This window comes from Streptomyces triticirhizae (genome assembly GCF_003696235.1).
Lineage (GTDB): Bacteria > Actinomycetota > Actinomycetes > Streptomycetales > Streptomycetaceae > Streptomyces > Streptomyces triticirhizae.
Window position 1 is genome coordinate 1 of sequence record NZ_RFFJ01000012.1, and the last position, 55,850, is coordinate 55,850.

The window sequence follows — 55,850 nt, forward strand, 5'->3', positions numbered from 1 at the left end:
GCCGCCGTTGGGCCAGCCGGCCGCCGACCACCGCCGGCAGCGCGCCGCGCACCGGCACGGCGGAGCGCAGCCAGCGCTGGGCGTAGACATGGGTGGCGCGCCGCTCGATGCCGGCGGCGAGCCGGGCGACGGCGGGCGCCAGCGGGGAGGTGCGGTTGGCCGGCCAGGGCAGCCGCCGTCGCATCGCGGCGAGTTGCTGGTCCTCGTCGGCGCCGCGCACCATGTCGGTGTCGGTCCAGCTGAGGTAGCCGACGCCGACCCGCACCCCGTCCCCGGCGACCTCGGCGCGCAGGCTGTGCGCGAAGGCTTCGACTCCGGACTTGGAGGCACAGTAGGCCGTCATCAGCGGCGCCGGGGTGAGGGCGGCGAACGAGGCGATCTGGAGGTAGTAGCCGGCGCTGGAGCGCAGCGCGGGCAGGAAGGCGCGGCAGGTGACGGCCGAGCCGACGAGGTTGACCTCGATCACCCGGCGCCAGACGGCCTCGTCACTCTCGGCGAAGAGTCCGCCGGTCGCCACGCCGGCGTTGGCGACCACGGTGTCGACGCGGCCGAAGCGGGCGCGCACCGCCTCGGCGACCCGGCGCATCGCGTCGGAGTCGGTGACGTCGGCGGCCCAGTGCGCGGCCTCGCCCGGCAGGTCCCGGGCGACGCGCGCCAGTTGGTCGGGCTCCAGGCCGACGAGGGCGAGGCGGGCGCCGCGTCCGGAGAGCTGGTCGGCCAGTTGGGCGCCGATGCCCCGGGCGGCGCCGGTGATCACCACCACCTGCCCGGCGACGGGCCGCCTGGCGCGCGGGAAGCCGTTCACAGGTGCTCCTTCGCCAGCGCGGTGAGCGTCTCGGCCACGGTGTCGGCGGCCTCCACGGGGGTCATGTGGCCTATGCCCGGCAGTTCGGTGAAGCCGACGGGGCGGGGCAGCCTGGCGTGGATGCGGTGCGCGTGGACGGGCGGGGTGAGGCGGTCGGCGGTGCCCTGCACCAGGGCGACGGGCAGGTCGAGTTGGGGCACGCGTTCGGCGAGGTCGAGGTCGGCCAGCACGGCGCCCCACTCGGCGCGGGCCCGGCGCGGGCAGGCGTTCACCATCCGGGCGACGGCCTCCACCTGGCCCGGGCTCGCGCCGGGCCCCAGGGTGATGTGGTGGATGATCCGCCGGGAGAGCGGGGTGAGCGGGCCGTAGGGCAACCGGGTGCGCAGGAACGCGCGTTGGCCGCGCCGCCGCCAGGTGCCGGGGCGCAGCGGCAGCACGGTGGACTCGCCGGTGAGCCGGTCGGTGCCGGTGCTGCACAGCAGGGCGGCGGCGGCGCGTTGGCGCAGCTCGGGGCGGGTGGCGGCGGCGACCACGGTCATGGCGCCCATGGAGTGGCCGCCGACCACGGCGCGTTGGCCGTCGCCGAGGGTGGCGGTCAGCACCGCGCACAGGTCGTCTGCGAGCGCCTCGACCGAGCAACTGCCGGGCGTGGGCGGCGTGTTGCCGTGCCCGCGCTGGTCGTAGACGACCACACGGTGGCCGGCGTCGATGAGGCGGCGGGCGACCGGCCGCCAGAAGGTGGTGGCGCAGGTCCAGCCGTGCACCAGGACCACGGTGGGGCCGTCCTCGGGGCCGTCGATCTCGGTGGCCAGCCGGGCGCCCCCGGTGGAGGTGACGGTGAGACGTCGGGCGGTGTCAGCCATGGCGCAGCACCTCGTATTCGGCGAGTTCGACATGGTCGGTGACCCGGCGGAACTCGCTGGTGGTACCGGGCCAGATGGTGGTGTTCCGGCCGGCGGCGTCCAGGTACCAGCTGTCGCAGCCGCCGGTGTTCCAGACGGAGCGGGCGAGCCGGCGTTGGAGCCGGTCGTTCCACGCGGTGACGGCGGAGCGGCGGGGGACGAGCGCGGCGCGCCGGTGGCCGCGTTCGGCGAGGGTGTCGAGCCGGGTCAGGAAGTCTTCCAGGTAGGCGAGTTGGGCCTCGATGATGAGGATCATCGAGGAGTTCCCGAGGCCGGTGTTGGGGCCGATCACGGTGAGGAAGTTGGGGAAGCCGGCGGCGGTGGTGCCGCGCAGCGCGGCCATCCCGCCGCGCCACTCCTCGGCGAGGGTGGTGCCGTCGACGCCCTTGATCCGGTGGGCGATCGGCAGGTCGGTGACCTGGAACCCGGTGCCCAGGATGATGACGTCGGCCTCGACGCGGCGCCCGTCGCGCGCGACGAGGGTGGTGCCGCGCACCTCGCGCAGCCCGGAGTCGACCAGGCGGACGTGCGGCTTGGTGAGCGTGGGATACCAGTCGTTGGAGAGCAGGATGCGCTTGCAGCCGATCCGGTAGTCGGGCGTGAGCCGGCGGCGCAGCGCCGGGTCACGCACGGAGCGCCGCAGGTGGAGCCGGGCCAGCCGCTCCACCACCCGCATCCCGGCCGGGTGCCTGGCGAACGCGTCCACCTGCAACTCCCTGATGCCCCAGAGGAGTTGTCGGCGGAGCGCGCCGGTGACCGGCAGCCGCTCGTGGAGCCAGCGCTCGGCGGCGCTGGTGTGGCGGTCCATCCGGGGCAGCAGCCAGGGCGGGGTCCGCTGGAAGACGGTCAGCTCGTTGACCTGCCGTTCGATCGCGGGAACGAACTGGATCGCGGAGGCGCCGGTGCCGACGACGGCGACCCGTTTGCCGCGCAGCGGAGAGTCGTGGTCCCAGCGGGCCGAGTGGAAGACCCGGCCGGGGAACGCGTCCAGGCCGGGCAGGTCGGGCAGTCTGGGGTCGGAGAGCGGCCCGGTGGCCGAGACCACCACCTCGGCGCGGTAGGTGCCGGCGTTGGTCTCGATCCACCAGCACAGCTCCTCGTTGTCCCAACGGGCGCCGGTCACCTCGTTGTTGAGCCGCAGGTGCGGGCGGAGGGCGTAGGTGTCGGTGACCCACTCCAGATAGGCGCGGATCTCCGGCTGGCCGGAGAAGCTGCGCGGCCAGCGGGGGTTGGGCGCGAAGGAGAACGAGTAGAGGTGGGAGGGGACGTCGCAGGCGCAGCCGGGGTAGGTGTTGTCCCGCCAGGTGCCGCCCACCGCGCCGGCCCGCTCCAGCACCACGAAGTCGGTGACGCCCATGCGGCGCAGCCGTACCGCCGCGCCCAGACCACCGAATCCCGCCCCGATCACCGCGACCCGTACGGACTCCATCCGTGAGCCTCCCGTTCGGCAGACGCTCGAAAGCTGCCAGCGATTACTGGCACATTCGGAGAGTAGGCCAGAAAGGTACCGGCCGGTAGGGGGCGTGCACTGCCTAAACTGCGTGACGTGACGGAAGGGCGGGTACCGGCGGACGGGCCGGTCAGGGAGTACCGCGCGGGCGAGTTGGCCGAGGCGGCCGGCATCACCCCGCGCACCCTGCGGTTCTACCGGGAACGCCGCCTGCTGCCGCCGCCGCGCCGCGAGGGGCGGGTGGCCTGGTTCAACGACCAGCATCTGGAGCGGCTGCGGACCATCTCCGAACTACTGGCGCGCGGCCACACCCTGGGCGGGATCGCCGAGATCCTGGCGGCCTTCGCCTCCGGCCAGGACGCCGGCAGGACCGCCCAACTCCTCGGCCTGAACGAGCCGTTGCCCTGGGCTGAGGAGGAACAGGTCCGGTTGAGCGCGCGCGAGCTGGCGGACCACTACGCGGGCGAGACCGATCCGGAGAACGTCTCCGAGGCGATGGCGATCGGCTATCTCCGCCCGGACGGCGAGGCCGTGGTCCATGTCAGCCGCGACCTGCTGGAGGCCTCGTCCGCCCTGGTCAGGGAGGGCATCCCGCTGGCCACGCTGCTCGCCGCCGGCCGCGAACTACGCGCCCACGCCGACGCGTTGGCGGAGGTGTTCACCGAGGTGCTGCGCCGGCAGGTGCTGCCCGAGGTGCTGGGCGCCGGCCGCGCCGAGCGGGGCGCGCCGCTGACCGAGGACGACATCAAGCGGCTGACGGCTGCCCTGGAACGGCTCCGCCCGCTGGCCAAGAAAGCCGTCTACGCCGAGGTCTCCCTCGCCCTCGACCGCCGCCTGCGCGCCGAACTCACCCCGCCGGCCGGACCGCCGGGCGAACCGGACTGACGGAGGCCGGGCCGCCGGGGGCCGCGGGCTGCGGTTCGCGCAGCACGCCGGCGCCTCTCCCGGGGCGACGCGCCGGGAGAGGCGCCGGCCGGCCAGTGCGCCGAGGCGCGGATCCCCGGGCGGCACCGCGATACCGAAGTACCCCTCCCTGGGCACCGCGTCGTCGCCTCCCCAGGCGACCACGCCGTCGCACTCGCGGATGATGTCCCGGATCAACGCCCGTTCACGCGGGAAGAAGCCGCCGGCCACGCCTACGGGATAGGTCCGGGGACGCACCGCCACGGCGGTGCCAGAGGCGAGGTTGCTCTCCGGGGCGGCATGATCGACCTGATCGGGATGGCGAAACGAAACGACATCGCGCGGACCCAACTGTGCGATCTCGTAGTGGAAACGACGGAGAACATGCACCAGCACGCTCTCGACCTCACCGATCCGCACCGCGACCGTCAGATCGCTCCCGGGAACGGGGCGCGTCCAGATCGCTCCGCCGCCGTCAACCACCTTCTCCATCTGCCAGCCGTTGGCGGAGGGTTGGCCGTCGGTGACGCGCTCCAGTCCTGTGGTGTCGGGGGCGTCGCCCCCGCCGCTGGTTCCTCGCCCGTGAGCGTGCGCGGCCGGCGCCAGGAGCGCGGGCGCCGAGCCGGCCAGGGCCGTGGCGGCCCAGGCGCCGCCGGCCCAACGAAGGAGATGGCGGCGTGAATACGCGAAGCTCATGGGATCACCTTTCTGTCGCGGAATGGTCGGCCGGCCGGCGGGCGCCACCGGAACAGTTCCCGTGGCGGATGACCGCCCAGGGCCCGGCGGCACCCAACGCGCCGACGGCGAGGGTGAGGACCGTGGGGTTGATCCAGGACGGCACCCCGTCCCTGGCGCCGTCCGACCAGTGGCAGACGGCACTGGGTGGCAACAGGCCGACCTCACGCTCCCGCAGCCGGGGGGCGCCCGGGCCGTCCGAGGGGGGTTCGGGGAGCCCGAACCGCTGGGTGGCGCAGGTGCGCGACGGAGACTGCTCCCAGTCCGCGGTGAGGAGGACGCCCAGCGCGTATCCCGACAGGGCCAGCGCGAGGAGAGCCGCGGCCAGGTCACGCCACAGCGTGGCGGGCCCGGGCCCGGGCCCGCCTCCCCCCGTTCTCCACGCCCACCGTGGGGCAAGCACGCGCCGGGCGCACCTGCCCAGGAGCCCGAGCGCGAGCACCAGGCAGACTCCGCCGATCAGGGGCGCGAGCAGGTACACCACCACGTCAACTCCTCAGAGGTTGCGCATGAACGCGTTGTACTGCTCCAGAATTCGGCAGAGGCCAAGGCGCCTTCTGCCTCCCTCCTGCGCGTCGGGATGGTCGAGTTCCCCCTGATAGCGGGTGGGCAGGTCAAGCACGCCCTGTTCGCTGATGTCGAGGCTCGGGCGAGGGGCACCGATCAACTCCGCGTGATGGAAGTGCACATGAGGGACGGTGCTGACGCAGTACACGTTGTCCTGGTTGAGCTGCTGCCAGGTCGCCCACAGGTCGGCATCGCTGGCCGGGTCCATCGGAGTCCCAGTGATGATGCCCGCCCGAACCGAATGGTTGTAGGCGTCGATGGCGGCCAGTGCGTCGGCGACGCCCTGTTCCTCGCTGAAGTAGCTGGCCGCTCCACCATAGGTCTGATAGATGGGATAGACGCTGAGACCCGCGTCGGCGATGGTCTCCAATTCACCTGGCTTGATGTTCCTGTCAAGCGTGGTTCCAGGCACGTTGGTCAGATAACGGCCCACATAGAGGTATCCCTCGTCCCTGAGGGCTCGCGCCCGATCAGGAGTGATCTCCGTTACGCAGTCGCACGCCGTCCCCTTTCGCGTGGGATCGCCGGTGGACACCAGGAGCGAGGCCCAGGTCGGGAAGTCCGCCCGGCCGTTGACAGACAGCCTGGTAAACCTCTGGAACGCCTCGACCGCCGCTTCCAGACCGCTACCGAACACCGAGGAGAAAAAGACTCCTGATCGCTGCTTGAAGATCATCGCCGCGCTGAACAGGAGGACCCAGTTGCCCTCGGAGCCGACGGAGAGCGGATGTTCCCGCAATCCCTGCTGAGTCCCGGGTCCGAAGACACCGTTGGCCTGGTCGTCCGACATGCCGATCTCGTACTGGATCGCCAGCATCAACGCTCTGGCGACCTCCCTCGAGTACTGTCCGCCGCACGGGATGATGAAGAACTCGCGTCGCCGCACATACCGTTCGTTCATCCACTGCTGGATGCCCCGCACATCGCCGGTTCCGTCACCGACCAGGACATAGGGGTCCATGGTCAGAAGTGCCTTGAAGACCTTGGGCTCGACCCCACCGCCCGGAAAGGCGTTCGACACGCCCATGTGCACCTTGATCTCCCGAACGCTCGCGTCGGTGCGGTCGTCGTAGCTCCCGTTGATCCCGCTGCCGTCATAGCCCTTGCAGTAGAGCCGCGGACTGGACGATGCGGTTCAGGTTCTCCCTGGTGTCCATGGGATTGATTACGGGGTACTGCTCCTGGAGGGCGGCGAGGGTGCCGGGGCCGAAGTTGTCCGACAGCGCGGTGATTCCCAACTCGTACTGAAGCGCTCGCGTGAGAGCGAACATCACGTCCCACCCCGTCTGCCCGTCCTCCTCCAGGCGCGGGATTCCGGAAACATCGGAGTAGACCGTGTTGATGAAACGCTGTGCCGCCCGCACCATCTCGTCAGCCATGGAGATCCTCTCGTCGGAATGTGCTAGCAGCGGGGCGCGGCAGAGCCGGGCTCCGGGCCAGCCGTTGTGGAGCCACGATCGCGATGCGGGTGACCACGGCCCAACATGACTGGTGGCATGAAGGAACATGGGCGGCCGTGAGCCACCGTGAGGGAATGTGCTGACAGCCGGGCTCGCGCCCTCGCCCCCGCTGGGACGAAGGCGCGGCGCGTCAGCCGTCGATCATCTCCCGCGCATGGGCGAGTGTTCGCTCGTTCCGCTCGTCGGTCTGACGGAGTTGTTCTCCGGTGGTGGAGATGTCCCCAGTGGCTCGGTCTCCCAGTTCGTGAAGCCGGAGGAGACCATGCAGGCGATCTCGGCCGTGTCACGCGCCTGAAGCAGCGTGATCATCTCGGCGTAGGAACTCAGATAGTCCTCGACCGGCAGCCTCATCCCAGCTGTCAACCCGCGCGAGGGGACCTCCTCCGGCCACCCGTCCCGGCTAATCTGCGGAACGTGGTAGCTCTCCGACGCGGTGACGGGGAGGTCGGTGGCCGACGACTCGTCGGCCGGGTCGTCGCCACAGGCCACCAGGCCACCGAGCAGGACGCCAAGCAGAGCGATGGTGGAGCGCGTTCGGCGTGGGCCCATCACAGTCTCCTACTGCTCGCGTTGTCGTTCTTCAACGCCGGCTTGAGGTTGTCGCTCGGCGGGAAGTCCTGCGAAGTGCCCCGGTAACCCGTGTTGTAGTACACGCGGTGTGCCCGGGAGTCGAAGTTCACGGCTGTGGCGGCGTCGTTCTTCACCGAGAGCCCGGAACCCGGAGTCGCCCCGACGCAGATCGCGGGCCAGCGTTCCAGCTGTCGGTCGTAGCCGAACTGGTAGCGATAGGTGAGCACTTCGGTGCCCTGAACGATCGAGCGGCCGGCGTGCGAGTACTCACTCTTGTTGGTGACGAAGCAGGGGCTTCGGTACTCGCCGTGGCTGTTCCTGCTGTTGTAGAAGATGACGAAGCACGAGGTCGCGGCTGAGCACTGGTCCGCGGTGTAGATCGTCGCCCTCGGCTGTGCCGCCTGAGACGAAGGGCTCCACCAACAGACCGTCATGACGCTGCCAGCACGGCTCCGGATAGGGATCTTCGGCTGATCACTCTCTCCCCACCTCCGCGAAGGGGCCATCGCCCATCGCGCTCCCCAGCGCGACATCGGGCATCACCCTCGACATAGCGTAGGGTGACGTCACCCGCACAGATTGAATCTGTCTATGGCCAACTCGTGACCGCGAGTTGCGACAGGCGTGGGCATCAGGTGACCGAAACGGTCAGCCGCCGTCCGACCCCGGCCCCGTGGCACCGTCCGCGCCGCCGCCCCCCGGCCCGGTGGCGCCGTCCGCGCCGGCGTGCGGCTCGTCGTCGTCCGCGCGCCGGCCCGCGCCGCCCGTCTCGTCAAAGGACAGCAGCGCGCGCATCCCCTCGCCCAGGACGGACACGTCGACCGCGCCGAAGAGCGCGCGCTGGAGGAGGAAGCCCTGGGCGTTGGCGGCCAGCACACGCGCCGCCGCCTCGGGCGCGATGTCGGCCCGCATCCGGCCGTCGCGCTGGTAGGCGACCACGATCCTGGTCCACAGGGCGAGCAGCGCGGCGAACCCGTCGTTGAATATCGCGCGCAGCTCCGGGTTGCGTCGGGTCTCCGACCAGACCTGGAGCACCAACGACGCCGGGAAGTTCAGCCGCTCGCCGACCCGCCGCACCCCCCGCATCAGCAACTCGTCGGGCGGCGGCGGATGTTCGGACTCGGCCGGACCCTCGAAGCCCTGGCGCACCGCGTCCAGCACATCGGCGGCGAGCGCGCCGATCATGGCCTCCTTGCTGGGGAAGTAACGGTAGACCGCCCCGGCCGACAGGCCCGTCTCGCGCAGCACGTCCTGCATCGAGGTGCCGTGGAAGCCGTCGCGCGCGAAACAGCGCGCCGCGCCGTCGAGGATCTGCTGCCGCCGTGCCGCGAGGTACTCCTGGGAAACGCGCGCCATGCCGGAAACCTAGAACGAACATTCATTCTTGACAAGAGGGGCGGGCAGGCGCACGGTGGGGACGTAAAACGAACGATCCTTCTCTTTGGCGCGTCCGACCTCCGCCGGCTTCTCCCGGGGCGCGGCCGGCGCGTCGACCGAACTCCCGGAGGTTCGACGTGCGCACGCCACAACGTTCCCCTGCCCCCTCGCCCTCGGCGGCCCCCTCGACCGGACGCTGATCGGCCTGATCGTCGCCGTTCCCCTGCTGGTCGGCTTTGTGCTCTGGGCCTTCACCTGGCCGAACGCCCGGAGCGCACCCCACGACCTGCCGGTCGGGGTGGCCGGCCCCGCGCAGGCGACGGCCCCGGCCGTCGAGGGGCTGGCCGCCCAGGGCGACGCGTTCGACGTGCGGGAGTACCCGGACGAGGAGGCGGCGCGGCGGGCGATCGAGGAGCGGGAGATCTACGGCGCCTTCGTCTTCTCCGGCGAGGGACCGCCCGAGGTGCTGACGGCGGGCGCCGGCGGCGCCAGCGTCTCCCAGCTGCTGGTCGGCGTGGCCGAGGCGCAGGCGCCCGAGGGCGCCTCGGTGACGGTGACGGACGTGGTGCCGGCGCCGGACGGCGACCCCAGGGGCGCGGTCTTCGGCACGAGCCTGCTGCCGCTGGTGATCGCCGGGATCGCGACCGGTGCGCTGATCGCCGTGAGCGGGCTGCGCGGCGGCCGGGCGCTGGTCGGGCTGGTGGGGGCCGCCGCGCTGGCCGGAGTCGTGGCCACCGTCATCGCCCACGACTGGCTCGATGTGCTGGCCGGCGACTGGTGGCAGGTGGCCGGCGTGCTGGGGCTGTTGATGCTGGCCGGCGGCGCCACCGTCGCCGGGTTCGCCGCCCTGCTGGGTCAGGCCGGGATCGGGGTCGGCGCCGTCCTGCTGATGCTGCTGGGCAACCCCTGGTCGGGGGCGGCCTCGGCGCCCGAGATGCTGCCGGAGCCGGTGGGCGCGCTGGGCCAGTGGCTGCCGACCGGCGCGGGGGCGAGCCTGCTGCGCTCGGTGGCGTTCTTCGACGGCAACGGGGCCGGCTTCCCGCTGGCGGTGCTCGTCGGCTGGGCGCTGCTGGGGACCGCCGCGATCCTGTGGGGCGGGCGGCGGCGCCCGCGGTCGGCGCGGGACGAGGGCGGCGCCGGGGAACGGGCCCGGGTCACGGCTGGTCAGGGCTGACCGGCCGCCCGCAGGTCCTTGGCGTAGCAGCGGCTGTTGGGCGCGTGCCGGTAGAAGCCGAAGTGTTCGGCGCGCGGCAGCATCGTGTAGCCGCTGGTGGCGTAGAGGTTCATCGCCTCCGGCTGGGCGATGCCCGTCTCCAGGACCATTCTGGTCCGGCCGGCGCGGCGGGCGTCGTCCTCCAGCCGGGCCAGGATGCGCCGGGCGAGGCCGAGGCCCCTGGCCTCCGGCACCACATACATGCGCTTGATCTCGGCGTCCCCGTCGCGGTAGCCCTCGTCGCCCGCCGCCTCCTGGGCGCGCCAGCCGCCGGTGGCGACGGGACGGCCGAGCGGGTCGTAGGCGAGCAGGTAGAGGCCGTGCGGCGGGTCGAACATCTCCGGCGCCAGCGGGGTCTGATCGCCCTCGTCGTCATAGCGCGCCGCGTACTCCGCCTGCACCTCGTCGTTGAGCTTGCGGGCGTCGGGGTGATCAAAGCGGGTCACGACCAGGTCCATGCCGGTCATCGTACGAAACGCCGCGCCCCGGCGGCTCCGGTGCGGGTCCCGTTCCGGAGCCGCCGGGGCGCGGTCCGGCGGTCCGGCCGGCCCGAGGCCGGTGGTCAGTCGGTCCGGTGGCGCAGGGCGGCGCCGGTCAGCCGGCCTGGGGTGAACGCGGCGGCGGCGACGCGCAGTTCGGGGGTGAGCGCCCGCCAGATCTCGTCCAGGAAGCCGGCCGCGTCGGCCGCCTCCGTCGTGGCCTCGGCGTAGGGCTCGGCGGGCAGCACCGTGCCGCCGTCCGAACGGTAGGTGGTCATCAACACCACATCGCCCGGCGCGAGGTCCCGCACCGTGACGGTGACCAGGTTGCCGGCCTCGCGGGCGCCGGCGCTGCGCCGGGCCGCGCCCAGGCAGGCGGTGCCGGGGTCCGCGAGGTCGGCGATCACCGTGATCCGCGAGGTGAGGATCGGCGGGTCCGGTTCGTACTCCAGCCGGTCCAGGGCGACGGCGGGCGCTTCGCCGGCGGCGAGGCGGTCGGCCACCGTCGAGACCTGCTCGCCGTTGCCGAAGACCAGCCAGCGCTCGTCCTCGATGGCCGCCGCATAGTGCCGCAGGGGGTCGTGGGCGGTCTCGTCGGTGGGCGAGACGATCAGTCGCTCGTCCTCGAAGTGCAGTCGCCTGGCCTGCGAGGCGGGGCTGCGCCCGGTGAGGAAGTAGCCGCCGACCAGCTCGCCGGCCCGCGTTCTGGCCCAGAGCACCCCGCGCCCCGGGTAACGGTTGTCGGCCAGGAACTGCCCCAACGGGTCGACACTCACCGGTTCTCCTCTGCCTCTGTGCTGTTCGGATGCCGTCTGCTCGCCGCGCGCGCTCACTCTCTGGGCACGGTGGCGCGTCGCCCCGCCATCCAAGCAGACGTCCGACGCCCGCCCGGCGGCGGTCCGTTCACCGGAACGGGACGGGTGCCGGTCACCGGAACGGGACGGGTGCCGGCCCCGCGCGGGGTCCATCACCGCTGGGGATGGACGCCATTCAGGGGGCGAATGACGGCGGCGGGCCGCCGGCGCGCCATGGTGCCATGGCTCACAGCCCGGCGCGCTGACCGGGAGCGCGAGGAAGCGGAAGGCGGTTGGTGACGTGGCAGCCATCCGGCGGGTCGTCGTGGTCGGCGGCACCAGCGGCATCGGGGCCGCCGTGGCCGAACGGTTCGCGGCGGCGGGAGCCGAGGTCACGGTCGCCGGGCTGGACGCCCCGGCCCCCGGAGTCGAGTTGGACGTCACGCGTCCCGACCAGGTCACGGCGTTCTTCGACCGGTTCGACAGCCTGGACGTCCTGGTCAACGCGGCCGGGGTGCTCCAGCGGGACGACGAGCACCGGCCCGAGGTCTTCGAGCGGGTGCTGGCGGTCAACCTCACCGGCACCATGCGCGCCTGCGTCGCCGCCCGGCCCGCGCTGGTCGCGGCCGGCGGCTGCGTGGTCAACGTGGCCTCGATGCTGAGCTTCTTCGGCGGGCCCAGGGTGCCCGGCTACTCGGCCAGCAAGGGCGGCGTGGTCCAGCTGACCAAGGCCCTCGCCGTGGCCTGGGCCGCCGACGGGGTGCGCGTCAACGCCGTGGCGCCCGGCTGGATCAGGACCCGGCTGACCGAGGAACTCCAGGAACGGCCCGGGGCGGCGGAGCGGATCATCGACCGCACGCCCATGGGGCGTTGGGGCGAGGCCGCCGAGGTCGCCGGGGCCGTCGCCTTCCTCGCCGGACCCGACGCCGGCTTCGTCACCGGGGCCGTGCTGCCGGTGGACGGCGGCTATCTGGCTTCCTGAGCCCACGCCGCCCGGCGGGCCCGACGGGCCGCAGCCCCGAGCCGGCTCCCGACCGACCAGAGAGGCATCTCACGTGTCTGAGAAGTCAAGCCGCGACGGCCAGATCCGGTGAGGAGGAGGTGAATGCGTGTTGTTCGTCGAAGAGCTGCCGGGTGTGCGGGCAGTGGTAGAGCTGTCCGAGGAAGCGGTTGAACAGGTGTCGTTGGGCCTGGGCGTGCCAGTCCCCGGCCTGGCGTCGGCGGCGGCGGTGGTGTGCGTCGGCTTTCGGGGATGCCTTGAGGGCCGAGAAGGCCCAGAGGAATCCGGCGTTGATCAGGCGGTTGTTCTTGATGTAGCGGCGGCCGACGAACTTCTTCTTGCCCGAGGCGCGGGTGACGGGGGCGGAGCCGGCGTAGGCCTTCAGGGCGCGGGCGTCGGTGAAGCGGTCGGGGTCGTCTCCGATCTCGGCGAGCGCCCGGGCGTGGATGTCCGTGCGCAGGATGTTCGCCAGCACCAGCGCGTCGCCGGGGTCGGACTTGCCGCGCGAGACGCTGTGCCGGTCGCGGTAGCGGGCTGCCGCGAGCGGGTTGATCGCGTGGACGGGCCGCGCGGCGACCTGATCCCAGGACTCTTCGGTCCGCCATCTCACCAGCCGTTCGCGGCACCAGCGCACCGCGCGGGCCCCGGTCTGTCCCAGAGCTCGAAGGGCTCGCGGAGTTGGCTGGGGTCACCGCGCGGCGGGCTCACGCCACGACGATCAACGTCTCGCACAGGCCGGCTGGTTTCGCGGGGGCGCGAAGACATCGGGCGCCACCGGTCTCTCGGAAGGCCTCACGGGCCGGGAACCAACAGGGATCATCCCGATGCCCACGAACCACCACGAAACCAGCCAAGACAGTCCGGACAGCCCTCCAACGGGCCAACCGGAACCGCTTACTCAAGGATTAGGAACGCACATGATCCCCGTCTCCGCCGACTACCCCGAGGAGATCGCCGTCCCGGCCGTGCCCGAGGACGACCGGGTCTGGGTGCCACAGGCGCCCAACGTCTGGTTCCGACCGTTGATGTTTAACACCGTGACCGGACAGTGGTGCAACCTGCTCAAGGTCACCGCCTCCGGGATCGTCTCCCGCCATCGCCACCCGGGCGCGGTCTTCGGGTATGTGATCGAGGGACGCTGGCACTACCACGAGCACGAGTGGGTCGCCGAACGTGGAAGCTTCGTCTATGAACCTCCCGGCGAGATCCACACCCTTGCGGTGCCCCCTGATTGCGACTATATGATCACGCTGTTCAATATTTCGGGCGCAATGGTCTATGTCGACGAACAGGGACACCAGACCGGCTACGAGGACACGTTCACCAAGATCGACATGTGCCGCGCCCACTACGAAAGCGTGGGCCTCGGCCGGGACTTCGTGGAGCGGTTCATCCGCTGAGGCCGACACGGCTCCGGCGGCGGACCTCGCGGCCGGCCCGCGAGGTCCGGGCCGGCACGGCGGACAGGAGGCGGCGTGGATCTCTCCGGTGCCCACAACTACCGACTCGACTGGATCGCGAGCTTTGTCGCGGTCGCCCGCGAGGGCGGGTTCTCCGCCGCCGCCAAGGCGCTCTTCCGCTCCCAGCCAAGGGTCAGCTCCCACATCGGCGAGCTGGAACAGGTGCTGGGCGCCCGCCTCTTCGACCGCTCGGTGCAGCCGGTGGCGCTCACCCCCGAGGGGCGGGCGCTGCTGCCGCACGCCGAGGAGATCCTCTCCAGGATCGGCGTCTTCTCCGAGGTGGCGGACGGGGCGAACGGGGTGGTGCGCGGCGAGGTGCGGATCGGGATGTACCCCAGCGCCGCCGCGTTCCTCTACCCGACCCTGGTCCGCCGCCTGCGCCGCACCGCGCCCGGCGTCGCCACCGCGCTGGTCGAGGGGCCCACCCTCTCGCTGGAGGACCTGTTGATCGCCGGCGAGATCGACCTGGCCATCCGCCCGGTCCTCCCGCTGGTGCGCGACGACCGGCTGGTCAACCGCTGGCTGTGGAGCGAACCGCTGGTCGTGGTCGCGCCGTCGGGCCATCCGCTGGCCGGCACCGGCCCGGTCTCGCTGCGGCAGGTGGCCCACCACCCGCTGGTGACCATCGGGGAGCCGACGGAACGGGCGCCGCGCCAGTTCGAGACCAACCTCGCCTTCGCCGAGGCCGGCATCCGCCCCACCATCGCGTTCCAGAGCAACCAGCCGCAGACGCTGGCCGCGCTGGTGCGCGGCGGGCTCGGCATAGGCGTCACCAACGCGTTGGCCATGCTGACCGCCAACTGCGCCGGGCTGGAACTCGTTCCGGTGGCCGCCAGCCAGGTGCAGCGCCATGTCGCGGTGTGGTGGCGCGCCGACCGCGCGGACTCCCCCGTGGTCTGCCTGGTCCGCGACCTGGTGACGTCCCTGCCGGCGCCGCGCCTTCCCGACGGCGCCGGCGGGGACGGACTCCCCTGACGGACGGGACCTCGGCCGAGTCGAGGAACCCGCGTGCGACTACAGCCCGTTGGCGCGGGTGATCTCCGCGAACCAGCGACCCGAGTCCTTCAGGGTGCGGGCCTGGGTCTCGTAGTCCACGTGGACCAGGCCGAACCGCCTGCTGTAGCCGAAGGCCCACTCGAAGTTGTCCAGCAGGCTCCACACGAAGTAGCCGCGCAGGTCCACGCCCTCGGCCAACGCCCGCTGGGCGGCGGCGAAGTGCCGCTCCAGATAGGAGCGGCGGTCCTCGTCCCGCACCCGCCCGTCGGCGTCCAGCCTGTCGTCGAACGCCGCGCCGTTCTCGGTGACATAGAGCGGCAGCGGCCCGTACTCCCGCCAGACCCGGGTGAGCGTCTCGTACAGCCCGTCGGGGTCGATCTCCCAACCCATGGCGGTCTGCGGGATGCCGCGCCTGACGAACTCGACGTCCTCGGAGCCGACCCAGTTGGTCGGGCGCGGCTCGGCCGGCCGGGTCCCGGCGCGCACCACGTGGCGCGTGTAGTAGTTGACGCCGAGGAAGTCCAACGGCGCGTTGATGGTGGCCAGATCGCCGTCCCGCACATGGTCGAAGTCCACGACCGGGGCGAGGTCGGCGAGCAGGTCGTCGGGGTAGGAGCCGCGCAGCAGCGGCTCCAGGAAGACGCGGTTCATCAGGCCGTCGATCCGGCGGGCGGCGTCACGGTCGGCGGGGCTGTCGGTGACCGGGTCCACCGGGTAGAGGTTGACGGTGATCCCGACGTCGCGCGCGCCCTGTTCGCGCAGCGCGCGCACGGCCAGGCCGTGCCCCAGCAGCAGGTGGTGCGCGGCGCGCAGCGCGGCCGGCCCCTCGGTGCGCCCCGGGGCGTGCACGCCGCTGGCATAGCCGAGGAACGCCGAGCACCAGGGCTCGTTGAGCGTCGTCCAGTCCGGCACCCGGTCGCCAAGCCGGTCGTGGATCGCCGCCGCGTACTCGGCGAACCGCTCGGCGGTGTCCCGGGCCGGCCAGCCGCCGGCGTCCTCCAACGGCTGCGGCAGGTCCCAGTGGTAGAGGGTGACCCAGGGCTGGATGCCGCGCTCCAGCAGGCCGTCGACCAGCCGGCTGTAGAAGTCGACGCCGGCGGCGTTGAGTTGGCCCCGGCCCTCGGGCTGGATGCGGGGCCAGGCGAGGGAGAAGCGGTAGTGGGTGATCCCGAGGTCGGCCATCAGCGAGATGTCCTCGGGGTAGCGGTGGTAGTGGTCGTCGGCGATGTCACCGGTGTCGCCACCGAGAATCCTGCCCGGGGTGTGGGCGAAGGTGTCCCAGATGGACGGGCCCCGGCCGTCCTCGTGCACGGCCCCCTCCACCTGGTAGCTGGCGGTGGCGGTGCCCCAGACGAAGCCTTCGGGGAACCGTACCTGGGAGAGGTCCTGGGAGGTGGCGGTTGATGCGGATTGGTTGACAGAGGTCATGAGTTGACAGTCCTGGGGTCGTTCTGGGTGGTTCCTTGTCGTTCCGCCGTCGGTTCCGGCTGGTGGTTCCGCTGCTGGTCCCGCTGGTGGTTCCGTGTGCGGTGTGGCCGGGGCGCGCGGGCGGTCTCAGTGTTGCCAGTGGTCGGAGGGCGCCGCCAACGCGTCGAGCGTGGGCCACAGCCCCTCCGGTATGGACCAGCGGCTCAGCTCGATGGTCTCGGCCACCCGCTCCGGTCGCGTGACGCCCAGCACGGTCGCGGAGATCCTCGGGTCCCTGGTGGAGAACTGGATGGCCGCCGCCGGCAGCGGCACCCCGTGCTCCGCGCAGGCCGCCGCGATCTCCCGCACCCGGTCCAGCACCACCGCGTCGGCCTGGGTGTAGGCGTAGCGGGCGTGCCGGTCGGGCCCCTTGGCGAGCAGCCCGCCGCCGAACGGGGCCGCGTTCACGACCGCCAGCCCCGCGGCGTGCGCGGCGGTGATCAGCTGGTCGGCCGAACGGTCGATCAGCGTCCAGCGGTTGTGGGTCAGCAGCACGTCGAAGACGCCGGTCGCGACATAGCGCGCCATCAGCCCGACCGGGCCGCCGGCGACGCCGATGTGCTGGGCCAGGCCCTCCTCGTGGATGCGCACCAGCTCCTCGACCGGGCCGCCCGGCGCCATCCCGTCCTGGAAGGAGATGTGCTCCGGATCGTGCAGATAGAGGAGTTGCACCCGGTCAAGACCGAGCCGCTCCAGGCTGCCCTCCAGCGAACGACGCACCTGCGCGGCCGAGTAGTCGCCGGTGACCGGGGAGCGGTCCACCTTGGTGGAGAGCACGAAGCCCGGCGGGGGGCCGCCGAGTTCGGCCAGCGCGGTGCCGATGATCCGTTCGCCGCGCCCGTCCCCGTAGCCGGCGGCCGTGTCCAGGAAGCCGACCGGGCCGCGCAGCACCGCCCGGACCGTCTCCAGCGCGCGCTCCTCGGGCACGTCGTAGCCGAACGCGGCCGGCATACTCGCCAACGCGCCGCCGCCGAAGCAGATCTCCGGCACCCACAGCCCGGTCCGGCCCAGCCGGCGCGGCGGGAACGCCTCGGTCGCCGCCGTCATCGTTCCCCCGCCCCCGAGCCCGACGCCGAGCCGGAGCCGTTCGACACCCGGCGCAGCGGGACCCCGTGCGGGTCGACCGCGCGGCCGGTCTCGGCGGCCAGGCCGATGGCCCGCAGGCCGAGCCGGTCGCGGGCCGGGTCGGGCGCCGGCACGGTCTCGGCGGCGGTGTAGGTGAAGACCTCCAACACCGCCCCGCCCGCCTGGAGATAGTCGATGACGAAGCCGCGCGGGTCCTGGTCGTGCACCAGCCGGCCGATCACCGGGTAGCCCAGTTCGTCGCGGTAGTAGGCCAGGGTGGCGTCCAGGTCGCCGGAGGTGACGGCCACATGGTCGAAGACCGGGTCGGCGTCCGGGGACCTGTTCTCGGCCAACCGTCGCTCGCGGTCGGCCAGTTCGGGCGTGGTCACCTCGTGGTAGGTGAGGTGGCCATCGATGATCTCCAGTAGCGCCCCGTCGGGGTCGGTGAAGAAGGCCAGGTTGACGTCGCCGACGGCGCGCACCGGCTCCACGGTGAAGGGGACGTCGGCGGAGCGGAGCCGTTCCGCCTGCCGGTACACGTCGCCGACCTTCAGCCCGAAGTGCCGCATCCCGCGCTGGAGATCGTCCCCGACCCAGCCGCCCAACGGACCTTCGGGGACCGCTCCGGGGTCCCTCACCACCAGCTTGACCAGCGCGCCCTCGGCGGTCAGCCAGTGGACGTCGGGCGCGGGCGGCTCGGGCGGCGCCTCGGCGGGGCGCAGGCCGAGCAGCCCCCGGTAGAAGTCGAGGGAGCGCTCGGCGTCGCTGACGCCGATCTCGACATAGGACATTCCGGACGGGTGGGAACCGGACGGGTGGGACATGGTCCGTCTTTCCTTTCTGGGGGCGTGCCTCGGGGCGTGCCTCGATGGCGGCTCAGCTCTTGACGGCGCCGAGCGTCATCCCGGCGACGAACCGCCGCTGCATCCGCATGTACACCATGATGATCGGCAGAATGGACATGGTCAGCGAGGCACAGAGCAGCGGCCAGTCGGTCGAGTGCTGGCCGACCGCCGCGTAGAGCACGGGTTGCAGGGGCAGTTGCTCGGGGGTCCTGAGGAAGGTCTGGGCGAAGAGGAACTCGTTCCAGGTGTTCATGAACTGGAAGATGACCACCGTGGCCGCCCCCGGCGCGGCCAGCGGCAGCATCACCCTGGCGAAGATCGCGAACTCGCCGGCCCCGTCCACCCGGGCCGCCTGGACGAGTTCGTGCGGCAGGGTCTCGAAGAAGACGCGCATCAGGAACATGGCGAACGGGACCGAGGTTCCGATGTAGACCAGCACCAGGCCGGTCTGGCCGCCCAGCAGCCCGAGCGCGTCCAGTTCGAGGAAGAGCGGGATCACGATCGCGGTGACGGGCAGCATGATGGTGCTCAGCAGCGTCACATAGATGAACTGCTTGCCCCGGAACTCCAGATGGGCGAAGGCGTAGCCGGCCAGCGTCGCCAGCGCCACCACCCCCAGCACCGTGATCACGGTGATCACCAGCGTGATCATGAAATGGCGCGGGAAGTTGAGATCGGTCCACGCCTGTCGATAGGCGTCGAAGGTGAACTCGTCCGGGAGGAAGCCGCCGCCGAAGACCGTGTTCCGTGGCCGCACCGAGGTGATCAGCATCCACAGCAGCGGATAGGCGGAGGCCGCCGAGATCACGATCAGCAGCAGATAGCCGAACAGCCGGGCGATCCGGACGCGCGGGGGCCTGGCGGTCCTGTTGAGCGTCTCAATGGACATCGCGTGCCTTCCGGTTGACACGAACCTGAACCAGGGTGGCCAGCAGGCAGAGCACGAAGACCACCATGCTGATGGCGGTGGCATAGCCGAACGACGGCACCGCGCCGGCGGAGGAGCCGAAGGCCAGGCCGTAGAGATAGGTGCCCAGCACCTCCGAGGCCCGGTTGGGGCCGCCGCCCGTCATCACATAGATCACGTCGAAGGTCTTGAACCCGTTCACGACGTTCAACAGCACCACCACGGCCGTCACCCGGCGCAGCATGGGCACCGTCACATGCCGGAACCGCTGGTAGGCCGTCGCCCCGTCGATCCTGGCCGCCTCGTAGAGCACCGGGTCGATGCCCTGGAGACCCGCCAGATAGATCAGCATGTAGAGCCCGGCGGCCTGCCAGAGCGAGACCACGACCAGCGCCGGCAGCACCGTGGTGGTGTCGGCCAGCCAGGGCTGGGCCAGGGAGCCGAGCCCGATCCCCTCCAGGAACTGGTTCAGCTGGCCGAAGTTGGGGTCATAGACCATCTGCCAGAGCGAACCGGTGACCACGAACGAGACCACCGCCGGAACGAAGATCACCGTGCGGAAGACGACGCCCAGCCGCCAACCACGGTTGAGCAGCACCGCCAACAGCAGCGGCACCGCCGTCTGGAGCACGGTGCAGGCCAGCGTGAAGACCAGCGTGGTGGTCAACGCGTCCCAGAAGACGGGGTCGGAGACCAGGTTGTCGAAGTTCTCCAGGCCCACGAAGTCCGGGGTGCCGAAGCCTGACCAGCGGGTCAGGCTCAGATACATCGAACGCAGGAACGGATAGGCGACGAAGACGGAGAAGAGCGCCACGGTCGGCAGCACGAAGAGGTAACCGGCGAGCGCCGCCGACCTGCCCCGCCCGCCGCGCGGTGGCGCCCCGCCGCGCCGTGGCGCCCTGGGTGCCGCGACCGCCATCAGCGGTTCGCCGCCCGCTCGACGCCGCTCTGGATCTCGGCGGCGGCCGCCTCGGGGGCTGACGAGCCGTCGATCACCGCGGAGACCGCGTTGGCCGCCGAGTCGGAGGAGCCGGGTCCCATCAGGATGTGCGGGGCGCCGTCGCCGTCCAGCAGCCAGGAGGTCATCTCGGCCAGCACGGGGTCGGCGACCTGCTCGGCGGCGGCCGAGGTCGCCGGCATCGAGTGGGAGTTGTTCATCACCTCGGCATAGCGCTCCGGCTCGTAGAGGAAGCGCAGGAAGTCCAGCGCCGCCTCCTTGTGCGGGCTGGTCTCGCTGACCGCGAAGGCCGCGCCCGCCTGGTTGGAGCACCAGTGCCGGGCGCCCGAGGTCAGCGCCGGCGTCTTCATCACCCGGTACTCCTCGACGAACTCCGGCGGCGCGTCCTGCACGAAGTCCTGCGGAACCCAGGAGCCCATGAAGAGCATCGCGGCCCGGTCGGTGTAGAGCATCTGCTCGCCCTGGGCCGTGGTGATCCCGTTCGGGTTCGGCGCGAACGCGCCCTCGTCCTGGAGCCGACGCACCAGCGTCAGCGCCTCGATCACCTCGGGCGAGTCCCAGGAGGCCCCGTTCCGCTGGAGGTCGAGGTCGAGCAACAGCCGTGGGTCGTCCGTGACCTGGGTGATCAACGGCAGGAAGAAGTCCAGGCCGTTGGTGCCGGGGTTGTTGGAGAGCACGCAGGGCTCGACGCCGGTCGCCCGGATCGCGGCGGCCGCCTCGATCAGGTCGTCCCAGGTCTCGGGGATGTCGACGCCGGCGTTCTCGAAGTGCCTCGGGTGGTAGAAGATCCCGAAGGTCTGGGCCATCCAGCCCAGGCCGAACTGCTTGCCGTCGTCCACGAAGAGGTCGTTGGCCGACTGGAAGAAGCCGCCGAGGAAGTCCTCACCCAGGTCGCTCCTCAGGTCGGCGGAGATGCCGGCCCTGCCGTACTCGATGGCCAGTACGTGCGGGGCGAAGATCTCCGGCGGATCGCCGGCGGCCACGGCCGACTGGAGCGCGGGGAGGTAGCTGTCCGGGTCGCCGAACTGCCGCTCCTCGACGGTGATGTTGGGGTTGGCCGCCTCGAACTCCTCCACCAGGCGCGGCCACTCGTCGCGCTGCTGGTCGTACCAGTGCCAGACCCGCACCGTCGCCTTGCCCGACGAACCCCCCGACCCGCCGCCGCACGCGCTGAGCACGGGCGCGGCGGCGAACGCCGCGGCCCCCAGCGCGGTTGTCCGCAGCAGCTGCCGCCGGCTCGGCCGCCGGGGCTGTGATTGCGACACCATTGACGCCTCCGACTGACTTCCCATGACCCTTGGTTGGCCCTTGATCGGCCCTGACCGGCCCCGACGGAACCTGGTCCTCGCCAGACCGGCCCGCGTGCCTTGACGAGCGACAGTCGGCCCCGGGGCACCGGTGTGTCATGGGTTATCGCGGCAGCGGATGACCCCTATTCGCAGCCCATCCGTCCGGTCCGCACCCCTTTTCGCCCGACCGTGGCGAACTAGTGTCTACGGGTGGGTTCCGGGAGGTCCGTGCCTGGGCAGGGCCAGGTGGGGAGCGCTCCCAGACGCTCCTGTCGCTCCGGCCGCCTCGGGTGCGCGCCCGCGCGACGGGGGCGCGACCGGGCGCCGTTTCGGGGAGCCCGCCGAGAGACCACCTGAGGAGATGGCCGATGCGCGCAGTGCGGTGGCACGGCCGGCGCGACGTCCGGTACGAGACCGTTCCGGACGCGCCGGCCCCGGGTCCCGAAGAGGTCAGGGTCGCGGTCGCCTGGTGCGGACTGTGCGGCACCGACCTGCTGGAGTACCGGGAGGGGCCGATCGAGATCCCGACCCGACCGCACCCGGTGACCGGCGGCCGGGCGCCGGTGGTGCTGGGGCACGAGGTGTCCGGCTTCGTCGACGCGGTCGGCGCCGGCGTGTCCGGGCTCGCGCCGGGGGCGCTCGTCGCCCTCAACGCGCTGATCCCCTGCGGCCGTTGCGCCCTCTGCGCGGGTGGGGCCTACCACCTGTGCCCCGACTTCGGGCACATCGGGATGTCGGCGGACGGCGGGCTCGCCGAACTGGTCACCGTGCCCGCCCGGATGGTGGTGGCCGCGCCCGGGGGGCTCGACCCGGCGGTGGCCGCGCTGGCCGAGCCGTTCGCCGTGGCCTGGCACCTGGTGCGCCGGCTGGGCCGGCCCGGCGGGCGCGAGGGGCTGATCGTCGGCGCCGGCTCCATCGGCCTGGCCACCGCGCTGATCCTGCGCGCCGAGGGGGACGCGGTCACGCTGGCCGACGTCGGCGAGGAGCGGCTGGCGGTCCCGCGCGCCCTGGGGCTGCCGACCCGGCGCGCCGACCTGGACCCGCCGGCCTCCGCCGCCGACCTCACCGTCGACTGCACCGGCACCGGGCCCGGCTTCGCCCTGGCCTGCGCGGCGGCCCGGCCGGGCGGAACGGTCGGGCTGGCCGGGCTGCCGGGGGCGCCGGTCCCGTTCGACGTGGCGGCGGCGGCCAAGCGGGAGTTGACGCTGGTCGGCTCGATGTCCCACCAGACCACGGCCGACCTGCGGCCCGCGCTCGCCTTCCTGGCCCAACACGCCGAGGCGGCCGCCGCGTTGGTCACCGGTCGGGTGCCGCTGTCGGACGCCGTGACCGGCGGGCTCGACGTGCTGACCGGCGCCGAGCGCGGCCGCCACATCAAGATCCTGGTGGCGGCGAACCCGACCGACAACGATCGAAACGGGTCCGAAAGTGGTTCAAAGGTTGGGCAGAAGCCGGGGAGCCCGAACAAGGAACGTCGGAGGTAGGGCATGAGCGAGCAACGGGACGGCACGCGGCGGAGCGCGGCATGGTTCGGCGCCGAGGGGCGCAACGGCATGATCCACCGTTCCTGGATGCGCAACCAGGGCCTGGGGCCCGAGGTGTTCGACGGCCGGCCGGTCATCGGCATCGCCAGCAGCTGGTCGGAACTGACGCCCTGCAACGCGCACCTGAGGGACGTCGCCGAGTACGTCAAGCGCGGCGTCTGGCAGGCCGGCGGGCTGCCGCTGGAGTTCCCCGTGATGTCGCTGGGCGAGACCCTGATGCGGCCGACCACCATGCTGTTCCGCAATCTGATGGCGATGGAGGTCGAGGAGACGATCCGGGCCAACCCGCTGGACGGCGTGGTCCTCCTCTCCGGCTGCGACAAGACCACCCCGGCGATGCTGATGGGCGCGGCCAGCGTGGACCTGCCGGCGCTGATGGTCACCGGCGGGCCGATGCTCAACGGCAGGTTCCAGGGCCGGGACATCGGTTCGGGCACCGACGTCTGGCGGCTCAGCGAGGAGGTGCGGGCCGGCCGGATGGACGCGGCCGACCTCGCGGAGGCCGAGGGCTGCATGTCCCGCAGCCGGGGCCACTGCATGACGATGGGCACCGCCTCCACCATGGCCTGTGTGGCGGAGGCGCTCGGGATGCAGCTGTCGGGATCGGCGGCCATCCCCGCCGTGGACGCCCGCCGTTACGCCCTGGCCCAGGCGGCGGGGCGGCGCGCGGTCGCGCTGGTCGAGGAGGACCTGCGGCCCTCGAAGGTGCTGACCAGGGACGCCTTCGAGAACGCCATCCGCGCCAACGCGGCGCTCGGCGGCTCGACCAACGCCGTGGTCCATCTGCTGGCGCTGGCCGGACGGGTCGGCGTGCCGCTGTCGCTGGCGGAGTTCGACGCGCTCACCACCGAGGTTCCGGTGCTCGTCGACCTGATGCCGTCCGGCCGCTTCCTGATGGAGGACTTCTACTACGCGGGCGGACTCCCGGTCGTCCTGCGGGAGTTGGACGGGATGGGGCTGCTGCACCGGGAGGCGATCACCGTCAGCGGGCGGGACATGGCCACCGAGACGGGCGGCGCGCGTTGCTGGAACCGCGAGGTGATCAGGACCGCCGAGGAGCCGTTCCGCCCGGCCGGCGAGGGCACGGTCGTGCTCCGGGGCAGCCTCGCGCCGGACGGCGCGGTGCTCAAGGTGTCGGCCGCCTCACCCGAGTTGCTCAAGCACCGGGGCCAGGCCCTGGTCTACGACCGGGTCGAGGACTACATCGCCGACGCCGACGACCCCGAGCTTCCGGTCACCGCCGGCACCGTGATCGTCGTGCGCAACGCGGGGCCGCGCGGCTACCCCGGCTTTCCCGAGGTGGGCAACGTGCCGGTGCCCAAGGTGCTGTTGGAGGCGGGGATCACCGACGTGCTGCGGATCAGCGACGCCCGCATGAGCGGGACCGGCTACGGCAGCTGCGTGCTGCACGTCGCCCCCGAGGCGGCCGTCGGCGGACCGCTGGCGCTGGTGCGCACGGGGGACTGGATCGAGATCGACGTGGCCGCCCGCCGGCTCGACCTGGACGTGGACCAGGAGGAACTGGCCGCCCGGGCGCGGGAGCCCAGGCCGGCCCCCGTGGACGCGCCGCCCACGCGGGGCTGGGCCAAGCTCTATGTGGAGCATGTCACCCAGGCCAACGAGGGCGCCGACCTCGACTTCCTGGTCGGTGGCAGCGGCGACGCGGTGCCCCGGCACTCGCACTGACGGGGCGCGTTCCCCTCGGAGCCACGGGCCTCGTTCACCGGCGGCCGGCCCGTTCACCGGCTGCCGGCCCGTTCACCGGCTGCCGAGGCGCGTTCCCGGGCCGGCCCGGCGCGTTCTCCGGCGGGACGGCTCGCTGCCCGGCCCCGGCTCAGTGGGGCGGACGGTAGTTCTCGGCCTTGTCGAGGATCGCCGTGAACCGCTCCCACTGGGCCGCCCCCTCGGCGGTGGGGCCCACGGTGAAGTCCTCAGGGTCCAGGAAGTCCAGCTTCGCCCTGGTGGCCGGGTCGAGATCCAGCCACGCCGCCTCATCCTGCGGTGACCGAGCCACAGTCTTCGCACACCCAGTTGCCGTTGTTGAGCCTGCGGCCCTCAGCCGAGCCGCAAGAAGGACATTCCACCGGCGCCCCCTCACACGTTCGCACGCTTCCCCAGCAGACGCGGGCTCCGACTGTAGCGTGCGGCACCCCCACCCGGCAGCCCCGCGCGGCGGGCTCGGCGCACACCGGAGCCGGCCAACGCCCCACGTGGCACGGCGAGTCGGGGTGCGGGGGCGGAGACCGGCCGAACGGTCGTCACCGGGGGCGGGCAGTTCCGATCACAATCGATCGGAACCGCCCGTCAACGCCCGTTCTGGATCAGGTGATCCGGGTCAACCGTGCACCGAACCCGGGTTCCGCCAGGTCCTCGCCCAGCGCCACCGGCACCTCCACGCTGCCGTCGCCCTCGCCGACCCGGAGCGTGCCGACCTCGGTGCCCGCCTCGGCCGAACCCGGCACCCCGTCGGCGTTCTCCTCCAGTTCCAGACGCACCTCAAGCCCGGGCCAGCCGACCACCGGCAGATCCTCGGTGACCACCAGCGGCACCCTGCCGCCCAGGCCGTCGTCCACCTCGCCGACCACATCGCCGGCGGAGAGCAGCGGCTCGGCCACCAACTCCCCCTGGGCGAACCGCATCAACTCGCGCCCCGCCGTCAACGCCCCGGTCAGGATCGAGTTGTCGGACGGGTGCGGCGGCTGGGCCAGCACGGCGCCGACGATCAACTGCGTGGTGTCGCCGACCTGTTGCTCGGCCGCGAACATCAGATTGCCGCCGGCGACGGTGGTGGTGCCGGGCTTGATGCCGATCACCCCGTCCATCGGGACCAGCTGGTTGTAGTTGTAGTGCAGCCGGCCCCGGCTGTCCTCGTAGGACGGCATCCGGACGATCTCGCGGAAGAAGGGGTCCTTCATGACCTCCTTGGCCAGCTTCACCTGGTCGGCGGCCGTGCTGACGGTCTCCTCGCGCAGCCCGCTCGGATCGGTGTAGACGGTGTCCGTCATGCCCAGCTCGGCGGCGGCCTCGTTCATCTTCTCGACGAACTCCTCCTCCGAGCCGGCGTCCCAACGGGCCAGCAGCCGGGCCACGTTGTTGGCGGAGGCGATCATGATCGCCTGGATCGCCTCCCGCTGGGTCATGTCGGTGCCGGCCTCCACGTCGACGGTCGACTCGCCGTCGGCGCTCAACCCCGCGTCGTCCTCGGCTTGTTGATCCACCGGGATGACCGCGCCGTCCGTTTCCGGGTCCATCGGGTGGTCGCGGAGGATCACATAGGCCGTCATCACCTTGGCGACCGAGGCGATCGGCACCGGCTCCTGCTCGCCGGACGAACCGAACGAACCCAGCCCCTGCACGTCCAGCTGCGCCTGCCCCTGCTCGGGCCAGGGCACGCCGGCCAACTCGCCCTCGAACGTGTAGGTCTCGGCGGCCGTCAGCTCAAGTCCCGGCTCGGGCAACGGGCGCAGCATCTGTGCCACGACGAAGACGATCAGCAGCAGAACCGCGAGCGGCGTCCAGATCTTGACCCGGCGCGCCAGGGTGCGCAGGGGGGTGGGCGGGGGCGCGGGCTTGTTGGTGAGCGCCGCCAGCAGCTCCAACGGGTCGCGGTCGGCGTCCGCCGGGGGCGGGGCGGCCTCCGGCTTGGGCGGCAGGGCGGGTGCCGGGGCGGCCTCGGGCTTCGGCGGGTCGCCGGCGGGCCTGGGCGGCGATGCCGCCGGCTTGGGCGGGACGGCGGGGGCGGGGGACTCGGCCACGGCCTCGTCCGCCTCGCGGGCGCCGCTCGAAGAGCCCTTCTCCCCCTCGGAGTCCTTCTCGCTCCCGGAGTCCTCTTCCCCCTCGGAGTCCTGCGGCCCGTCCGAGTCCTCGGGCTCGTCGGCGGGGCGGGCGGGCTCGGTGGACTCGGCGGACCGTGCCGGCTCGGGGGGCTCGGTTGGCCGGGCGGGCGCCTCCGGGGTGTTGGTTTCTGTCGACTTGGCGGCTTCGCCACCCTTGACGGGCGCCTCCGGGCCGGTCGGGGTCTCCTCCTCCCCCACGGGCAGCGTCGCGGTGACGTCCGGCGACCCGCCCCGCTCCGCCCGCTCCTCCGAGGCCGGCAGCCGCAGCATCGCCGTGGCGTCGCTGTCGGACCTGGTCCCGGACTCGCCGTCGGACTCGCCGTCCTCGTCCTCCGGGGCGTCGGCGTCCTCGGCCTCCTCGGGGCCGTCCACGTCGACGCCCGAGCCCTCCGACGGCACCCGCAGCTGCGTCGTCAACCGGTCGCCGGTCTCCTTCTCCGCCGGCGGCAGCCGCAGCATCCGCGTCGCATGGTCGTCCGCCTCGTCCTCGGACGCGGGCAGCCGCAGCATCGTCGTGGCATCGCCACCGGACTCGCCGTCCTCGGCGCCATCGCCGTCGCCTTGGCCCTCGCCGGACGACGAAGCGTCCGTGGCGGCCCGGCCGCCCTCGGGCTCCGACGGCTCCTCCCCCGCCGCGCCGCCGGACGCGGAGACCTTCTCCCGTTCCTGGTCCGTGCCGTCCCGGTCCGCACCGACCCGGTCCTTCTCGTCCTGGTCGCTCGCGAGTGAGCGCAGTGCGGTCGTTCCCCGGTCTCCGGCGTCGGCCGGCACCCGCAGCTCGGTCGTCAGGTGGTCCTCGGCGTCCGACGCCCCCTCGTCCTCCTCCGCCGCCGCCGCCGCACGGTCGGATGCGGGCAGCCGCAGCATCCGCGTCGCCTCGTCCGGGACATCGTCCGCACCGGCCTCGGACGCCTCGCCCGAGGCACGGTCCGCCTCCTCGTCCGCCGCCGGCTTCGCCCCGTCCGTCGCGGACTCCCCCTCGCCCGACGGCCCGTCGTCTGCGCCGGGCACGCCGGACTCCCCGGACGCGTCAGCCTCTTCGGACTCCTCCGCATCGCTCCCGGCTATCCCGGAACCTCCTCCGTCGCCCCCCTGAGCGTCGTTTCGAGCCGCCTCCCGGGCGGCCTTCCCGCTTTCGTCCCCGGGAACCTTGGCGTCCTGTGGAACCCTTCCGGGGTCCTCAGACGTCTTCTCCGATGACTCTCGCTCCCGATCCCGATCCGACCTGTCCGGGGACTCGCCCGACACCCATGCCTCCTCGCAACGACCCTTGAATGAACTGGCTGCTGGTCCCTACCAGTTTGCCGGTTCCTGTGCACCTCGGTACGCCATGCCGGCGGTGGCCCATTGACGCTCTTCTCCCCCAAGGACGTTAACGACATATCTACGGGTTCCCCACCAAAGCGACCACGCGCTCTCGACAGAACAATGTGAGAGGCGTCACCCTGTCTTTCATCCACGCGGGGAGGCATGGATGGGCAGGAGTCGTAGAACCATTCCGGAGGAGCTACTGCTTCTCGCTTTGGACCCGACCACGGGTACCACGGCGCAGCCGCAGTCGCTCGACCTCGGCCTGGCCGGGGCGCAGCTCGTCGAGCTGGCGCTGGCAGGTCGGATAGCCCCTGATGGGGACCGAATAGCCGTGGTGTTGCCACGGCCGACCGGAGATCCAACCCTGGACTCGGCGCTGGAACTGCTGCGCAGGCGCGGCTCTCCGGTGCGCGCCGTCCACTGGATCGGCGGGCCCAGGCTCGGGCTTCGCCAGACCTATCTCTCGCATCTGGAACGCTGCGGCATGGTGCACGCGGTGGAGAACCAGATGTGCGGAGTGCTGCCGACGACCCGGTATCAGGCGACGGATACGGCGGTCAGCAGGCAGATCCGGGCTCGGCTGGACACCGCGATCCGCACCGGGACCCCACCGGACGCCAGGACCGCCGCCCTTGCGGCACTGGCGCACGCGGTCGGGCTCGGCAAGCACCTGTATCCCGGGAACGAGGGGCGGTCGTCGCGCTCCAGGCTCCGGGATCTGATCCGGCACGATCCCATGGGTGGGCTCGTCGCTCACGCTGTCATGGACGTGCAGAACGGGGTGGCGGGACAGGCCGCCGCCGCACGGCGCTCACAGCCCACGAGCGCCGGCGCACGCGCAGGAGCGCGCACGCCGGCGACTGCGGCGATGAGCGTGGTCGGACAGTCACCACAGGTTTCCGAACAGGGCAGGCGGAGAGGAGTCACCCGAGCCGCGGTACGTCCTTCGCTGTCGCACTAGTTCTTCCACAGTGACCGCACCGGGAGCCGCATAGCGAGCACGGGGTGTGGTGGCGGGTGCTCCTTGGCCCGTCACCACACCCCGTGCTCGTGATCGCGCACCCTCTGTCGCGAAACGCCAGCGGACGCACCGCACGTGGTGGCAGGCTTCAGGGCAGTGGCGATCACGCGGTCGCCTGGAGATCGACGGAGGGGCCTGGAGTGTCGGGGAACGTCAATCCGACTGTTCGGAGACGTCGGTTGGGGCAGGAGTTAAGGAGGCTCCGGGAGGACCGGGGTATGACGGCCGAGGAGGTCGCCGACCGGCTGCTGGTGTCCCAGTCCAAGATCAGCCGACTGGAGAACGGGCGGCGCAGCATCAGCCCTCGGGACGTCCGCGACCTGTGCGGGGTCTATGAGGTCGAGGACGCGAAGCTGGTCGAGTCGCTGATGCAGATGGCGAAGGAGTCGCGCCAGCAGGGCTGGTGGCACGCGTTCGCCGAGTTGTCCCCGAGCTACAGCGTCTATATCGGCCTGGAGACGGACGCGTCCTCGCTGCGGGTGTATGAACCGCAGGTCGTGCCGGGGCTGTTGCAGACGCCGGCGTACGCCGGCGCGGTCATATCGGGTGCGCTTCCCGAGGTCGGTCAGGACGAGGTGGCCAGCAGGGTGCAGGTGCGGCTGAGGCGGCAGCAGCGCATCTGGGAGGACCGCACGCCGTTACGGCTGTGGGCGGTGGTGGACGAGTCGGCGCTGCGGCGGGCGGTCGGCGGCCCGGCGACCATGGCGGAGCAGCTGCGCCGGCTTGAGGAGTGCTCGCGGCTGCCGCATGTCACCCTCCAGGTGATGCCGTTCTCCGCCGGCGCGCACCCCGGCGTGAACGGCCAGTACACGATCATGGAGTTCTCCGAGGCGGCGGACACCACGGTGATCTACCTGGAGGGCGGCACCAACGACCTCTACCTGGAGAAGCCGCACGACGTGCAGCACTACAGCATCATGTACGAGCACCTCCGGGCGCAGGCCTACAGCCCGGAGCAGACCCGGCGCTTCGTGCTCCAACTGGCCGAGGAGTTCGACCGCCAACGTTCGTGACCCCCCTCGGCGGCACGCTCCGGGAGCGCGGGCGGCCGTGCACTCTACACCGCAACTCGCCTATGCCTGAGGCAAGTTGATAATTAATCACCCTCTCGGATGAAAGCACTCCGGTGATGGGCCTGCCGGCCAGTACGGTCACGGCGTTTCCTGTCGAACGTCACGACCCGGAGTTGGCATGGCAATTGAACACGGCAAGACGCGCGTCTGGACCCGGTCCTCGCACTCGGCCGGCCAGGGCGCCTGTGTGGAGGTGCGCTCCCCGGCACGTGACCTGCTGGCGGTGCGGGACTCCAAGGCTCCCGCCGGCCCGCGCCTGGGCTTTCCCGTAGGGGCCTGGTCGGCCTTCATGGCCGGGATGCGGCTGTCCCGGGACCTGACGCGCTGAAGCAGTCGACAACCACCCTGGGGTGGGGGCACATGCCCGTGGCCCGGCCAGCCGGCGGGGCACGGCACACACGGCACCCCACCGCCCGGGCGGTCCGCCGAGGGGGTGCACCCGGAACCACGGGGGCGTTCCGGGCGCACCCCCTCGGCACCGCCCAGCACCGACCACCACCGCCCGTCCCGTCTCGTCCAGCCCCGTCTCGTCCCGCCATCCCGCCCCGTCTCGTCCCGCCATCCCGCCCCGTCTCGTCCCGCCATCCCGCCCCGTCTCGTCTCGGCCGGCGCCGGTCCTGCCCGCTCGCCCGAACCGCGATGGCGGGGGCGGCGGGATGCGCCTACGCTGGCGGGAAGGGAGGTGTTATGCCCCAGTCACCCGAATCACCCGAGTCAGGTGCGTCAGACGAGCGGCGCCACACGGAACTCCCGACGCCCGACCGGCTGCTGCGCACCGGGGCCGAGGGGCCGGTCGACCCCGAGGATCTGGTGCGGCTCAGCGGCCGGGAGCCCACGCCCGAGCTGGTCGAGGAGGCCAGGCAACTGCTGGCGGAGGAGGGGCCCGCCGCGATCGAGCGGTATCTGCCCTGACGGCCGCTTCACGCCGTCGCACAACCGGGCCGCGACGTGCGATACCTCACGGTCCCGGCGCCCCGGGCGCGTGGCGGAATGAACCGCCACCGGCCCGGGTTGCCGCCTGGAGGGAACCGGACGTGTTCCCCACAGCGGGCAACGGACCAGGGAGGCGAGCGCGGTGACCGAGGGCGCCACAAGCACGGAACGGGACGAGATCCGAGGAGTGCGCCGAGGCGGCGCGCCGGTGCCGTTGTCCGTGCTGGACCTGGCCACGGTCGGCGCGGGGCACACCGCCGGGGACGCGCTACGCAACACGGTCCGGCTGGCACGCCTCGCCGAGGAGCGGGGCTATCACCGCTTCTGGGTCGCCGAGCACCACTCGATGCCCGGGGTCGCCAGCTCCTCGCCGGCGGTGATCCTCGCCCGTCTGACCGCGCACACGGAACACATCCGGCTCGGGTCGGGCGGAGTGATGCTGCCCAACCATCCGCCCCTGGTGATCGCCGAGCAGTTCGGCACCCTGGAGGCCTTGGCGCCGGGCCGGATCGACCTCGGGCTGGGCCGCGCGCCGGGCAGCGACAGCGCCACGGCCGCAGCGCTGCGGCGGGGGCGCGCCGACGGGGCCGAGGAGTTCCCGAGCCAGCTGGCGGAGTTGGTCCGCTTCCTGGACGACGACTTTCCGGACGGCCACCCGTACAGCCGCGTTCACTCCGTGCCGGGTCCGGTGCAGGGCAGCGCCCCGGGCGGGGTGCAGTCGCCCGCGCGACCGCCGGTGTGGCTGCTGGGCTCCTCGGGCTTCAGCGCCGAGTTGGCGGGGCGCATGGGGCTGCCCTTCGCCTTCGCTCACCACTTCTCGGCGGCCAACACCGTCCCCGCTCTCGACCTCTATCGCTCCTCCTTCCGACCGTCGGAAGTCCTGGACGAGCCCTATGCGTTGATCGGCGTCTCCGCCCTGGCGGCGGAGGACGCGTCGGCGGCCCACGCCCAGGTTCTGAGTGGGGCGTTGACCATGATCCGGCTCCGCACGGGTCGGCCTGGGCTGGTGCCGACGGCCGAGGAGGCCGCCGCCTATCCGTTCAGCCCGGTCGAACGGGACTTCGTCGACGGCTGGCTGGCCAATGTCGTCTATGGCACCCCGGAGACGGTGACCAAGGGGTTGGACGCGCTGGTGGAGCGTACGGGCGCGCAGGAGTTGATGATCACCGCCAACGCGCACAGCCCCGAGGCCAGGCTGCGCAGCTACGAACTGATCGCCGACGCCTACGCGTTGACCCGCTGACCTCGCTTCCCTGCGGCAGGCGAGGACCTGGTCACCCCCGCGCGCCGGGGGCGACCTGGGCCAGCGCCCGGGCCAGATCCTGGGCGTTCTGGGTGTAGCCGGTGACGCGCAACCGTCCGCCGTCGCGGAGCCGCACGCGAAGATCAACGTCATTACCGAGGGCATATGCCAGCGGCGGCCGTGGGCCCTTCTGCTGGACGGAGACGATGTCGGGCCAGCCGATCACCCGCCGCCGGCCGGGCCGTTGGTGGACGAGTCCGCCCTGGTACAGCACGAAGACCTCGCCCCTGCCCCGGACCAGCGCCACCAGCCGGGTGAGGCCGAACCCGAGCCCGAGCAGGCCGATGCCCAACACGGCACCGGGCAGGACGTTCGACCCGGTGCTGGTGTCGTCACGGTCGAAAGTGGCCAGCAGGATGGGAATCCCGGCGGCGACTCCGACCACCCCGACCAGGAGCGACCACACCACGGCGGTGCGCCGGCGGGCGTTGTCCGTGGGGTGCTCCCCGACGCGCGCCCCCAGCGCGTGCTCAGGTTGGGCGTTCACGTTGGCCCCTCGCTTCGTGGCGCCGGGCCACTCCCGGGCCTCGGCGCTATCCCTCCCCGAGAGCCCAACGGGAAAAACACGCTATGCCCCGCGTCCACCCCGGATAGCGGGAAGGCGAGCCCCGGGTACCTCCTCCCGGCATATGCCACTGTGTTGAAAGTGTGAGACGCAATTGCATCCGGCATCAGGCTGCTTGGATGGTGGTCGTACAAGGGGATTTCTTCCCTCGCTCAACTCCCACCCTCAGGAGCCCCGATGAGCAGCAGCAGTGCCGAACCGCCGGCGGGACCGCAGGAGTCGGCCCCTGCCACCGAGTCCCAGGACTCCCGCCCCTCGCTCAGCGAGCGGCTGGAGGAGGTCAACCGGCTGTCGGATCTCGACCGACGGATGAAGGGCCTGGGCCAGAACCACTGAGACGCGGGCCTCGGCGCCCACCCAGATCGGCGCCACCCCGAATCGGCGCCCGCCCCGCCGAGGAGCCGCACCGGCCGGGCCGCCCGCCACCCGTCGAGCGCCGTCACCGGCGACCCCGTCCCGGTCAGGGCGGGACGGGGAACGACGGCCCGGCGAGGAGACGCCGTCAGTCGAAGACCACCGTCACCGGTGCGTGGTCGGACCAGCGCTCGGCGTGGCTGGCGGCTCGCTCGACCTGGGCTTTCAGGCAACGCTCGGCCAGCCCGGGCGTCGCCATCTGGTAGTCGATCCGCCAGCCGGCGTCGTTGTCGAACGCACGGCCCCGGTAGGACCACCAGGTGTAGGGGCCGTCCTGGTCCGGGTGCAGCGCGCGCACCACATCCGTGTAGCCGCCCTCCTCCCCCAACACCCGGGAGAGCCAGGCCCGTTCCTCGGGAAGGAAACCGGAGTTCCCCCGGTTGGCACGCCAGTTCTTCAGGTCGGCCTCCCGGTGCGCGATGTTCCAGTCGCCGCAGATGAGGGCCTCCCTACCGCCGCCGGCCGCCGTCGTGCGCAGCTTCACCAGGTAGGGGAGGAAGGCCTCCATGAAGCGCTCCTTCTCGTCCTGGCGCGGAGTCCCCACCTCGCCGGAGGGCAGATAGAGACTGGCCACGGTGGTCCCCGGCAGGTCCACCTCCAGATAGCGCCCCGCGTCCTCGAACTCGGGTGCCCCGAAGCCCACCCGCACCGCGTCGGGCTCGCGCCGGGTCAGCACCGCGACACCGGCCCGGCCCCGGGCCGCCGCCGGGGCGTAGAAGGCGTGCCAACCGGCCGGCCGCCGCACCTCCTCGGCGAGTTGGGCCTCCTCCGCCCTGACCTCCTGGAGGCACACCACATCGGCGGCGCACCCGGCCAGCCACTCCAGGTACCCCTTCTTGGCGGCCGCCCGAAGGCCGTTGACGTTGACGCTTGTCACGGTGAGCACGGATCTCTCGCTTTCTGTGCCCGAGCTGTCGTGTGCCCGAGGAAACCTGCCCGAGCACCGCCCGGGCCGGGGCACCGTAACAAACGTTCACGCTGGTCACGTAGGACGATCTTGCGTCCCAAGGCCCGGCACCCCCTCCGTGGGCACCGCCGGGTCGAACGTCACCGTCGGGTCAGCCACAGGTGTCGAGCAACTCCGCGAGAGTGTCCCGCTCGGCTTCGGTGACCGTCAGCTCGTAGTGATGCTTGACGGCCGTCCAGGCCCGACCGTAGACGCAGTGGAACGCCTCGGCCTCGGGAAGCCAGGTGTCAGGGCCCTGGTCGCCCTTCTCTCGGTTGCTGCGCGCGGTGACCGCCAGCAGCTGCGGGCGGGTGAGGTCGTTGGCGAACACCTCCCGTTCGTCGTCGTTCCATTCGTCAGCACCCGAGCGCCAGGCGTTGGCCAGGGGGACCATGTGGTCGATGTCCACCTCGCCGGCCTCGGTGACCGTCACGTTGTCGTAGGGGCTGAGCCAGGTGCCGGACGTGGGCTGGCAGTCGTCGCCGACCCGCACCTCCTCGCCGTCCCGCTGTAGCACCTGCTGGCGGACGGTGCAGCCGCTCTCGGTGTTCCAGTGAGGGAAGCGGTCGCGGGAGTAACCCTCCATGGAGGCGGGCTCGGCCACGGTGAGCGCGGCCAGCTGCTCCCGGGCCGAGTCCGCGTCCGGCAGGCCGGGCAGCTCCAGGGGGGCCTCGGACGGAAGGACCTCCGCGTCGTCGTGCGGCTCGGGCTCCGCCCCCAGACCGCATCCGGCCGTCAGGGCCAGCGGAACCACGGCCAGCGCCGCCACCCTTGTCGCCCACGATCGCCGTACCATGCCCCACGCCTCCCAGCCGTCGCCCCCGGGGAGCCTTCCCCGCCTGTGGCAAGGTACCGCCCCCGGCCGAACGGGCAGGTGGTGGAGTGGTGTTCAGACCGGCTCGCGATCGATCTCGGGGGCGTGTTCGCCGGTCACGCGCCTCCCCAGCGGAGGTGTTCCGCGCCCCGGCGCCATCCGGCGATCGCGGCCGGCGAGGCGGCGATACCCCAGCGCCGCGACCGCGACGACCGCCGGCCACAGCAGGTAGGGACCGGTCATCAGGGCCAGGGCGAGCACCGCGACCAGCGACACCAGCGCCGACCACCAGCCCGCGCTCCGCCGTGGCAGCAGGCGGAGGGCCGCCGCCACACCGACGGCGTACACCGTCACAAACATGCCGGTGGTCATCAACACCAGGGGCTTCGGGCCGATGCCGACGCCCAGCACGACTCCGAGCAGGAGGAGCGCCAGCGTCGCGACCACCGCGAGGCTTCGGCGCGGCACCTCGCCCGCCGCCCCGCCCCGGCTCAGCGCGGCTGGCAGCGCTCCGTCCCTCGCGAGTGCCGCACCCAGATTGGCCGCGCTGGCGAGGTAGGTGTTGACGACTCCGAAGGTCAGCAGCAGGGCCGCCAACGCGGCCAGCGTCTGGGCCGGTCCTCCCAGGCCGCGCGCCATCAGGTCGCCCAGTGGGGCGTCGGACCGGGCGGCGCCCGCGCCGAGTACCGTCACCACCGCGAAGGCCACGGACAGATACAGCAGGCCGACGATCAGCACGGCGGCGGCCGCCGCCCGGGGCAGGTCCCGCGACGGGTGTCGGAACTCCCCGGCGAGATGGGTGATCGCCTCCCAGCCGGCGAAGCTCCACACCAGCAGCGTGGCCGCCGAACCGACGGCCGCCCACCCGTGGGGCGCGAACGGTTGGAGGTTCTCCCAGCGCACGTCGGGGAGGGAGAGCAGCACGGAGCAGAGCAACAACACAGCCAGCAGCGCGGCGAGCACCAGCTGGAGTCGGCCGGTGAGCCGCAGCCCCACGGTGTTGGCCGCGACCACGGCCACCATCAGGACCACGGCGGCTCCTGCGGAGTGCGCGGCCCCACCGTTCAACGCGGCCGACCCGTAGTCCCCGAAGAAGAGCGCGGCGGCCGTGGCTCCGGGCGGTATCGCGAAGAAGAAGCACCAGCCGACCACGACCGCGGCGCGTTCGCCGAAGGCGATCCTGGCGTAGGTGGAGACGCCGCCCGCGTCCGGATGCCGGGCGCCGAGGGCCGCGAAGGCGCCGGCCAACGGCGCGGAGAGCAGCACCAGCGCGAGCCAGGCCAGCAGCGAGGCGGGGCCAGCGGCCTCGGCCGCCAGCGCGGGCAGGGCGATGACTCCGGTGCCCAGGACGGCGCCCACATAGAGGGCCGTCCCCTGGAGGACCCCCAACCGGCCCCCGGACGCCCTGACTTCGCTCGATTCTTCCGTCATGGCCCAAGCCTTCGCCGCCGGATCGCTCCGGGCCAGTGGCAGAAACGGCGGAGGGCGCTAAATTCCTGCCATGACCTCCCTCACCACGCACGGAGCGTCCGGGGCCCCCTCGGGCCTCCCGGGCGGCGCCACGCCGACGGCCGCCCGTCCCCCCGGTCCGGGGACGACCGGGCCTGCGGGGCGCCGCCATGTGGTCGCGCTGGCCGTCACCGACCGCACGCCGGACTTCGAACTGGCCGTCCCCTGCGAGGTCTTCGGGCTGGACCGCAGCGATCTCGTCGACCCCTGGTACGAACTGCTGCTCTGCGCCGGCGAACCCGGTGAGCTGCGGACCGCGAGCGGCCTGATCGTCCCCACGACGCACGGCCTCGAAGCGCTCCCCGAGGCCGACACCGTCGTCGTGGCCGCCTGCGCGCGAAGCCGTCAGCTGGTCCCGCCCCCGGAGCTGGTCGCCGCCGTGCGCGAGGCGCACCGGCGGGGGCGCCGGGTGGTCTCCCTCTGCGCCGGCGCGTACGTCCTCGCGGAGGCCGGACTCCTGGACGGGATCAGGGCCACCACGCACTGGATGAACGCCACCGACTTCGCCCATCGCTACCCGGCCGTGGACTTCGACCCCGAGCCGCTCTACATCGACAACGGCGCCATCCTGACCTCCGCCGGCACCGGCTCCGTGATCGACCTCTGCCTGCATCTGGTGCGGCGCGACCACGGCGCCGCCGTCGCCAACGAGGTGGCCCGGCGGATGGTGGTTCCTCCGCACCGCGAGGGCGGCCAGACCCAGTTCGCCAAGCCGCTGGCCCGGCCCTCCGGCCGAGCCGGAGGCGGCGGCGGACTCGCCACCACCCTGGACTGGGCCAGGGCGCGGCTGGACCGGCCGCTGACCGTGCGCCAGCTGGCCCGGGTGGCGGGGCTGAGCGAGCGCACGTTCGCGCGGCGCTTCCGTGACACGCTGGGGATCACCCCGCTGCGCTGGCTGGTGCAGGAACGGGTGCGGCTGGCCCAGGAGTTGCTGGAGACGACGGACGAGCCGGTGGAGGCCGTCGCGCACCGAGCGGGCTTCGGCACGGCGGCCAACCTGAGGCACCACTTCCGCCGCATCACCACCGTCTCGCCCGCCACCTACCGCCACGTCTTCCGCCATCGGGCCGCCGACCCCCTCAGTGACCGGCACCGACGCCCACACGCGCCGGATGCGCACCCACCATCCCCGACAACCGCGGGCGACCTCACCCGCCCAACGGCGCACCAGCCCCACCGCATGACCCCTCTCCCCCCACACGCCGCGACTCCTCTCGGTAGGTCATCGATTGACGCTGAGTAGCAAACCACACCCCACTGACAATCATCGACCACGCTGCGTGATGAGACGGTTGCGCTGAACGGCCCACCCGGCTGGCGTGGTGCGGAGGACCCGAGAACGCTGGCCCGGGAGGAGGTGCGCCGTGGTCAGCGAGACGGACCAGCTCGCGCTGGTGGCACTCGACTCCGCCCCCGCCAGCGACTCGTCGGTGGTCGGCGGAAAGGCCGCCCACCTGGCCAGAGCCCTGGCGGCGGGGCTGCCGGTGCTGCCCGGCTTCGCGCTGGTTCCGACCGACCACGCGCCAAGAGGCGCGCTCAGCGGCGCGCGACATATCAGGCGCGCCCAGGAAGCACTCAACGCGCCGGCGCTCGTGGTGCGTTCGTCGGCCCGGGATGAGGACTCCACCGACTCCTCGATGGCGGGGCGGTTCGTCTCCGTGCTCGACGTACGGGGCTGGGCGTCCTTTGTCGAGGCGGTGGGCCAGGTGTTGCGTTCGTCCGCTGCGGATGCCGAGTTCATGGCCGTTCTCGTGCAGCCCATGCTGCGTTCCGAGGTCGGCGGTGTGCTCTTCGGAGCCGACCCGGTGTCCGGGCGGCCCGACCGCGTCGTGGTCAGCGCGGTGCCCGGCGGCCCCGAGCGGCTCGTGGACGGCTCGCGCCAGGGCGTGCGGTACCAACTGACCCGGCGCGGACGGGTCGTCGAGCGCCGAGCGGCCGAGGAGGACGAGGAGCCGCCGCTCGACGGCCGGCGACTGCGCCGGCTCGCGCGGCTGGCCCGCGACACGGAGCGAGCGTTCGGCCGTCCACAGGATGTGGAGTTCGCGTTCGACGGAGACGACCGGCTCTGGCTCCTCCAGGCGCGCCCGATCACGGCGATGTCGGCCCGGGCCGCGCCCAGGGCCCGACTGTTGGGCCCCGGGCCGGTGGCAGAAACCTTCCCCCGGGTGCTCCAACCGTTGGAGGAGGACCTCTGGGTCGAGCCCATGGCTCAGGGACTAAGCCTGGCACTGGACATCACCGGGGCTGCCTCGCGACGGGCGCTGCGCGACTGTCCCACGGTGCTGACCGTGCGCGGACGCGCGGTCGCCGACCTGAGGTTGCTCGGCACGGTGGGGTCGAGCCATCCATGGCTCCAGTTTCTGAACCCGCTCCCCGGGGCAAGACGAGCACTGGCGGCCTGGCGCACAGGAAGGCTGCGTACGGCGCTTCCGCTGTTGGCACTGGACCTGATGGCCGACATCGACCGCGAGTTGGCCGGTCTCCCCGAACCCGGAAAGCTCCTCACCGGCCAGTTGATGAACACTCTCTACTGGACGCGCAGCGTCCTGGTATCCCTCCACGCCCAGGAGTCCCTGGCGGGTGCGCTGCTGGACGGAAGGACCGGCGACGAGGGCGGTCGGCGAAGGGGGGCGACGGCCACCGGGGAGGCCCTGGCGCTGCTGGCCGAACGCCGCGCGCGTCAACCGACAGAGGCATCCGACGTCGACCGCCTGATCAGGGAGAATCCGGTGCTGTTGGCCCTCTCGCCGCCCGCGCTGAGCACGAAGCCGACCCTGCCCGAGGTGACCGGACTGAGCGCGGCACCGCGCGGAGTGGGCGCGCTGCCGCCCAGGGAGGGCCTGCGGTTGCGCATCCGTTGGGTGCAGGAGTTGCAGGCGCGGGTGGTGCGGGAGTGCGCGGCGCGTTGGGCGGCGGCCGGTATGGAGAACGCGCTGGGGCGCGCGGCCGTGCTCCGCTGGCCCGAACTGGTCGCCGCGCTCGACGCGGGCGGCCCGCCGGCGGAGACCGCGGACCGCCAACCGCGCCCCTGGTCACCGGAGTTGCCCTCCGCCTTCCGGCTCTCCGCCGACGGCGAGCCGGTGCCGGAACGGCCGGCGGCGGGCTCGGCGGAGGGCCTGAGCGGCCAGGGCGCCAGCGGCGGCTTCGGAACCGGGGTGTCCTGGGACGGGACCGGCGAACGCCCAGCGAGGGCGATCCTGGTGGTCCGCACCCTGGCCCCCGATCTCGCGCCCCGCCTGCCGGGGCTGTGCGGCCTGGTCGCGGAGACCGGGAGCGTACTGTCCCACCTCGCCGTGCTGGCCCGGGAGTACCGCGTGCCCGCCGCGGTGGGCGTCCCCGATGCGGTGGAACGTTTTCCGCCGGGGACCGAGCTTTCGGTCGATGGCACCACCGGAACGGTGAGGGCATGAGGCCACTGCGTTATGCCGGTTATCTGCTCGGTGGGCTCGCTGCCGGAGGAGCGGCCGTCTATCTGGTGGTCTACCTCTACCGCTGGGAGTGGCAACGCGCCCTGCTGTGCGGGGTCTTGCTGCTGGTGATCGAGACGTTTCTGGTGGGGACCGTGTTGCTGGCCCGCATGGGCAGGCTTGATCGACGACTGACCGAGTCGGATGCCCGCGCGGAGACCGTGCTGCGGCGGCTGGAACAGTCCCGCACGGAGGGCCGGACGCGGTTCAGATGGCTGGACGGTGGCGACGGCGACCGGCTGACGGTCTTTGTTCCGGTGCTGATGGCGACCGGTGCGGCGCTCTCCGGCCTGGCCCTCATCGTTCAGAAAGTGGCCTCGGCCAGTGCACGCCCCAGCGCGGAACGACGGCTGGCCGGCCGACTGGCACGGCTGACGGCACCACCGGGCGGGGTGCGGGGGCACGGGCCCTGGCTCGCCGAGGAACCCGTGGCGCGGCCGCCCGGGCCACGGCGACGCCTCCTTGTGACAGCGGGACTGGTAACCGCGGTTCTGGGGGCGATCCTCCTGGTCAACCTGATCTCGGACGCCACCCAGACCCGGCGGTCAACCGCCCCTCCGTCGGCCGCGACCTCGGTGGTCTTCGAGATCGAGGTGCGGAACAACGAGGACCCGCTGGCGTCCGCACAGGCGGCCGACGCCCTCTGGGAAACCTGCCGCCGGGCCACCTCCGCCCCTCGACAGGACGGCCTGCTCGGCCGGCTCGACCGCGACGTCTTCGTCGGCGTGCTGCGCCCCGCGATCTCGGAACACGATCTGCGCCGCCTGCGCGGCTGCCTTGTCGACGCCCGAACGGACCGCGCGGTGGCCAGGGTGTTGGGCGAGGGACAACTCGGCCAGAGCGACTCCGACGGACGGTGAATTCACCCCTGCGTCGGGAGAGAAACCTGGGGAGAACGTGACGTCGCCCTCTTTCTCGGATCACATGCCCCGGGCGTTCTGCGGAGAGCCGACGATCACCGCTGAAGGCCCATCGATCACGCTCTGACCTGGACTGTTGGACAGCGACGCCATTCCGTGGTGGGCTTCCCGGAACTCGCGCTCCGAATGTCGCGAACGATCTCGCCGGAACGATCTCCCGGATCGCCCGATGACTTCGGAACGCTCCCCGTCCCCCTGTGATCTTTCCGCTCTCCTGGAATTCCAGAACTCTCTCCCATGAACCTGCGCTTTCCTGGCTCATTCCGCCCCCCGTCGCTTCCCCCCGGCGACGATCTCGCGACGAACACCCCCGAGGGAACGACCACTCCCGAGGGAACACCCCTCGCCGTGTCGACACCCGAGGCGGTCCGGCGATCGCCGCTGCGCCTGACGGTGCGGATACTGGGCATGGTGGCGCTGGGTTACCTGACCCTGTGGCTGGCCTCCGTGCTCGGCATGTTGGGCGCGCACGCCTGGGCGGGCCAACATCACGCGGGCGGCGAGAGGGTCGCGGGCATCAACAACTTCCTGGCCGTCGACGACCGGCTCTGGCGGGGCTCGGCTCCCCGTGAGGAGGGCTACGCGGAGCTGGCGGACCAGGGCGTGCACACCGTGGTGGACCTGCGGGCGGAGGACCTCTCCGAGGAGGAGCTGGCCCTTCCGCACGAGGCCGGCCTCGCGGTGGAACGGCTTCCCATCCGGGACGGCCAGACGCCCACCGACGAACAGGTGGAACGCTTTCTGAGCATCGTGGAGGATTCCTCGGGACCGGTGTATGTGCACTGCGGTGCGGGAGTCGGCCGGACCGGCTCGTTGACCTCCGCCTATCTGGTGCACACCGGGCAGGCCTCCTCGCGGGAGGCCGTGGTGCGGACGCTCGCCGTGGGGCCGCCGTCCATCGAGCAGGTCTACTACATCCTGACCTCGGGCGACCTGGACGCCGATCAGCCGCCGACGGCCGTCGAGGGCATCAGCCGCCTGCTCGACGCACCGCGCCGCATCAACGCCTCGCTGTCGATCTTCTGAGCCGCCCCGCCCCTCTCGTGCTCCCGCTCGCCGGCCCCAGATCGCAGTTTCGATAACTCAGGGTAGCCAAGTGCCGGATCTCTGTGGCACACTACTACGCGTGGTGACGAAAGAGCACGGAGCGTCCCTCCCAAGCGGCCATGGGAAGGACGCGCTGTCGCTCACCGTGAGGGTTCACGGACCAGCCCCGGGTCGGGGTCGGCTGTGACCTGGCTCGGGTCCACCCCGGCGTAGCGGGCCAGGGCCCGCACGTCGTGTCCCTGGAGCAGGGGCAGGGCCTCGGCGATCCGCTCGTCGGGCCACTCCCACCACGCGATCCGCCACAGGAGTTTGCGGGTGTGGGAGTCGAAGCGGTGGCGCACCACCCGGTTGTCGCCAACGACCACGGCGTAGGGAGGGACATCCTTGGTGATCACGGCGCGGGCGCCGATGATCGCGCCGGTGCCTATGCGGACACCGGGCATCACCACGGCCTCGTAGCCGATCAGCACCTCGTGCCCGATGACGGTGTCCCCGGCGGGGGCCCAGGCGTTGGCGGCTCCCTCGAAGAAGTTGAAGCCGTAGGGGGTGACGGCGGTCAGGTCATGGCCGTGGTTGCCCCCGAGTAGAAAGGAGACCCCGGAGGCGAACTGACAGAAGTTCCCGAGCACCAGGCGGTCCAGGCGCTGTCCGTCGAGTTGGAGCCGGTCGGGGAACGCGTAGCGGACCCGGCGGGCGAAGCTCTCCCCGTGATGGTGTCCGCTGTACCAGGAGTGACGGCCGTCGGCCAGGGTGATCAGGGCGTGCTCGGCCACCTCGGAGTCGGTGTCCAGGCGCTGGACCTCGGTGAAGTCAGCGAAGGGAGAGGAATCGGCGATCATCCGAGTGACGTTAACAAGCCAACTCCCTTCCTGAGCAGAGTTGGTGCGAGCCTTGTGCTGCCCTCGAGCGGCGGCCGGTCCGGCGCCACGGCCTAGGTGTATTGCCCTGTGAGGTTGGGGACGCGGGTGGCGGGTGGTTGGCCTTTGAGTGCGGTGTGTCCGCGGTGGTGATTGTAGGTGTGGAGCCGGGCGGGGAACGCGTCGCGTCGTTCCTGTTCTGATCGGTAGGGGCGGGCATAGGCCCACTCGTCCAGCAAGGTCCGGTTCAGCCGCTCGACCTTGCCGTTGGTCTGGGGCCGGTAGGGCCGGGTGCGCTTGTGGACGATCCCGGCCGCGGCCAAGGCGTCGCGCCAGGTATGGGACTTGTAGCAGGCGCCGTTGTCGGTCAGGACGCGTTCGACGGTGATCCCGGCGTGGGTGAAGAACGCCTGGGCGCGTTGCCAGAAGGCGGTGGCGGTTTCCTTCTTCTCGTCCGCGTGGATCTCGCTGTAGGCCAGGCGGGAGTGGTCGTCGACGGCGGTGTGGATGTACTGGTAGCCGGCGCTGGTGCGGTTCTTGCGGCCTGCGGCGCGGCCGAGGACCTTTGTGGCCGCCGCCGTCGGGGATGTTGCCGAGTTTCTTGATGTCCACGTGCATCAGTTCGCCGGGGCGTTCGCGTTCGTAGCGGCGTATGACACGGCCGGTGGCCCGGTCCAGATGTGTGAGTCGTGCCAGGTGGTAGCGGGTCAGGACGCGATGCACGGTGGACGGGTTCAGGCCGAGTAGGTGGGCGATGCGGGCCGGGCCCCACCGCCGCGGCACGCGGAACCTTGATGATCCGGCGTCCGGTCCGGGTCGGCGTGCGGCGGGGGCTGTGGTGCGGGCGGGAGGACCGGTCGGCCATGCCGGCCTCGCCGAGTTCGCGGTAGCGTCTGGCCCACCGCGCGGCGGTGGTGGGTGAGACCTGGAAGCGTTCGGCCGCACGGCGAAGCGGCCAGCCGTCCTCCACGACGCAGCGGGCCAGACGCAGGCGTCCGGTCTCGGTCAGCGGGGCGTTACGGTGGTACATGAGGGCCTTCTGATCGTTCGGGTAGATCTCGCAATCCACACCGAACCCGGAAGGCCCTCCCCCATTCAAGATCCCTCAGCCGAGACCTACATCACCGTCCACAACCTCCCGAGACAGAACACCTAGGACCCGCGCCCGATGCGTGTCCGGCGTGCCTCCACGAAGCTGACGGCATGTCTGAGCACCTTGCTGCCAACGAGGCCGAGTCCGTGGCGACGTCGGAGGCAGGCTCCGCCGGTTTCTCCGTGGACGCCTTCCTCGCCCGACCGCTGACGGCGCGGATCGCCACGGTGGGCCCGACGGTTCGCCCCGTCTGGTTCCTCTGGGAGGAGGGCGCGTTCTGGACCCTCACCGGCCCCTGGTCCCGCCTCCAGCGGCATGTCCTCGCCGATCCCCGGGTGGCGCTGGTGGTGGACGAGTGCGACCTGACCAGCGGGCTGGTGCGGCAGGTGATCGCGCGGGGCCGCGCGGAACTGCTGCCGTTCGACGTGCCGCGCGGACGGCGGAAGTTGAGCCGCTACCTGGGTCCCGACGAGGGGCGATGGGACGCGCGCTTCATCCGCTACCTGCACGAGGACCCCGAGCGCAGCGGCGCTCGGTGGCTGCGCCTGCGCCCCGAGCGGCTGACCGCGCAGGACCTCTCGTTCCAGGCGGAGCCCGGCCCCGAAGTCGAGGGCTCTCCGGCCTGAGCCCGGCGGGCGACGGCCGATTGACACCCCGGCATCGGCTGCCTAGCGTGACCGCGTTCGCGCGCCGGCCGGGCGTCCCCGCCCGGGGCACCACCTCACCTGCGGCATTCGCCTGGGGGCACCATGGAACCGACCGATCCCCTGCTCACCGCGCTGGCCGCACAGCGCCTGCTGCCCGTTCTGCGTTCCCCCAGCGCCGACGCCGCCGTCGACCGCACGAGGCAACTCCTGGACGCCGGTTGCCGGGTGGTGGAGCTGACCACCTCGACCCCGGACTGGGATCGGGCGCTGGCCAGGCTTGTCGCCGAGGGGCGCGGTCTGATCGGCGTGGGCACGCTGAGCACCGGCGAGCAGGCGGCGCGTGCGGTGGAGGCGGGGGCGGCGTTCCTCGTCACGCCGTTCCCAGCGCCGCAGGTGCGGGAGGTGGCCACGGCCTCCGGCGTGACGCTGGTCGAGGGCGGATACACGCCGGGCGAGATCGCCGAGGCGGCCGGGCGGGGCCCGGCCAAGGTCTTCCCCGCCCATGTGGGTGGGCCGAGGTTCCTCTCCTCGCTGCGTGCCGTGCTGCCCGGGGCTGTGCTGATTCCGACGGGCGGCATCTCCGTGGACGAGGCCTCCGCCTATCTGGAGGCCGGTGCCTGGGCCGTGGGGATCGGCTCCGGCCTGCCGGACGAACCGGCCGCGCTCGCGCGTCTGTTCACCGCGACAGGCTGACGCGCCAAGCCCCGTGGGCCCCGGCCGAGCGCGGTCCGAGGCCGGGTCGGGGCAGCGGTCGGCGCTACGGCTGGGCGCGCTGCGCCGCCGCGTGTACCTCCCGCCGGCGCAGGGTGCGTATCGGCGAAGCGGCCAGCAGCAAGGCGCAGACCAGCAGCGTGGTGGCGCCCCCCGCCAGCAGCACCTCGCCCGGGCCGAAGAGCCCGGCCGCTGGTCCGGCGAGGGCCTGGCCCACCGGCAGCATCACGAGTGAGCCGGCCACCTCGTAGGCGTGAATCCGGTTGAGCACCGCCCCGGGCACCTGGGTCTGGACCGTGGTCGCCCACATCACCCCCCAGAACGCCAGCGCGGCGCCCGCCACGACCGACGCCCCGACGATCAGCGGCACCGACAGCCCCAGACCGACGGCCACGGGGTGGGGCGCGAACCCGAAGAGCGCGATCGCGCCGGCCCGCAGCGGCCGCGCCGGGCGGAAGCGCAGCGCCGCGAGTCCGCCGAGGACCATGCCCACGCCCAGCGCCGAGTTGACGAGCCCGTAGGCGCGCTCCCCGTGGCCGGTGATGATCTCCGTGGCAGCCAAGGGCACCGAGGGTCCCCAGGCGGCGCACATGAACAGCATCCAGATCAGGATCACCCCCCACATCCACGGCCTGGCCAGGAACTCCCGCCAGCCCTCGGCGAGATCGGCCCGGAAGGCGGCCCGCGCCTCGCGGGAGCCCGGCCGTTCCGGGAGCCGGAGCGCCAGCAGGCACAGGGCGCTCACCAGATAGGTCGCTGCGTGGACCGCGAACACCCCGCCCTCCGAGGTCAGCCCGATCAGCACCCCGGCGGCCGCCGGGCCGAGCACCGCCATCCCGGACTCCGAGGTGCGCACCGTCGCGTTGGCCGCCTGCACATCGCGGGCGATCAGTGGGACGGTGCTGGCCACGCCGGGTTGGAAGGCTGCCGCGCACACCCCGTTCACGACGCCCAGCAGGCAGATCGCCCACAGCGCCGCGTGTCCGGTGGCGAAGAGCAGGGCGAGGCCCGACTGGGTGACCACGCGGACGAGGTCGGCGCCGATCATCAGCCGCCGGGTGTCGAACCGGTCGGCGAAGACGCCACCGAAGATCACCAGCCCGGCGAAGCTTGCGGTGAACGAGGCCATCGCGGCCCCCACCGCTCCCGCGCCGCCGCCCTGGGCCACCAGGCCGGCCGCCAGGGCGACCGGAAGCATCAGGTCGCCGAGCTTGGCCACGGTTCTCGCGGCGAAGAAGAGCGCGAAGTTCCGGGACCACAGCGCCGGTTCCGGCGACCCCGCCCCGCCCTGCGAGGCCACCCCGCTCGCCGGCGGGCCCTCGCCCGGGTGCGCCGACGCCGGAAGCGGTTTCGTTTCGCGCGCTTCGGGGCGCCCGGGAGATGGTGTGCTCATGCTCTGAACTATCGCGTCCCTGGCACCGCTCCCGCCCCCGGGTTTCGCCCCGCACCTCCTCGCCCGGCCTGCACTCGCCGGCCCCGCGACGCCCGTCTGCCCGCTCATCCGTCCTCGTCCCCCGGAGCACCCGCACCCGGCCCACCCCTCCCCGCCCGCCCCGCGTCTCCCGCGCGATGCGGGTGGTGGTCACGGTCCCGGCCCGGTTCCAGCGGTGGCGCGGTCACCTGGCAGTGACGGCGGCAGCTCGGCCGGACCCGCCCCTCGCGCGGCAGACCGCTCGGCACCACCCACCAGGCCAGCGCGGCGCCCAGCACCATCAGCCCGGCGCAGATCAGCACCGCGCGGCCGAAGGCCGCGTTGAGCCGGTCCGCCGAGCGGTAGTCGTCCGTGGTCAGCCCCACCAGCAGCGGCAGCGCGGCGACGGCCAGCAGTTGGGCGATCCGCGCCGCCGCGTTGTTCACCCCGCTCGCGATGCCGGCCCGGCGGTCGTCCACGGAGGCCAGCACGGTGGCGGTGAGCGGCGCCACGAAGAGGCTGATGCCCAGCCCCTGCACGACCACGGCGGGGAAGACGTCCGGCCAGTACGAGCTGCCCGGGCTCACCCGGTGCAGCAGCACCAGCCCCACCGCCGCCACCAGCGGCCCCAGCGTCAACGGAAGTCGGGGACCGATCCGTTGGGCCAACTCCCCGGCCGGCCCGGAGAGCGCGATCAGCAGCAGGGTCGTCGGCAGCGAGGCGACGCCGGCGGTGAGCGCGTCATAGCCGAGGCCGTTCTGGAGTTGCGTCGGCAGCAGGAAGAACACCCCGCCGAGCGCGGCGTAGAGGCAGAGGGTGACCAGGTTGGTGGCGCTGAACAGCCGGGAGCGGAAGATCGTCAACGGCAGCATCGGCCGCGCGGTGCCCCACTCCCGCCAGACGAAGACGGCCGCCAGGACCGCCCCGACCAGCGCCGGCCAGAGCAGCCCGTCGATCAACGCGAAGGTCAACGCGCCCAGTGCCAGCGCGCCGAGCAGCGCGCCCGACACGTCGAACCGGCCGGTGGCCTCCCAGTCCCTGCTCTCCGGAACGTGACGTGCCAGCAGGGCGACCAGCAGTGCCAACGGAGCGTTGACCAGGAAGATCCACCGCCAGCCCGGACCGTCCACCAGCCAGCCGCCGAGGAAGGGTCCGCCGGCCGTGGCGACACCGCCGAGGCCCGACCAGAGACCCACCGCCCTGGCTCGGTCGCGTTGCCGGAACGAGGACTGGATCAGCGCCAGCGAACCCGGTGTCAGCAGCGCCCCGCCCACCCCCTGGAGCGCCCGGGCGGCGATCAGCACGGTCCCGTTGGGCGCGATCCCGCAGAGCAGCGAGGCGAGGGCGAACCAGGCGACGCCCCACAGGAAGACTCTCCGCCGGCCGAACCGGTCGCCGAGGCCGCCGCCGAGCAGGATCAGCGAGGAGAGGGTCAACATGTAGGCGTTGAGCGTCCACTGCAACGAGGACAGCGGCACGTCAAGGTCGGCGCCGATGTGCGGCAGCGCGACGGTCACGATCGTGCCGTCCAGCATGGCCAGGCCCGAGCCCAGTACCGCGCTGGCCAACACCCAACGGCCGGCCGGGCTGGCGACCGCCAGCTCGCCGGCCTGCGGCCTTTCGGTCATGGGGGCGCCTTCCGCGTAGCCCCCCGTCCGAGCCTCGGGCCCCGCCGGGGCGGCGTCACGGGCCCGGCGCCAGGCCGTCCCGTGGCCGCCGCCGGCGGCGGCCGGTTCTCCCCGGAGTCCCGCTCCCCTCGTTCAGGACGTCGGGCCGTCGGGCCGTCGGGCCGTCAGGCCGTCAGGAGGACCAGCGGCCCGCCCAGCCGGGGAAGGTGGCCGGAGTGGCGCCGGCCGGCTGCCCGTTGGGGCCGGATGACTCGCGCGCCGAGGCGCTCAGGTCCTCGGCGAGCTGACGCAGCGAGGGGCCGTAGGTCGGGTCGGTCAACGCGGCCGCGAACTGGGCCTTGAGATACGCCTCGGGCGTGCCGGTGTCGTACCAGGTCCCGTCGATGACCTGACCGTAGACCGGGTGGTGGGCGGCGTGGGCGTTGAACGCGTCGGTGAGGTAGATCTCGCCGTCGGGACGGTCGTACCAGCGGCGGGTCTGTTCCTCCAGTTCGGCGATCACGCCCGGCGTCACCACATAGCCGCCGATGGCGGCGAACGGCGAGGGAGCGTTGCGGGGTTCGGGTTTCTCGACGAGTCCACCGATGGCCAGGCAGCCATTGCCGAGGTCCTCCTTGACGATGGGGACGCCATAGCGGCTCGATTCGGCGGGGTCCATCGGCATCAGGGCCAACACGGGGGCGTCGGTCGTCTCATAGGCGGCCATCAGCTGTTGGGCCCGCGGCACCTCGGAGACGAAGACGTCATCCGGCCAGAGCACCAGGATCGGCTCGTCACCCAGAATGCGATAGGCGTTCAGCACCGGAGTTCCGTTGCCATAGGGGCCGTTCTGGTACATGTAGGTGATATGCGCGAGTTCCGAGACCTCGCGCACGCTCTCCGCGTACTCGTGTTTCCCGGCCTCGCGCAACTGGGCCACCAGGCCCGGGTTGGGCCGGAAGTGCTCCTGGATCAGGTCCTTGCTGCCGCTGGTCACGATGATGATCTCCTCGATGTCCGAGGCGACCAACTCCCTTACCGTGTGCTCGATCACCGGCTTGTCGCCGATCGGCAGCATCTCCTTGGGCAGGGCACGCGTCAGCGGCAGGAGCCGAGTGCCGAGGCCGGCGGCCGGAATGACGGCCTTGCGAATTCTGGTCATGACGAGAAACCCTTCGGAGCCGATGTCGGGCACCGCAACGACGGCGGGCATCATCGACGCTACCAAGGCGTGTCAGAACGGCATCTCGGGAAACCTGCTGTTCACCTTCCGTTTCCGAGGGAGCGGTCCCCGTGTTTCCCGGAACGGTCCCCGGAATGCGAGGACTGCCCTGCTCTGTCAGCATGGACGGGTGGATGGTGGAAAGGTGAACGACCGGCGCCGTCGGGGTCGGTCCGGGCGACGTCCGACGCGCGGACCGTCCGACGCCGGCGCGTCGGGCGGCGAACACCTCACCGAGTACCGCCGACGACGTGACTTCTCCCGAACGGCCGAACCGAAAGGTCGGGAGCCGGCGGATGATTCCGCGCCCCGATTCGTGGTGCAGATTCACGACGCCAGTTCCCTGCATTTCGACTTCCGGTTGGAGTCGGACGGCGTGCTGAAATCCTGGGCCGTTCCCCGGGGCCCGTCCACCGATCCCGGGGACAAACGCCTGGCCGTGCCGACGGAGGACCATCCGCTGGACTACCGGAACTTCGAGGGCGTCATCGCGGAGGGTGAGTACGGCGCCGGAACGGTGATCATCTGGGACGAGGGGCGCTGGGCCTTCGAGGGCCGGGGCTCGGCGGCCGACGCGCTGGCCGGCGGCCATCTCTCGTTCCGCCTCGACGGCCACAAGCTGCACGGCGGCTGGGCCCTGACCCGGTTCCGGCAGAACGCCTGGCTGCTGGTCAAACGGGACGACCGGCACGCGAACGACCACGGCACCCCCGACCCGGCCCGGGCCCGGTCCGCCCGCACGGACCGGACCCTGCGCCAGACGGCGGCCGACGCGGCGCACGCGTCCGCGGTCGGCGACGACGACGAGGCCGACGCCGATCCGTCCTGAGCGCCGGCGGGCGGACGGGGACCGGCGGACAGGGACCGGCCGGCCGGCGGGACCGGCGGACCGCTCAGTCGACGTTGATGGCGGCCCCGGTGGCCAGGTGCTCGACGGCGTCCAACTCGGCACCGACCGTGGCGAGTTTGGCGCGGATCGCGGCGAAGGCGTCGTCGCCCAGCGCCAGTCGAAGCGGCGGCTCGGGCAGGTCCAGCACGGCCAGCAGCGCCCTGGCCGCCTTGTCGGGGTCGCCGGACTGCCTGCCGTCCCCCTCGACCATGCCGTCCCGCACCGCGCCCACCGTCGCCTCGTAGTCGGCGATCGGGCGGGAGTTCAGCAGGGCGCCGTTGAACCCGGTGCGGAAGGCGCCCGGTTCGACGATCAACACGCGAATGCCCAGCGGGCGCACCTCCTCGCACAGCGCCTCGCTCGCCAACTCCAGCGCGCCCTTGGCCGCGCAGTAGGCGCCAACGCCGCCGAAGGCCAGCAGGCCGCCCATGCTGGTGACCTGCACGATCGTGCCCGACCTGCGGCGGCGCATCCCCGGCAGCGCCAGGCGGGTCAGCCGCAGCGGGCCGTGGAACATCACCTCCATCGCCTGCCGCAGCTCGTCCTCGCCGGTCTCCTCGACCGCGCCAACGGTGCCGAAGCCCGCGTTGTTGACCAGCACGTCCAGGGGCCCGTGGGCGGCCTCGGCCTCGGCGAGTGCCGCGACGCACCGATCCGGATCGGTCACGTCCAGCCGCACCACGGACAGTCGTTCGGGGTGGGCGGCGAGCGTCGCGTCCATGGTCTCGGGGCGACGCACCGCCGACGTGACCCGGTCGCCCGCCGCCAGCGCGGCGCGCGTGACGGCGGCGCCCAGCCCGCTGTTGGCGCCGGTGACCAGCCAGTGGCGCCCCTCGTCCCCGGCGGACGGGGCGGCGTCGCGCGGGGAGTTCGCCGGGGTCGCGTCGGGGCCGGGCGCGCGGGACAGGTCCATGGTTGCTCCTACGAGAGTCGTTCAGAAGCCGATCAGAAGCCGCTCGGAGTGGCCACGAATCGACCTTGCCTGCCGCCCCCGGGGCGCCGGCATGGGCCAAAGGTGGAACCACACCGCCTTGTTCGGTCGGGCTCGCCCGCATACAACGACCTCATGAACAGGGACACCGCACCGCGCGTCGCGGGCCACGCCGTGGTCACGACGGCCTCCACACCGCGCCGGCTGCCCGCCGGGGAGGCCCTCCCTCCGGAGGACTACCGCCGCCTCTTCGCCGTGTGGGAGGCGGTCGAGCGGACGCCGGACCTGGCCACGTTCCGGGAGTCCCTGCTGCGCGCCCTTGAGGAGTGGTTCGGCTACTCCACCGTGGTGGTCCTGCACGGGCCGACCGTCGGCGAGGCGATCAGGGGCGGGCAGGGCATCAAGAGCGGCTACTCGCGGGAGTTCCTCGACGCCTACGCGAGGCGTTGGATCACCCACGACCCGTACATGGCCCCGCACGCGCACCGGCTGCTGCGGGAGCGCGGCGTCGTCACCCTCCGCGAGCTGCACCCCGAGCGGGACCCGGAACAGGCCGCGTTCGTCACCGAGTTCCTGGCCGCGCACGACATCCACGACAAGGTGGGGATGGTCATCGACGCGGGCGCCGAGGGCTGGTGCTACGTCGGCGCCATCCAGCGCGGGGTGCGCCGGATGCCCGCGCGTGACGTGGCCGTGATGCGGGTGCTCAGCCGCCAGTTGGCGGGTCTGACGACCGAACGGCTCGCCGGCGAGCGGCTGGCGGCCAAGGCGGGCGCGGCCCTGACGCCCAGGGAACGCGAGGTCGCCAGCCTCGCCGCGCGGGGCCTCACCAACGAGCAGATCGCCCGCCGGCTGTTCGTCGGCGTGACCACGGTCAAGAAGCACCTGGGCCGTGTCCTGGCCAAGACCGGCGCGCACAGCCGGACCCAACTGGCTGCCCGCTGGGGAGAGTTCTCGACGCGCTGACCGCCGGTCCGGCCCCGCCCACACCGCACCGCCCCCGCTCCCGCCCTCGCCCCCGACGGCGCGGAAAAGACGCTGGTCATGGAGTCCGCTCCAGCTGGCAGACTGCGCCGCATGAGCGACCAGAGAAACACCCGGAAACTCGGACGAAGTGGCATAGAGGTCAGCGCGCTCGGCTTCGGCTGCTGGGCGATCGGCGGCGAGTGGTGGAACGAGCAGGGCCAGCCGCTCGGTTGGGGGGCCGTCGACGACGAGGAGTCGGTGCGCGCCATCCACCGGGCGCTGGACCTCGGCGTGACGTTCTTCGACACGGCCAACGTCTACGGAGCCGGGCACAGCGAGGAGGTGCTCGGGCGGGCCGTCGCCGGCCGGCGGGACGATGTGGTGCTGGCCTCCAAGTGGGGCAACGTCTTCGACCCGACGACCAGGCGGGCGGCCGCCGAGCCCGACCTGCGGCCCGAGCATGTGCGCGAGGCGCTCACCGCGACCCTGCGGCGGCTGGGCACCGACCACCTCGACCTGTACCAGTTCCATGTCAACCACGCGCCGCTCGACGTGGGCGCCGAACTGCGTGACGCCTGCGAGGCGTTGGTGGCCGAGGGGCTGATCAGCGCCTACGGCTGGTCGACCGACGACCCCGAGCGCGCCCGGCTCTTCGCCGAGGGGCCGCACTGCGCCAGCGTGCAGGTGAACTGCAACGTGCTCCAGGACGCGCCCGCGATGCTGGCGCTCTGCGCCGAGCGGGACCTCGCGGCGATCAACCGGGGCCCGCTCGCCATGGGCGTCCTCACCGGCAAGTACAGCCGGGGCGCGACGCTCGGCCCCGGCGACATCCGGGCGACGCCGCCCGAGTGGCTGACCTTCTTCCGGGACGGCCGGGTGGCCCCCGAGTGGCAGGAACGGTTCGACGCGGTTCGCTCGGTCCTCACCAGCGAGGGGCGCACGCCCGCGCAGGGAGCGCTCGCCTGGCTGTGGGCGCGCAGCCCGCACACCGTTCCCATCCCGGGCATCCGCACGGTGGCGCAGGCCGAGGAGAACGCCGGCGCCCTGGCGTTCGGCCCGCTCTCGCAGGAGCAACTCCAGGAGGTGGACGTCCTGTTGGGCCGCTGAACGCCCGGTGGGGACACATGAGACACTTCCGGGAACGCTGACTCGAACGTGGAGATGAGTGGGCCATCATGACGGAGCAGACCAACGACCGTTCCGGAAGCGGCGACATAGCGCCCGGCGGTGCCGCCGAGCCCTCCTCGTCCACCGACTGGAGCTGGACCACCCCCCGTTCCGACGAGCCGCCGGCGGAGATCGACACCACCAAGCCGAGCATCGCCCGGGTCTATGACGCGGCGATCGGCGGCAAGGACCACTACGAGGTGGACGCCAAGGTCATCCAGGAGGGCCGGCGGATCTCGCCGGCGGCCGTGGACAGCGCCCGGGTCAACCGGGACCTGCTGATCCGGGGCGTGCGCTTCCTCGCCGAGCAGGGCATCGACCAGTTCCTCGACCTGGGGTCCGGGCTGCCGTCCGCGCAGAACACCCATCAGGTGGCGCAGGCGATCATTCCTCATGCGCGGGTGGTCTATGTCGATAACGACCCGATCGTTCTCTCCCACGGCCGGGCGTTGTTGGCTAAGAACAACAACACCCGGGTGCTGACCGCCAACCTTCTCGATGTCGACGAGATCCTGAACAGCCCGGAGGTCGAGGGCTTTCTGGACTTCTCGCGGCCGATCGGGCTGCTGATGATGGCGGTGGTCCACCATCTGCTGGACGAAGAGGACCCCGTCGGGGTCGTCGAGCGGTACAAGTCGCGGCTGGTGCCGGGCAGTTACCTGTTCCTCACGCACTTCTGCAACACCTTCCCCGAGGCGAAGGCGATGGAGGACGTGCTGGTCAAGTCGCTGGGCCGGGGGCAGTTGCGCAGCCGGGAGGCGATCACGGGTCTCTTCGACGGGATGGAGATCCTGGAGCCCGGGGTCGTGCCGCTGCCGCTGTGGCGGCCGGACGAGCCGGTCAGCGAACCGCTCGACCACAGCGGCCTGATGATGGTCGGCGGGATGGCCGTCAAGCGCTGAACCCTGACGTTCGGGCCGGTGGCCCCGCTCCCGAGTCGATCGGGAACGGGGCCACGGCGCGTTCCGCCCCCGGTCCGGTCCCCGGCGGGCCCGGGAACGGCTCAGTCTCCCGTTCGGGGAACGGCTCAGCCGGCGTGCACGGCGATGGCCGACTTCGCCGGCAGCTCGACCGTCAACTGTCCACCGGAGACGGTCGCCTGGGGGCCGCCCTCGCTGAGGAAGTCGTCGTAGCTGCCGTCGGGGAGCTGGGTGGCGAACTGGACACTCGCCGCCTCGGGCGCGTTGTTGATGGCGACGAAGCCGCTGCCCCGGTCGAAGCCGATCACGTTGCCGCGCGGCGACTGGATCTCGCCGACCCCGCCGTCGCCGGCGGTGGCGTTGCGCCAGGCGACCATGCCGGTGATCCGGGGGTCACGGTTGAGGCAGTACCAGCCGGCGGAGCAGTCGGTGTCGGTGACGAAGCCGCCCTCGCCGGCGGGCGGCGAGTCGTCGCGGTCGGCGTACTCGAATCCGGCGTAGACCGTGGGCGGCGCCTCGGACCAGGCGAGTTGGAAGACGTTGGCCAGCACGGCGGTGTCCCCGTCGCGGTAGCTGAGGTGGCGTCCGTCCCGCTCGGTGTCGTGGTTGGTGACGAAGGCGACCGCGTTCTCGGCGGGCAACAGGCCGGGGCCGAAGCCGGTCAGCTGGGCGATGTCACCCTGGAACGCGCCCTTGAGCTGGTCGCCCATCGCGAAGTCCAGCACCCGGCCGCTGCCGAAGTACGCGTCGGGCTGCGGGGTCGTGCCGGGGAACACCTCGTGGAAGACGAACGGCGGCGAGCCGTCGGCCGTGGTGTCCAGGGCGCCGACGATCGCCTCCAGATCGGCGGCCGGCATGTGCTTGGCGGCGTCCACCCGGAAGCCGGAGACGCCCAGCGCGATCTGGGAGTTGAGGTAGTCGACGATCTCGGCGCGGACCCCGGGGTCGTCGGTGCTCAGGTCGGGCAGGCCCAGCAGTTCGCAGTTCTGCACCTCCCAGAGGTCGTCGTAGTCGCTGATCTCGCGGTCGCAGATGTCGACGTTGTAGTCGGCCCGTTCGTACATCGGCGGGTGGTACTTGTCGCTGATCTGGGTGCCGGCGTAGCCGGTGCCGCCGATGGCGGCCGTGTGGTTGATGACCGCGTCCGTGTACACCTCCACGCCGGCGGCGTCGCAGGCCGAGGTCATGGCAGCGAACTCGCTCTCGGTGCCGAGTCGGCCGCTCAACTGGTAGCTGAAGGGCTGGTACAGGTCCCACCAGGCGCCGCTCGGCTCGGCCAGCGACTCGTGGGGCGGGGCGACCCAGACCGCCGCGTAGCCGGCCGGGCCGAGCACATCGGTGCACTCGGCGGCGACGGAACTCCAGTTCCACGACCAGAGGTTGGCGATCACGTCGCCGCCCGAGGCGAGCGGCGCCACCCCGGCGGCGGGCTCGGCGGCGGCAGCGGCGGGCTCGGCGGCGCCCGTCGCGGATGCCGGCTCGGC

The 55,850-nt window shown here is 72.2% G+C and carries 53 protein-coding genes and 1 pseudogene; 23 read left to right on the plus strand and 31 right to left on the minus strand.

Annotation, left to right across the window (positions count from 1 at the left end):
• The 3 genes from EBN88_RS04305 to EBN88_RS04315 form a co-directional block, all read right to left on the minus strand.
• A partial coding sequence (locus EBN88_RS04305) for an SDR family oxidoreductase (RefSeq protein WP_147472640.1) occupies window positions 1-805 on the minus strand: 805 nt, incomplete at its 3' end.
• Window positions 802-1,668, minus strand: a complete 867-nt coding sequence (locus EBN88_RS04310; RefSeq protein ID WP_122182445.1) for an alpha/beta fold hydrolase — start codon at window positions 1,666-1,668, stop codon at window positions 802-804. The genes EBN88_RS04305 and EBN88_RS04310, both read right to left, overlap by 4 nt.
• Entirely contained in the window at window positions 1,661-3,136 is a 1,476-nt protein-coding gene (locus EBN88_RS04315; RefSeq protein ID WP_122182446.1) for a flavin-containing monooxygenase, read from the minus strand. Before EBN88_RS04315 ends, EBN88_RS04310 begins: the two co-directional genes overlap by 8 nt.
• A gap of 117 nt (window positions 3,137-3,253) precedes the next feature.
• Between EBN88_RS04315 and EBN88_RS04320 the strand changes: the two genes are divergently transcribed.
• Window positions 3,254-4,042 (plus strand): MerR family transcriptional regulator, encoded by a 789-nt coding sequence (locus tag EBN88_RS04320; RefSeq protein ID WP_122182447.1) that lies wholly within the window; start codon window positions 3,254-3,256, stop codon window positions 4,040-4,042.
• Window positions 4,043-4,760: 718 nt separating this feature from the next.
• Here EBN88_RS04320 and EBN88_RS04330 read toward each other — a convergent pair.
• The 6 genes from EBN88_RS04330 to EBN88_RS04355 form a co-directional block, all read right to left on the minus strand.
• Window positions 4,761-5,279, minus strand: coding sequence for a hypothetical protein (locus EBN88_RS04330; protein WP_233580447.1), 519 nt, complete (start codon window positions 5,277-5,279; stop codon window positions 4,761-4,763).
• A 12-nt stretch (window positions 5,280-5,291) separates the two neighbouring features.
• On the minus strand, window positions 5,292-6,389 hold the full coding sequence (locus EBN88_RS04335; protein ID WP_147472641.1) for a glycoside hydrolase domain-containing protein: 1,098 nt from the start codon (window positions 6,387-6,389) through the stop codon (window positions 5,292-5,294).
• A gap of 67 nt (window positions 6,390-6,456) precedes the next feature.
• Window positions 6,457-6,741 (minus strand): hypothetical protein, encoded by a 285-nt coding sequence (locus EBN88_RS04340; protein ID WP_122182450.1) that lies wholly within the window; start codon window positions 6,739-6,741, stop codon window positions 6,457-6,459.
• A gap of 222 nt (window positions 6,742-6,963) precedes the next feature.
• Window positions 6,964-7,371 carry a hypothetical protein gene (locus tag EBN88_RS04345; RefSeq protein ID WP_122182451.1) on the minus strand — a complete coding sequence of 136 codons (408 nt, stop codon included), beginning with the start codon at window positions 7,369-7,371 and terminating at the stop codon, window positions 6,964-6,966.
• Window positions 7,371-7,826, minus strand: coding sequence for a hypothetical protein (locus EBN88_RS04350; RefSeq protein ID WP_122182452.1), 456 nt, complete (start codon window positions 7,824-7,826; stop codon window positions 7,371-7,373). Before EBN88_RS04350 ends, EBN88_RS04345 begins: the two co-directional genes overlap by 1 nt.
• A 214-nt stretch (window positions 7,827-8,040) precedes the next feature.
• Window positions 8,041-8,748: a TetR/AcrR family transcriptional regulator gene (locus tag EBN88_RS04355; RefSeq protein WP_122182453.1), complete on the minus strand. Its 708-nt coding sequence runs from the start codon at window positions 8,746-8,748 to the stop codon at window positions 8,041-8,043.
• An 85-nt stretch (window positions 8,749-8,833) separates the two neighbouring features.
• On the opposite strand from EBN88_RS04355, the gene EBN88_RS04360 reads away from it, so the two are divergent.
• A complete protein-coding gene (locus tag EBN88_RS04360) occupies window positions 8,834-9,943 on the plus strand; it encodes an ABC transporter permease (protein ID WP_233580448.1) in 1,110 nt (369 codons plus the stop codon).
• On the opposite strand, the gene EBN88_RS04365 is transcribed toward EBN88_RS04360, so the two are convergent.
• The gene (locus EBN88_RS04365) at window positions 9,934-10,440 is read right to left on the minus strand and encodes a GNAT family N-acetyltransferase (RefSeq protein WP_122182489.1); all 507 of its coding nucleotides are present in this window, start codon (window positions 10,438-10,440) and stop codon (window positions 9,934-9,936) included. The genes EBN88_RS04360 and EBN88_RS04365 overlap by 10 nt on opposite strands.
• A 104-nt stretch (window positions 10,441-10,544) precedes the next feature.
• Window positions 10,545-11,237: an IMP cyclohydrolase gene (locus EBN88_RS04370; RefSeq protein WP_233580449.1), complete on the minus strand. Its 693-nt coding sequence runs from the start codon at window positions 11,235-11,237 to the stop codon at window positions 10,545-10,547.
• A gap of 319 nt (window positions 11,238-11,556) precedes the next feature.
• On the opposite strand from EBN88_RS04370, the gene EBN88_RS04375 reads away from it, so the two are divergent.
• Window positions 11,557-12,237, plus strand: coding sequence for an SDR family NAD(P)-dependent oxidoreductase (locus EBN88_RS04375; RefSeq protein ID WP_199742250.1), 681 nt, complete (start codon window positions 11,557-11,559; stop codon window positions 12,235-12,237).
• 85 nt (window positions 12,238-12,322) lie between these two features.
• Here EBN88_RS04375 and EBN88_RS04380 read toward each other — a convergent pair whose 3' ends face one another.
• Window positions 12,323-12,889: a transposase gene (locus tag EBN88_RS04380; protein WP_325052720.1), complete on the minus strand. Its 567-nt coding sequence runs from the start codon at window positions 12,887-12,889 to the stop codon at window positions 12,323-12,325.
• A gap of 283 nt (window positions 12,890-13,172) precedes the next feature.
• Here EBN88_RS04380 and EBN88_RS04385 point away from each other — a divergent pair, with 283 nt between their 5' ends.
• Both EBN88_RS04385 and EBN88_RS04390 read left to right on the plus strand, forming a co-directional pair.
• Window positions 13,173-13,655 (plus strand): 2,4'-dihydroxyacetophenone dioxygenase family protein, encoded by a 483-nt coding sequence (locus EBN88_RS04385; protein WP_122182456.1) that lies wholly within the window; start codon window positions 13,173-13,175, stop codon window positions 13,653-13,655.
• A gap of 75 nt (window positions 13,656-13,730) precedes the next feature.
• Window positions 13,731-14,690, plus strand: a complete 960-nt coding sequence (locus EBN88_RS04390; protein WP_122182457.1) for a LysR family transcriptional regulator — start codon at window positions 13,731-13,733, stop codon at window positions 14,688-14,690.
• 39 nt (window positions 14,691-14,729) lie between these two features.
• On the opposite strand, the gene EBN88_RS04395 is transcribed toward EBN88_RS04390, so the two are convergent.
• The 6 genes from EBN88_RS04395 to EBN88_RS04420 all read right to left on the minus strand — a co-directional run bounded on the left by EBN88_RS04395 (window position 14,730) and on the right by EBN88_RS04420 (window position 21,221).
• A complete protein-coding gene (locus EBN88_RS04395; protein ID WP_122182458.1) occupies window positions 14,730-16,139 on the minus strand; it encodes a GH1 family beta-glucosidase in 1,410 nt (469 codons plus the stop codon).
• 126 nt (window positions 16,140-16,265) lie between these two features.
• A complete protein-coding gene (locus EBN88_RS04400) occupies window positions 16,266-17,225 on the minus strand; it encodes an aldo/keto reductase (protein WP_122182459.1) in 960 nt (319 codons plus the stop codon).
• A complete protein-coding gene (locus EBN88_RS04405) occupies window positions 17,222-18,067 on the minus strand; it encodes a VOC family protein (protein ID WP_122182460.1) in 846 nt (281 codons plus the stop codon). The genes EBN88_RS04400 and EBN88_RS04405 overlap by 4 nt, the downstream gene beginning before the upstream one ends.
• Before the next feature lie 52 nt (window positions 18,068-18,119).
• Window positions 18,120-18,977: a carbohydrate ABC transporter permease gene (locus tag EBN88_RS04410; RefSeq protein WP_158621319.1), complete on the minus strand. Its 858-nt coding sequence runs from the start codon at window positions 18,975-18,977 to the stop codon at window positions 18,120-18,122.
• Window positions 18,967-19,914: a carbohydrate ABC transporter permease gene (locus EBN88_RS04415; protein WP_122182462.1), complete on the minus strand. Its 948-nt coding sequence runs from the start codon at window positions 19,912-19,914 to the stop codon at window positions 18,967-18,969. The genes EBN88_RS04410 and EBN88_RS04415 overlap by 11 nt, the downstream gene beginning before the upstream one ends.
• Window positions 19,914-21,221, minus strand: a complete 1,308-nt coding sequence (locus EBN88_RS04420) for an ABC transporter substrate-binding protein (RefSeq protein ID WP_158621320.1) — start codon at window positions 21,219-21,221, stop codon at window positions 19,914-19,916. The genes EBN88_RS04415 and EBN88_RS04420 overlap by 1 nt, the downstream gene beginning before the upstream one ends.
• 389 nt (window positions 21,222-21,610) lie before the next feature.
• Between EBN88_RS04420 and EBN88_RS04425 the strand changes: the two genes are divergently transcribed.
• Together EBN88_RS04425 and EBN88_RS04430 are read left to right on the plus strand one after the other, a co-directional pair.
• The gene (locus tag EBN88_RS04425; protein ID WP_122182464.1) at window positions 21,611-22,726 is read left to right on the plus strand and encodes an alcohol dehydrogenase catalytic domain-containing protein; all 1,116 of its coding nucleotides are present in this window, start codon (window positions 21,611-21,613) and stop codon (window positions 22,724-22,726) included.
• Window positions 22,727-22,729: 3 nt separating this feature from the next.
• Window positions 22,730-24,472, plus strand: a complete 1,743-nt coding sequence (locus EBN88_RS04430) for an IlvD/Edd family dehydratase (protein WP_122182465.1) — start codon at window positions 22,730-22,732, stop codon at window positions 24,470-24,472.
• 148 nt (window positions 24,473-24,620) lie between these two features.
• Here EBN88_RS04430 and EBN88_RS04435 read toward each other — a convergent pair whose 3' ends face one another.
• Window positions 24,621-24,800 (minus strand): hypothetical protein, encoded by a 180-nt coding sequence (locus EBN88_RS04435; RefSeq protein WP_122182466.1) that lies wholly within the window; start codon window positions 24,798-24,800, stop codon window positions 24,621-24,623.
• Between the two features lie 307 nt (window positions 24,801-25,107).
• Entirely contained in the window at window positions 25,108-27,633 is a 2,526-nt protein-coding gene (locus EBN88_RS32335) for a D-alanyl-D-alanine carboxypeptidase (RefSeq protein WP_267902533.1), read from the minus strand.
• Window positions 27,634-28,096: 463 nt separating this feature from the next.
• On the opposite strand from EBN88_RS32335, the gene EBN88_RS04445 reads away from it, so the two are divergent.
• The 5 genes from EBN88_RS04445 to EBN88_RS04465 all read left to right on the plus strand — a co-directional run bounded on the left by EBN88_RS04445 (window position 28,097) and on the right by EBN88_RS04465 (window position 32,203).
• Complete coding sequence (locus tag EBN88_RS04445) at window positions 28,097-28,894, plus strand: GOLPH3/VPS74 family protein (RefSeq protein WP_122182468.1); 798 nt, start codon at window positions 28,097-28,099, stop codon at window positions 28,892-28,894.
• A gap of 200 nt (window positions 28,895-29,094) precedes the next feature.
• Window positions 29,095-29,967, plus strand: a complete 873-nt coding sequence (locus EBN88_RS04450; protein ID WP_122182469.1) for a helix-turn-helix domain-containing protein — start codon at window positions 29,095-29,097, stop codon at window positions 29,965-29,967.
• Between the two features lie 178 nt (window positions 29,968-30,145).
• Window positions 30,146-30,355 carry a DUF397 domain-containing protein gene (locus EBN88_RS04455; protein WP_122182470.1) on the plus strand — a complete coding sequence of 70 codons (210 nt, stop codon included), beginning with the start codon at window positions 30,146-30,148 and terminating at the stop codon, window positions 30,353-30,355.
• A 359-nt stretch (window positions 30,356-30,714) separates the two neighbouring features.
• Complete coding sequence (locus EBN88_RS04460; RefSeq protein WP_122182471.1) at window positions 30,715-30,939, plus strand: hypothetical protein; 225 nt, start codon at window positions 30,715-30,717, stop codon at window positions 30,937-30,939.
• Window positions 30,940-31,102: 163 nt separating this feature from the next.
• Entirely contained in the window at window positions 31,103-32,203 is a 1,101-nt protein-coding gene (locus EBN88_RS04465; RefSeq protein ID WP_122182472.1) for an LLM class flavin-dependent oxidoreductase, read from the plus strand.
• Window positions 32,204-32,234: 31 nt separating this feature from the next.
• Here EBN88_RS04465 and EBN88_RS04470 read toward each other — a convergent pair whose 3' ends face one another.
• Window positions 32,235-32,750 (minus strand): PH domain-containing protein, encoded by a 516-nt coding sequence (locus EBN88_RS04470; RefSeq protein ID WP_122182473.1) that lies wholly within the window; start codon window positions 32,748-32,750, stop codon window positions 32,235-32,237.
• Window positions 32,751-33,005: 255 nt separating this feature from the next.
• On the opposite strand from EBN88_RS04470, the gene EBN88_RS30420 reads away from it, so the two are divergent.
• A complete protein-coding gene (locus tag EBN88_RS30420) occupies window positions 33,006-33,164 on the plus strand; it encodes a hypothetical protein (protein WP_158621321.1) in 159 nt (52 codons plus the stop codon).
• Between the two features lie 166 nt (window positions 33,165-33,330).
• On the opposite strand, the gene EBN88_RS04475 is transcribed toward EBN88_RS30420, so the two are convergent.
• The 3 genes from EBN88_RS04475 to EBN88_RS04485 form a co-directional block, all read right to left on the minus strand.
• On the minus strand, window positions 33,331-34,128 hold the full coding sequence (locus tag EBN88_RS04475) for an exodeoxyribonuclease III (protein ID WP_122182474.1): 798 nt from the start codon (window positions 34,126-34,128) through the stop codon (window positions 33,331-33,333).
• Window positions 34,129-34,300: 172 nt separating this feature from the next.
• On the minus strand, window positions 34,301-34,984 hold the full coding sequence (locus tag EBN88_RS04480; RefSeq protein ID WP_122182475.1) for an HNH endonuclease family protein: 684 nt from the start codon (window positions 34,982-34,984) through the stop codon (window positions 34,301-34,303).
• 93 nt (window positions 34,985-35,077) lie between these two features.
• A complete protein-coding gene (locus EBN88_RS04485) occupies window positions 35,078-36,433 on the minus strand; it encodes an APC family permease (RefSeq protein WP_122182476.1) in 1,356 nt (451 codons plus the stop codon).
• A 70-nt stretch (window positions 36,434-36,503) separates the two neighbouring features.
• On the opposite strand from EBN88_RS04485, the gene EBN88_RS04490 reads away from it, so the two are divergent.
• From EBN88_RS04490 to EBN88_RS04505, 4 genes are all read left to right on the plus strand, one after another.
• Window positions 36,504-37,754, plus strand: a complete 1,251-nt coding sequence (locus EBN88_RS04490) for a helix-turn-helix domain-containing protein (RefSeq protein WP_122182477.1) — start codon at window positions 36,504-36,506, stop codon at window positions 37,752-37,754.
• 121 nt (window positions 37,755-37,875) lie between these two features.
• Window positions 37,876-39,921, plus strand: a complete 2,046-nt coding sequence (locus tag EBN88_RS04495) for a PEP/pyruvate-binding domain-containing protein (RefSeq protein WP_233580450.1) — start codon at window positions 37,876-37,878, stop codon at window positions 39,919-39,921.
• Window positions 39,918-40,838, plus strand: coding sequence for a hypothetical protein (locus tag EBN88_RS04500; protein WP_325052721.1), 921 nt, complete (start codon window positions 39,918-39,920; stop codon window positions 40,836-40,838). Before EBN88_RS04495 ends, EBN88_RS04500 begins: the two co-directional genes overlap by 4 nt.
• Before the next feature lie 408 nt (window positions 40,839-41,246).
• Window positions 41,247-41,924 carry a fused DSP-PTPase phosphatase/NAD kinase-like protein gene (locus tag EBN88_RS04505; protein WP_233580451.1) on the plus strand — a complete coding sequence of 226 codons (678 nt, stop codon included), beginning with the start codon at window positions 41,247-41,249 and terminating at the stop codon, window positions 41,922-41,924.
• A gap of 161 nt (window positions 41,925-42,085) precedes the next feature.
• Here EBN88_RS04505 and EBN88_RS04510 read toward each other — a convergent pair whose 3' ends face one another.
• Window positions 42,086-42,784, minus strand: coding sequence for a CatB-related O-acetyltransferase (locus EBN88_RS04510; RefSeq protein ID WP_122182479.1), 699 nt, complete (start codon window positions 42,782-42,784; stop codon window positions 42,086-42,088).
• Between the two features lie 92 nt (window positions 42,785-42,876).
• Window positions 42,877-43,832, minus strand: a pseudogene (locus EBN88_RS04515) (IS481 family transposase).
• A 245-nt stretch (window positions 43,833-44,077) separates the two neighbouring features.
• On the opposite strand from EBN88_RS04515, the gene EBN88_RS04520 reads away from it, so the two are divergent.
• Together EBN88_RS04520 and EBN88_RS04525 are read left to right on the plus strand one after the other, a co-directional pair.
• A complete protein-coding gene (locus tag EBN88_RS04520) occupies window positions 44,078-44,521 on the plus strand; it encodes a pyridoxamine 5'-phosphate oxidase family protein (protein WP_233580454.1) in 444 nt (147 codons plus the stop codon).
• Window positions 44,522-44,644: 123 nt separating this feature from the next.
• On the plus strand, window positions 44,645-45,235 hold the full coding sequence (locus EBN88_RS04525; RefSeq protein ID WP_233580452.1) for a bifunctional 4-hydroxy-2-oxoglutarate aldolase/2-dehydro-3-deoxy-phosphogluconate aldolase: 591 nt from the start codon (window positions 44,645-44,647) through the stop codon (window positions 45,233-45,235).
• 64 nt (window positions 45,236-45,299) lie between these two features.
• On the opposite strand, the gene EBN88_RS04530 is transcribed toward EBN88_RS04525, so the two are convergent.
• From EBN88_RS04530 to EBN88_RS04540, 3 genes are all read right to left on the minus strand, one after another.
• Window positions 45,300-46,646, minus strand: coding sequence for an MFS transporter (locus EBN88_RS04530; RefSeq protein WP_122182481.1), 1,347 nt, complete (start codon window positions 46,644-46,646; stop codon window positions 45,300-45,302).
• 104 nt (window positions 46,647-46,750) lie between these two features.
• The gene (locus EBN88_RS04535; protein WP_122182482.1) at window positions 46,751-48,292 is read right to left on the minus strand and encodes an MFS transporter; all 1,542 of its coding nucleotides are present in this window, start codon (window positions 48,290-48,292) and stop codon (window positions 46,751-46,753) included.
• Between the two features lie 172 nt (window positions 48,293-48,464).
• A complete protein-coding gene (locus EBN88_RS04540) occupies window positions 48,465-49,433 on the minus strand; it encodes a UTP--glucose-1-phosphate uridylyltransferase (protein ID WP_122182494.1) in 969 nt (322 codons plus the stop codon).
• Window positions 49,434-49,638: 205 nt separating this feature from the next.
• On the opposite strand from EBN88_RS04540, the gene EBN88_RS04545 reads away from it, so the two are divergent.
• The gene (locus EBN88_RS04545; RefSeq protein ID WP_407703373.1) at window positions 49,639-50,322 is read left to right on the plus strand and encodes a DNA polymerase ligase N-terminal domain-containing protein; all 684 of its coding nucleotides are present in this window, start codon (window positions 49,639-49,641) and stop codon (window positions 50,320-50,322) included.
• Window positions 50,323-50,386: 64 nt separating this feature from the next.
• Here the strand turns inward: EBN88_RS04545 and EBN88_RS04550 are convergent, their stop codons facing one another.
• On the minus strand, window positions 50,387-51,295 hold the full coding sequence (locus tag EBN88_RS04550; protein WP_122182484.1) for an SDR family NAD(P)-dependent oxidoreductase: 909 nt from the start codon (window positions 51,293-51,295) through the stop codon (window positions 50,387-50,389).
• A 153-nt stretch (window positions 51,296-51,448) separates the two neighbouring features.
• Between EBN88_RS04550 and EBN88_RS31560 the strand changes: the two genes are divergently transcribed.
• From EBN88_RS31560 to EBN88_RS04565, 3 genes are all read left to right on the plus strand, one after another.
• Window positions 51,449-52,279 (plus strand): helix-turn-helix transcriptional regulator, encoded by an 831-nt coding sequence (locus EBN88_RS31560; protein ID WP_122182485.1) that lies wholly within the window; start codon window positions 51,449-51,451, stop codon window positions 52,277-52,279.
• 111 nt (window positions 52,280-52,390) lie between these two features.
• Window positions 52,391-53,386: an aldo/keto reductase gene (locus EBN88_RS04560; protein ID WP_122182486.1), complete on the plus strand. Its 996-nt coding sequence runs from the start codon at window positions 52,391-52,393 to the stop codon at window positions 53,384-53,386.
• Window positions 53,387-53,454: 68 nt separating this feature from the next.
• A complete protein-coding gene (locus EBN88_RS04565) occupies window positions 53,455-54,348 on the plus strand; it encodes an SAM-dependent methyltransferase (RefSeq protein WP_122182487.1) in 894 nt (297 codons plus the stop codon).
• Window positions 54,349-54,473: 125 nt separating this feature from the next.
• On the opposite strand, the gene EBN88_RS04570 is transcribed toward EBN88_RS04565, so the two are convergent.
• A partial coding sequence (locus EBN88_RS04570) for an alpha-amylase (RefSeq protein WP_122182488.1) occupies window positions 54,474-55,850 on the minus strand: 1,377 nt, incomplete at its 5' end.

Coding starts and splice junctions, on each gene's coding strand:
- EBN88_RS04310 (WP_122182445.1), bottom strand. CDS start 1,668: ATGGCTGACACCGCCCGACGTCTCACCGTCACCTCCACCGGGGGCGCC.
- EBN88_RS04315 (WP_122182446.1), bottom strand. CDS start 3,136: ATGGAGTCCGTACGGGTCGCGGTGATCGGGGCGGGATTCGGTGGTCTG.
- EBN88_RS04335 (WP_147472641.1), bottom strand. CDS start 6,389: ATGGGCGTGTCGAACGCCTTTCCGGGCGGTGGGGTCGAGCCCAAGGTC.
- EBN88_RS04340 (WP_122182450.1), bottom strand. CDS start 6,741: ATGGCTGACGAGATGGTGCGGGCGGCACAGCGTTTCATCAACACGGTC.
- EBN88_RS04345 (WP_122182451.1), bottom strand. CDS start 7,371: ATGGGCCCACGCCGAACGCGCTCCACCATCGCTCTGCTTGGCGTCCTG.
- EBN88_RS04350 (WP_122182452.1), bottom strand. CDS start 7,826: ATGACGGTCTGTTGGTGGAGCCCTTCGTCTCAGGCGGCACAGCCGAGG.
- EBN88_RS04355 (WP_122182453.1), bottom strand. CDS start 8,748: ATGGCGCGCGTTTCCCAGGAGTACCTCGCGGCACGGCGGCAGCAGATC.
- EBN88_RS04365 (WP_122182489.1), bottom strand. CDS start 10,440: ATGGACCTGGTCGTGACCCGCTTTGATCACCCCGACGCCCGCAAGCTC.
- EBN88_RS04385 (WP_122182456.1), top strand. CDS start 13,173: ATGATCCCCGTCTCCGCCGACTACCCCGAGGAGATCGCCGTCCCGGCC.
- EBN88_RS04395 (WP_122182458.1), bottom strand. CDS start 16,139: ATGACCTCTGTCAACCAATCCGCATCAACCGCCACCTCCCAGGACCTC.
- EBN88_RS04400 (WP_122182459.1), bottom strand. CDS start 17,225: ATGACGGCGGCGACCGAGGCGTTCCCGCCGCGCCGGCTGGGCCGGACC.
- EBN88_RS04405 (WP_122182460.1), bottom strand. CDS start 18,067: ATGTCCCACCCGTCCGGTTCCCACCCGTCCGGAATGTCCTATGTCGAG.
- EBN88_RS04410 (WP_158621319.1), bottom strand. CDS start 18,977: ATGTCCATTGAGACGCTCAACAGGACCGCCAGGCCCCCGCGCGTCCGG.
- EBN88_RS04415 (WP_122182462.1), bottom strand. CDS start 19,914: ATGGCGGTCGCGGCACCCAGGGCGCCACGGCGCGGCGGGGCGCCACCG.
- EBN88_RS04420 (WP_158621320.1), bottom strand. CDS start 21,221: ATGGTGTCGCAATCACAGCCCCGGCGGCCGAGCCGGCGGCAGCTGCTG.
- EBN88_RS04425 (WP_122182464.1), top strand. CDS start 21,611: ATGCGCGCAGTGCGGTGGCACGGCCGGCGCGACGTCCGGTACGAGACC.
- EBN88_RS04430 (WP_122182465.1), top strand. CDS start 22,730: ATGAGCGAGCAACGGGACGGCACGCGGCGGAGCGCGGCATGGTTCGGC.
- EBN88_RS04445 (WP_122182468.1), top strand. CDS start 28,097: ATGGGCAGGAGTCGTAGAACCATTCCGGAGGAGCTACTGCTTCTCGCT.
- EBN88_RS04455 (WP_122182470.1), top strand. CDS start 30,146: ATGGCAATTGAACACGGCAAGACGCGCGTCTGGACCCGGTCCTCGCAC.
- EBN88_RS04460 (WP_122182471.1), top strand. CDS start 30,715: ATGCCCCAGTCACCCGAATCACCCGAGTCAGGTGCGTCAGACGAGCGG.
- EBN88_RS30420 (WP_158621321.1), top strand. CDS start 33,006: ATGAGCAGCAGCAGTGCCGAACCGCCGGCGGGACCGCAGGAGTCGGCC.
- EBN88_RS04480 (WP_122182475.1), bottom strand. CDS start 34,984: ATGGTACGGCGATCGTGGGCGACAAGGGTGGCGGCGCTGGCCGTGGTT.
- EBN88_RS04485 (WP_122182476.1), bottom strand. CDS start 36,433: ATGACGGAAGAATCGAGCGAAGTCAGGGCGTCCGGGGGCCGGTTGGGG.
- EBN88_RS04490 (WP_122182477.1), top strand. CDS start 36,504: ATGACCTCCCTCACCACGCACGGAGCGTCCGGGGCCCCCTCGGGCCTC.
- EBN88_RS04500 (WP_325052721.1), top strand. CDS start 39,918: ATGAGGCCACTGCGTTATGCCGGTTATCTGCTCGGTGGGCTCGCTGCC.
- EBN88_RS04510 (WP_122182479.1), bottom strand. CDS start 42,784: ATGATCGCCGATTCCTCTCCCTTCGCTGACTTCACCGAGGTCCAGCGC.
- EBN88_RS04525 (WP_233580452.1), top strand. CDS start 44,645: ATGGAACCGACCGATCCCCTGCTCACCGCGCTGGCCGCACAGCGCCTG.
- EBN88_RS04530 (WP_122182481.1), bottom strand. CDS start 46,646: ATGAGCACACCATCTCCCGGGCGCCCCGAAGCGCGCGAAACGAAACCG.
- EBN88_RS04535 (WP_122182482.1), bottom strand. CDS start 48,292: ATGACCGAAAGGCCGCAGGCCGGCGAGCTGGCGGTCGCCAGCCCGGCC.
- EBN88_RS04540 (WP_122182494.1), bottom strand. CDS start 49,433: ATGACCAGAATTCGCAAGGCCGTCATTCCGGCCGCCGGCCTCGGCACT.
- EBN88_RS04550 (WP_122182484.1), bottom strand. CDS start 51,295: ATGGACCTGTCCCGCGCGCCCGGCCCCGACGCGACCCCGGCGAACTCC.
- EBN88_RS31560 (WP_122182485.1), top strand. CDS start 51,449: ATGAACAGGGACACCGCACCGCGCGTCGCGGGCCACGCCGTGGTCACG.
- EBN88_RS04560 (WP_122182486.1), top strand. CDS start 52,391: ATGAGCGACCAGAGAAACACCCGGAAACTCGGACGAAGTGGCATAGAG.
- EBN88_RS04565 (WP_122182487.1), top strand. CDS start 53,455: ATGACGGAGCAGACCAACGACCGTTCCGGAAGCGGCGACATAGCGCCC.